This is a genomic window from Streptomyces smyrnaeus, assembly GCF_017676345.1.
Classification (GTDB): Bacteria; Actinomycetota; Actinomycetes; order Streptomycetales; family Streptomycetaceae; genus Streptomyces; species Streptomyces smyrnaeus.
The window spans coordinates 225,861-283,531 of sequence record NZ_JAFFZM010000004.1 but is presented as its reverse complement, the minus strand read 5'-3'; the positions used below and the strand labels follow the sequence as shown (position 1 = coordinate 283,531).

48 protein-coding genes (2 of these 48 cut by a window edge) are annotated in these 57,671 nt (G+C 71.0%); 29 read left to right on the top strand and 19 right to left on the bottom strand.

Features of this window, described 5'->3' with window-relative positions; translation table 11 throughout:
- Positions 1-593, bottom strand: the start of a protein-coding gene (locus tag JW613_RS09315) for an FG-GAP repeat domain-containing protein (protein ID WP_245225247.1). 670 nt of this gene lie to the left of the window's left edge; 593 of the gene's 1,263 nt are visible here — the first part of the coding sequence; its start codon is at positions 591-593; its stop codon lies off the left edge, out of view.
- Between JW613_RS09315 and JW613_RS36315 the strand changes: the two genes are divergently transcribed.
- From JW613_RS36315 to JW613_RS09305, 3 genes are all read left to right on the top strand, one after another.
- Positions 592-726: a hypothetical protein gene (locus JW613_RS36315; protein ID WP_280635120.1), complete on the top strand. Its 135-nt coding sequence runs from the start codon at positions 592-594 to the stop codon at positions 724-726. The genes JW613_RS09315 and JW613_RS36315 overlap by 2 nt on opposite strands.
- A gap of 457 nt (positions 727-1,183) precedes the next feature.
- On the top strand, positions 1,184-2,497 hold the full coding sequence (locus tag JW613_RS09310) for a hydroxymethylglutaryl-coenzyme A reductase family protein (RefSeq protein ID WP_209210224.1): 1,314 nt from the start codon (positions 1,184-1,186) through the stop codon (positions 2,495-2,497).
- Between the two features lie 66 nt (positions 2,498-2,563).
- Positions 2,564-3,094, top strand: coding sequence for a GNAT family N-acetyltransferase (locus JW613_RS09305; protein WP_209210223.1), 531 nt, complete (start codon positions 2,564-2,566; stop codon positions 3,092-3,094).
- Between the two features lie 167 nt (positions 3,095-3,261).
- Here JW613_RS09305 and JW613_RS09300 read toward each other — a convergent pair whose 3' ends face one another.
- A complete protein-coding gene (locus tag JW613_RS09300; RefSeq protein WP_209210222.1) occupies positions 3,262-3,732 on the bottom strand; it encodes a DUF5959 family protein in 471 nt (156 codons plus the stop codon).
- Positions 3,733-4,004: 272 nt separating this feature from the next.
- Entirely contained in the window at positions 4,005-4,994 is a 990-nt protein-coding gene (locus JW613_RS09295) for a threonine ammonia-lyase (RefSeq protein WP_209210221.1), read from the bottom strand.
- Positions 4,995-5,550: 556 nt separating this feature from the next.
- Here JW613_RS09295 and JW613_RS36310 point away from each other — a divergent pair.
- Positions 5,551-8,019, top strand: coding sequence for a hypothetical protein (locus JW613_RS36310; RefSeq protein ID WP_209210220.1), 2,469 nt, complete (start codon positions 5,551-5,553; stop codon positions 8,017-8,019).
- A gap of 85 nt (positions 8,020-8,104) precedes the next feature.
- On the opposite strand, the gene JW613_RS09285 is transcribed toward JW613_RS36310, so the two are convergent.
- Together JW613_RS09285 and JW613_RS09280 are read right to left on the bottom strand one after the other, a co-directional pair.
- On the bottom strand, positions 8,105-9,013 hold the full coding sequence (locus JW613_RS09285) for a PDR/VanB family oxidoreductase (protein ID WP_209210329.1): 909 nt from the start codon (positions 9,011-9,013) through the stop codon (positions 8,105-8,107).
- Positions 9,014-9,054: 41 nt separating this feature from the next.
- Complete coding sequence (locus tag JW613_RS09280) at positions 9,055-9,684, bottom strand: MSMEG_1061 family FMN-dependent PPOX-type flavoprotein (RefSeq protein WP_209210219.1); 630 nt, start codon at positions 9,682-9,684, stop codon at positions 9,055-9,057.
- Positions 9,685-9,881: 197 nt separating this feature from the next.
- On the opposite strand from JW613_RS09280, the gene JW613_RS09275 reads away from it, so the two are divergent.
- The 5 genes from JW613_RS09275 (at position 9,882) to JW613_RS09255 (ending at position 25,023) form a co-directional block, all read left to right on the top strand.
- The gene (locus tag JW613_RS09275; RefSeq protein ID WP_209210328.1) at positions 9,882-10,517 is read left to right on the top strand and encodes a TetR/AcrR family transcriptional regulator; all 636 of its coding nucleotides are present in this window, start codon (positions 9,882-9,884) and stop codon (positions 10,515-10,517) included.
- Positions 10,518-10,638: 121 nt separating this feature from the next.
- The gene (locus JW613_RS09270; RefSeq protein ID WP_209210218.1) at positions 10,639-12,189 is read left to right on the top strand and encodes an FG-GAP repeat protein; all 1,551 of its coding nucleotides are present in this window, start codon (positions 10,639-10,641) and stop codon (positions 12,187-12,189) included.
- A 178-nt stretch (positions 12,190-12,367) separates the two neighbouring features.
- Positions 12,368-13,663: an MFS transporter gene (locus JW613_RS09265; RefSeq protein ID WP_245225246.1), complete on the top strand. Its 1,296-nt coding sequence runs from the start codon at positions 12,368-12,370 to the stop codon at positions 13,661-13,663.
- A complete protein-coding gene (locus JW613_RS09260; protein ID WP_209210216.1) occupies positions 13,623-24,683 on the top strand; it encodes a non-ribosomal peptide synthetase/type I polyketide synthase in 11,061 nt (3,686 codons plus the stop codon). Before JW613_RS09265 ends, JW613_RS09260 begins: the two co-directional genes overlap by 41 nt.
- A 160-nt stretch (positions 24,684-24,843) precedes the next feature.
- Positions 24,844-25,023: a hypothetical protein gene (locus tag JW613_RS09255; protein WP_209210215.1), complete on the top strand. Its 180-nt coding sequence runs from the start codon at positions 24,844-24,846 to the stop codon at positions 25,021-25,023.
- Between the two features lie 67 nt (positions 25,024-25,090).
- Here the strand turns inward: JW613_RS09255 and JW613_RS09250 are convergent, their stop codons facing one another.
- The 3 genes from JW613_RS09250 to JW613_RS09240 all read right to left on the bottom strand — a co-directional run bounded on the left by JW613_RS09250 (position 25,091) and on the right by JW613_RS09240 (position 28,150).
- Positions 25,091-26,038: an aldo/keto reductase gene (locus tag JW613_RS09250; protein WP_245225245.1), complete on the bottom strand. Its 948-nt coding sequence runs from the start codon at positions 26,036-26,038 to the stop codon at positions 25,091-25,093.
- 210 nt (positions 26,039-26,248) lie between these two features.
- Positions 26,249-27,427 carry a cation diffusion facilitator family transporter gene (locus JW613_RS09245; RefSeq protein ID WP_245225244.1) on the bottom strand — a complete coding sequence of 393 codons (1,179 nt, stop codon included), beginning with the start codon at positions 27,425-27,427 and terminating at the stop codon, positions 26,249-26,251.
- 96 nt (positions 27,428-27,523) lie between these two features.
- On the bottom strand, positions 27,524-28,150 hold the full coding sequence (locus tag JW613_RS09240; protein WP_209210214.1) for a TetR/AcrR family transcriptional regulator: 627 nt from the start codon (positions 28,148-28,150) through the stop codon (positions 27,524-27,526).
- Positions 28,151-28,192: 42 nt separating this feature from the next.
- Between JW613_RS09240 and JW613_RS09235 the strand changes: the two genes are divergently transcribed.
- Entirely contained in the window at positions 28,193-28,912 is a 720-nt protein-coding gene (locus JW613_RS09235; protein ID WP_245225243.1) for a 2-oxoglutarate/malate transporter, read from the top strand.
- A 126-nt stretch (positions 28,913-29,038) separates the two neighbouring features.
- On the opposite strand, the gene JW613_RS09230 is transcribed toward JW613_RS09235, so the two are convergent.
- Positions 29,039-29,497, bottom strand: a complete 459-nt coding sequence (locus JW613_RS09230; protein WP_209210213.1) for a MarR family winged helix-turn-helix transcriptional regulator — start codon at positions 29,495-29,497, stop codon at positions 29,039-29,041.
- A gap of 135 nt (positions 29,498-29,632) precedes the next feature.
- Between JW613_RS09230 and JW613_RS09225 the strand changes: the two genes are divergently transcribed.
- Both JW613_RS09225 and JW613_RS09220 read left to right on the top strand, forming a co-directional pair.
- Positions 29,633-30,379, top strand: coding sequence for a dienelactone hydrolase family protein (locus tag JW613_RS09225; protein WP_209210212.1), 747 nt, complete (start codon positions 29,633-29,635; stop codon positions 30,377-30,379).
- A 209-nt stretch (positions 30,380-30,588) separates the two neighbouring features.
- A complete protein-coding gene (locus JW613_RS09220) occupies positions 30,589-31,095 on the top strand; it encodes a DinB family protein (RefSeq protein WP_209210211.1) in 507 nt (168 codons plus the stop codon).
- A gap of 324 nt (positions 31,096-31,419) precedes the next feature.
- On the opposite strand, the gene JW613_RS09215 is transcribed toward JW613_RS09220, so the two are convergent.
- Complete coding sequence (locus tag JW613_RS09215) at positions 31,420-31,944, bottom strand: winged helix-turn-helix transcriptional regulator (protein WP_209210210.1); 525 nt, start codon at positions 31,942-31,944, stop codon at positions 31,420-31,422.
- A gap of 128 nt (positions 31,945-32,072) precedes the next feature.
- On the opposite strand from JW613_RS09215, the gene JW613_RS09210 reads away from it, so the two are divergent.
- Positions 32,073-33,365, top strand: a complete 1,293-nt coding sequence (locus JW613_RS09210; protein ID WP_209210209.1) for an MFS transporter — start codon at positions 32,073-32,075, stop codon at positions 33,363-33,365.
- Between the two features lie 77 nt (positions 33,366-33,442).
- Here the strand turns inward: JW613_RS09210 and JW613_RS09205 are convergent, their stop codons facing one another.
- Positions 33,443-33,745: a helix-turn-helix transcriptional regulator gene (locus JW613_RS09205; RefSeq protein WP_209210208.1), complete on the bottom strand. Its 303-nt coding sequence runs from the start codon at positions 33,743-33,745 to the stop codon at positions 33,443-33,445.
- 66 nt (positions 33,746-33,811) lie between these two features.
- Here JW613_RS09205 and map point away from each other — a divergent pair, with 66 nt between their 5' ends.
- Complete coding sequence (gene map, locus JW613_RS09200; protein WP_209210207.1) at positions 33,812-34,594, top strand: type I methionyl aminopeptidase; 783 nt, start codon at positions 33,812-33,814, stop codon at positions 34,592-34,594.
- 170 nt (positions 34,595-34,764) lie between these two features.
- On the opposite strand, the gene JW613_RS09195 is transcribed toward map, so the two are convergent.
- Positions 34,765-35,220 carry an SRPBCC family protein gene (locus JW613_RS09195; RefSeq protein WP_209210206.1) on the bottom strand — a complete coding sequence of 152 codons (456 nt, stop codon included), beginning with the start codon at positions 35,218-35,220 and terminating at the stop codon, positions 34,765-34,767.
- Between the two features lie 57 nt (positions 35,221-35,277).
- Positions 35,278-36,159 (bottom strand): AraC family transcriptional regulator, encoded by an 882-nt coding sequence (locus JW613_RS09190; RefSeq protein WP_209210205.1) that lies wholly within the window; start codon positions 36,157-36,159, stop codon positions 35,278-35,280.
- Between the two features lie 474 nt (positions 36,160-36,633).
- On the opposite strand from JW613_RS09190, the gene JW613_RS09185 reads away from it, so the two are divergent.
- Genes JW613_RS09185 through JW613_RS09175 form a run of 3 tightly spaced genes read left to right on the top strand, consistent with a single transcriptional unit; the run spans position 36,634 to position 40,159 of the window.
- Positions 36,634-37,980: a uracil-xanthine permease family protein gene (locus JW613_RS09185; RefSeq protein WP_245225292.1), complete on the top strand. Its 1,347-nt coding sequence runs from the start codon at positions 36,634-36,636 to the stop codon at positions 37,978-37,980.
- Positions 37,981-38,018: 38 nt separating this feature from the next.
- Complete coding sequence (locus JW613_RS09180) at positions 38,019-39,452, top strand: amidohydrolase family protein (RefSeq protein ID WP_209210324.1); 1,434 nt, start codon at positions 38,019-38,021, stop codon at positions 39,450-39,452.
- Entirely contained in the window at positions 39,449-40,159 is a 711-nt protein-coding gene (locus tag JW613_RS09175; RefSeq protein ID WP_209210204.1) for a sulfite exporter TauE/SafE family protein, read from the top strand. The genes JW613_RS09180 and JW613_RS09175 overlap by 4 nt, the downstream gene beginning before the upstream one ends.
- A 4-nt stretch (positions 40,160-40,163) precedes the next feature.
- On the opposite strand, the gene JW613_RS09170 is transcribed toward JW613_RS09175, so the two are convergent.
- From JW613_RS09170 to JW613_RS09160, 3 genes are all read right to left on the bottom strand, one after another.
- Positions 40,164-41,219: a LacI family DNA-binding transcriptional regulator gene (locus tag JW613_RS09170; protein WP_209210203.1), complete on the bottom strand. Its 1,056-nt coding sequence runs from the start codon at positions 41,217-41,219 to the stop codon at positions 40,164-40,166.
- 158 nt (positions 41,220-41,377) lie between these two features.
- Complete coding sequence (locus tag JW613_RS09165; RefSeq protein ID WP_209210202.1) at positions 41,378-42,388, bottom strand: ketopantoate reductase family protein; 1,011 nt, start codon at positions 42,386-42,388, stop codon at positions 41,378-41,380.
- Positions 42,389-42,420: 32 nt separating this feature from the next.
- The gene (locus tag JW613_RS09160) at positions 42,421-43,638 is read right to left on the bottom strand and encodes an ATP-grasp domain-containing protein (RefSeq protein ID WP_209210201.1); all 1,218 of its coding nucleotides are present in this window, start codon (positions 43,636-43,638) and stop codon (positions 42,421-42,423) included.
- Positions 43,639-43,892: 254 nt separating this feature from the next.
- Between JW613_RS09160 and JW613_RS36305 the strand changes: the two genes are divergently transcribed.
- The 12 genes from JW613_RS36305 to kilB all read left to right on the top strand — a co-directional run bounded on the left by JW613_RS36305 (position 43,893) and on the right by kilB (position 55,701).
- Complete coding sequence (locus JW613_RS36305) at positions 43,893-44,549, top strand: sensor histidine kinase (protein ID WP_209210200.1); 657 nt, start codon at positions 43,893-43,895, stop codon at positions 44,547-44,549.
- Positions 44,546-45,211 carry a response regulator gene (locus JW613_RS09150; RefSeq protein WP_209210199.1) on the top strand — a complete coding sequence of 222 codons (666 nt, stop codon included), beginning with the start codon at positions 44,546-44,548 and terminating at the stop codon, positions 45,209-45,211. Before JW613_RS36305 ends, JW613_RS09150 begins: the two co-directional genes overlap by 4 nt.
- A gap of 548 nt (positions 45,212-45,759) precedes the next feature.
- A complete protein-coding gene (locus tag JW613_RS09145) occupies positions 45,760-46,929 on the top strand; it encodes a pyridoxal phosphate-dependent aminotransferase (protein ID WP_209210198.1) in 1,170 nt (389 codons plus the stop codon).
- Positions 46,919-47,887: a 3-methyl-2-oxobutanoate hydroxymethyltransferase gene (locus JW613_RS09140; RefSeq protein ID WP_209210197.1), complete on the top strand. Its 969-nt coding sequence runs from the start codon at positions 46,919-46,921 to the stop codon at positions 47,885-47,887. Before JW613_RS09145 ends, JW613_RS09140 begins: the two co-directional genes overlap by 11 nt.
- A complete protein-coding gene (gene ectB, locus JW613_RS09135; RefSeq protein ID WP_209210196.1) occupies positions 47,884-49,170 on the top strand; it encodes a diaminobutyrate--2-oxoglutarate transaminase in 1,287 nt (428 codons plus the stop codon). The genes JW613_RS09140 and ectB overlap by 4 nt, the downstream gene beginning before the upstream one ends.
- Positions 49,167-50,138 carry a diiron oxygenase gene (locus JW613_RS09130; RefSeq protein ID WP_307865843.1) on the top strand — a complete coding sequence of 324 codons (972 nt, stop codon included), beginning with the start codon at positions 49,167-49,169 and terminating at the stop codon, positions 50,136-50,138. Before ectB ends, JW613_RS09130 begins: the two co-directional genes overlap by 4 nt.
- 1 nt (position 50,139) lies before the next feature.
- On the top strand, positions 50,140-51,390 hold the full coding sequence (locus JW613_RS09125) for an MFS transporter (RefSeq protein ID WP_209210195.1): 1,251 nt from the start codon (positions 50,140-50,142) through the stop codon (positions 51,388-51,390).
- The gene (locus JW613_RS09120) at positions 51,383-52,111 is read left to right on the top strand and encodes a sulfite exporter TauE/SafE family protein (RefSeq protein WP_209210194.1); all 729 of its coding nucleotides are present in this window, start codon (positions 51,383-51,385) and stop codon (positions 52,109-52,111) included. Before JW613_RS09125 ends, JW613_RS09120 begins: the two co-directional genes overlap by 8 nt.
- 56 nt (positions 52,112-52,167) lie before the next feature.
- Entirely contained in the window at positions 52,168-53,040 is an 873-nt protein-coding gene (locus JW613_RS09115) for an NAD(P)-dependent oxidoreductase (protein ID WP_209210193.1), read from the top strand.
- Entirely contained in the window at positions 53,037-54,422 is a 1,386-nt protein-coding gene (locus JW613_RS09110) for an ATP-grasp domain-containing protein (RefSeq protein WP_209210192.1), read from the top strand. Before JW613_RS09115 ends, JW613_RS09110 begins: the two co-directional genes overlap by 4 nt.
- 7 nt (positions 54,423-54,429) lie before the next feature.
- Positions 54,430-55,014 (top strand): pyridoxamine 5'-phosphate oxidase family protein, encoded by a 585-nt coding sequence (locus JW613_RS09105; protein WP_209210191.1) that lies wholly within the window; start codon positions 54,430-54,432, stop codon positions 55,012-55,014.
- 234 nt (positions 55,015-55,248) lie between these two features.
- Positions 55,249-55,701 (top strand): plasmid transfer protein KilB, encoded by a 453-nt coding sequence (kilB, locus tag JW613_RS09100; RefSeq protein WP_209210190.1) that lies wholly within the window; start codon positions 55,249-55,251, stop codon positions 55,699-55,701.
- Positions 55,702-55,883: 182 nt separating this feature from the next.
- Here the strand turns inward: kilB and JW613_RS09095 are convergent, their stop codons facing one another.
- The 3 genes from JW613_RS09095 to JW613_RS09085 form a co-directional block, all read right to left on the bottom strand.
- Positions 55,884-56,447 carry an NADPH-dependent FMN reductase gene (locus tag JW613_RS09095; RefSeq protein WP_209210189.1) on the bottom strand — a complete coding sequence of 188 codons (564 nt, stop codon included), beginning with the start codon at positions 56,445-56,447 and terminating at the stop codon, positions 55,884-55,886.
- A 328-nt stretch (positions 56,448-56,775) separates the two neighbouring features.
- Positions 56,776-57,411: a DUF6461 domain-containing protein gene (locus JW613_RS09090; RefSeq protein ID WP_209210188.1), complete on the bottom strand. Its 636-nt coding sequence runs from the start codon at positions 57,409-57,411 to the stop codon at positions 56,776-56,778.
- A 154-nt stretch (positions 57,412-57,565) separates the two neighbouring features.
- Positions 57,566-57,671, bottom strand: the 3' end of a protein-coding gene (locus JW613_RS09085) for a hypothetical protein (RefSeq protein ID WP_209210187.1). 290 nt of this gene lie beyond the right edge of the window; only the last 106 of its 396 coding nucleotides appear in the window; its start codon lies beyond the right edge, outside the window — the gene reads right to left on this strand; it ends in the stop codon at positions 57,566-57,568.

The window sequence follows — 57,671 nt, the reverse complement described above, 5'->3', positions numbered from 1 at the left end:
GCATGGATCAACAGGGGTGTCGCGCGCGGCTTTCCGGAAGGGTCGATCTCGTCTGCGACGAGTCGGCTGTACTCCTCTGCCAGGCGGGTATCGGTACGCGCCGGCGCACCGGACCGGGTGAACGGACCGTACAGCAGCACCACGGACGAACGGTCGAGCCCGAGCGCCGCGAGATCGTGGTGCCCGTCACCGTCGAAGTCGCCGCGCACAACGGATTCCACGCCCAGCTTCGAGACGCTCTGCGGAAGCCGGACCGGGGTCGCCCCGGACCGCTTCGTCGGCCCGTGGGGTCCGCCCCAGGTCACATACGCGACGCTGCGCGCCGCAGTGATCTTCCCAGCTGTCACGCGCTCGCCCGCGACGGTTGTGACGAAGTCCGGGAAGCCGTCGCCGTCCAGATCGGCGGTGACAAACTTGTCCGCCTCGACGGCGTCGCGGACGGCGTTCTCCGCCGGACGGGGCAGGCCCAGGTCCCGGGCTCCGTAGACCGTGCGCGTCGAGGGGGAGAGGCCCTTGGCGGAGCCGTAGACCACACCGACCCGCTCGTCGCGGCTCCGGGCGCCCCGGTCGCCGCCGGTGGAGACCGGAACCATGAGGTCGCGATATCCGTCACCGTTGATGTCGTCCGGATCCTTCGATCCCTTCCCGGGGGACGGCGACCGGCTCTCGGCGGGCGCGCTGGGCTCCTCGGCAGCCGGCGTCCCGCCGTTGGAGGCGGACGGCTGATGGCCCGTTCCGCCCCTGCCGCATCCGGTGAGCGGGGTGAGCAGAACACAGATGCCCACAGCAACGGCTGATACAGCGGTACGGGACCTCATGCGCCTCACCCTCGCACCGTGCGCGGTGCCGACTCCAGCCCGACGGGACGGCTGTTGCCCAGTTGTTGTCGGTCAAGCCGCACCCGGCCCGCTGACGCCGGACGCTGCGAGGCTCGGTGCCCGGAGGGTTGTCGAGGCTCCACACCAGGAGGGGGTGAGGGCGGTGCGAACGTGGGGACGGTGCGCGGAGAGTAATTCTGCACCGCGCATTTCACAAAGGTGCGGGTTCAACACATTCACGCATCCGTACCCTGGAGCGGCTCCCTTTCAGTCGGTGCCTATGAGACCGATGGAAGGAGCCCACTCCGCCGCTTGATTCGGCAAGGGCCCGCGTAAGACGACAGACACACCACCGTGGAGTCCCCATGCACCCCAAACCCGATACCGGCGACACGTCTTCCATTCCTGCGCGCGACAGCCACACAGAGGCCGCGCGACAAGTGCGGCTGGACTGGTTGCGCTCAAGGACAGAAATGCCGCTGGCGCCTCTGGAACACTTGCAGATGCGTGCGGAAGACCTCGCCAACAACGTGGAGAACCTCATCGGTGCGGTGGAAGTCCCCGTCGGGCTCGCCGGGCCACTGCTCTTCGCAGGCACGCATGCTTCCGGCAGGCTGTACGCGCCCTTGGCCACCACCGAGGGTGCGCTGGTCGCCTCGGCCTCACGCGGCGCCAGTGCCCTCTCACGGTCCGGTGGCGTGCGTACGCATGCGGTGGCACAGCTCATGACCCGGGCGCCGGTCTTCCAACTCGGCTCCCTCGGCGAGGCCGCCTCGTTCGCGGAGTGGATCACCGACCGTCTTGAAGAGCTGCGCACCCAAGCGGTCCGAGTCTCCCGCCACGCCGTACTCGTCGGCGTCCGCCCGGTGATGACCGGCCGCACCGTGCACCTGGTCTTCTCGTACGAGACCGGCGATGCCGCGGGCCAGAACATGACCTCGGCTTGCACTTGGCACGTATGTCAGTGGACTCTCGCCCGCTTCCCCGCGGAAACCGGGACGGAAATCGACCGCTTCCGGATCGAGGGGAATCTGAGTGGGGACAAGAAGGTCACCTACCACAGCTTTCTCAACGGCCGCGGCACCCGCGTGGTCGCGGAGGCCGACGTCTGTGCCGACGCCTTGCGCAACGTACTCAAGACCACACCGGAAGACCTGCTGGAGACGCACCGAATCCAGCGCGGCGGAGGCGTGCACGGCGGCATGGTCGGCAACAACGCCTGCGTCGCCAATACCGTCGCCGGAATGTTCACCGCACTTGGACAGGACATCGCCTCGGTGCACGAATCCAGCCTCGGCCACCTCGAGCTGGAGCCCGCGGGCGACGGCGTGCGGGCCACGATGGTGCTGCCCGCCCTCATCGTGGGCACGGTCGGCGGCGGTACCGGGCTTCCCGCCCAGCACGCCCTGCTGGACATGCTCGGCTGTGCCGGACAAGACGGGCAACCCCGCCTCGCCGAGATCGTCGCGGGATTCGCACTCGCCCTCGATCTGTCCACGCTGGCCGCCGTCAGCGCCGACGAGTTCGTTGCCGCACATGAACGCCTGGGACGCAACCGCCCCTCGCATGTCCCCGCTCCCCCACACCGAGACGGCGACGGCGACGGCGACGGCGACCGCGACCGCGACCGCGACCGCGACCGCGACCGCGACCGCGACCGCGAGAACAGCTCGGTGTGACGTCCTGACGTCACCGCCGCCCCCCACTCCCGCCCGGCAGTGCAGTGCAGTGCCTAGGCTTCTGCCGTGAACGACACCCCGCATGGCATACGGATAAGACCAGGCAGCCTGGCCGACGCACCGGCCATCCTGGACATGCTCGACTCCGCGGTGATCTGGATGAACCAGCGTGGCAATACGGAACAGTGGGGCACGACGCCGCATTCGCAGAGGCCCGACGGGATGGCGCGGGTCGAACGGTATGTGACCGAGAACGTCCCGTACGTCGCCGAGTTGGACGGCGCCCCTGTCGGAGCCATGGTGTTGGACTGCGGACCCAGTCCGCAGATGCCGATCGCGCCGGCCGAGGAACCCGAGCGCTACATCCGGTTGCTGGTCTCCGACCGACGGTACGCCGGCATGGGCATCGGAGCAGCACTGCTGGCCCATGCCGTCGAGGAGACCCGGCGGGTCGGCGTGGAACTGCTGCGGGTCGACTGCTGGGCGGGCGGCGGAGGCGAACTGGTCGCGTTCTACGAGCGCAACGGTTTCACCCCCGTCAGCCGTTTCCTGTCCGAGTCCTGGCCAGGACAGGTGCTGGCACGACGGGTCGGCTGACGGCGCGCAGGGGCAGGTCGCCGTTCGACAGGGTGTCGGCGACAAGGAGGGCGCGGCGCCCGGCCTGTGATCGCCGGCCTTTGATCGCCGGCCTTTGATCCGCGTACGTATCTGATGGCTGCCGAACCGAACTCGCGATGTCGGTCAGGTCGACTGTGGTGCCGAACTCAGTGTCGGTGCTCCGGACTCCACTCGTAGACCGCGGATGCAGTTTCCACGACCTCTTTGGGCCAGGCTTGCCGAACGTGCTGCAGTCGGTCGTGGTGTTCTGCGATCCAGTCCTCGGAGGTGCGGATCGTCAACGCCGTGGTGAGGCGGTCGGGATCCTCGACCCACACAGAGACCGATCGTTCGTCATTCACATGGATCCCCAGTTCGAGGCCCCGGCCCGCGCCGAGGCTCGCGTTGCCACCCGGGCCGAGTTCGGACAGCGACCGCTGCCAGGACGAGAGGTCCTGCTGGGAGAGACACATCTCCAATCGCGCGTCGACGAAGCTCGTGGATATCAGGACATCAGCGCGCAGCAAGTCGTGGCTGGTCAGTACTCCGGGCCGCAAGCGGCCGGTGACGCGCACCAAACAGCGATTGCCGTCCACGTCCTCCAGGTGGATCAGGTCCAACGCCTTCGACTCCGTCACAGCCGGCCTCGCTTCCTCGTACTGGTCTCATGGGCATCCTTCCTCATCGCTGCTCCCTCGCTCGTATGGGACTCAGCCCCCGACATCGTCGCCGTCCGGGCGGCCGACTCCCCCGGCAGCGATGGCTGTCGGACTTCGGCTGCGACGGCACCGTCGTCGAAACCGGCACGGAGTGCTACCGGCCCTCCCGCACGAAGACCAGGCAGCAAGGACCTCCGCGTCCCGTCATGGCGAGCGAGTACCGGGCCGGACCGAGCCGGAGATTGCCGGCATCAGCGCCCGTGGTGGTCGGGAGCCGCACCGACCCAGCGACGATAGGCGTCGACGTCGACGTTGCTGCCACACACGATGATGGCGATGTGTCGGCCGGCGAAGCGGGCGCGGTCTTCGAGGATCGCCGCGATGCCGAGCGCGGCCGACGGTTCGACGACGAGGCCGGCGTGGTCGAGGAGCATCCGCATACCGGCGATGATCGACGCCTCCTGGACCAGGATTGCGTCGTCAGCAACCAGGAGGAGATCGTCCAGAACGGCCGGGATGGGACGCCGGCCGGCGACGCCGTCAGCGATCGTATCGGTCGAGTCGGTCGTGACGACGCGCCGCTCGCGCCACGAGCGTGTCATCGCGGGTGCGCCCAGCGGCTGGACGCAGATCACCTCGACTCCGGGGGCAAGGGCCTTCATCACATGGCCCACGCCGCCGGCCAGTGCCCCGCCGCCGAGAGCGATCAGGACGGTGTCGAACGACGGTACGGGCGCGCTGTCGACCAGTTCCAGGCCGATGGTCGCGGCGCCCTCGCAGGTCTCGATGTCCAGGCTGTCTTCGAGCAGTCGGGTGCCGTCGCGCCGGGCGATGGCCGCCGCCCGGTCGCGAGCCATCTCGTGATCGCCGTCCACCAGTTCCAGCGTGGCGTCCAGTGCGCGGATGCGGTCGAGCTTGGCCGCAGTCGCGAAGCGGGACGCCACGACGGTGACGTCGAGCCCCCGGCCGCGACCCGACCAGGCGAGGGCTTGGCCGAGGTTGCCCGCGCTGGCGCACACCACAGCTCGCGGGCCATGATCAGCGAGCAGGCTCGTGACGATCTCGGTGCCGCGGGCCTTGAAGCTGCGGACAGGGTTCGCCGTTTCGAGCTTGATGCTCACCGCACAGCCGAGGCCGGGCTCCAGCGGCTCGCAGCGGAACAGCGGAGTGTCGAGAAAAATCGGATCGATCATCCGGCGAGCCGCCCGGATCCGAGCAGTGTCGAGACGTGTCTCGGGCATGACACAGCAGCATAGCGCCGCCTGCACAGTCGGTATCGAGATGATCACGGTCATACCGGGTGCGTTCGTCGCGGACGCCCGCAAGTAGCTGGAATACCGACCTGGCCACAGGTGACAGCTTCCTTGTCGGCACACGGCACACGGCAGACCTTGTTGTTCGGGTGGCAACAGGGGGCCGCTGAACAACTCGAACGGTGCTGTCCTCGATTGAGTCGGCAAGCAGGTTGCCGCACGCGGAGGCGCAGCAGTTGCGGGCGGACGGGGTCGGCCCCAGATGCGAGCCCGCCGGCGTCGCCGCACCCCAAGAGATGAAGACCTTGCCGTGCCATGTCCCGTGACGCACGGGCCGGCGCGCATCGTCCAGCCTGAGGAGGCGCCACGAATGCATCTGCGGAAAGTCCCGGATTCCCCTGGCGGACCCCCGCACGCGCCGGCACGTTCCCGTTCGTCGGAGGCTCACGCGGCACCGGCCTGTCTGGTGATGGTCAGTGACTACCGCCTGGCTCACTCCGTCGCCGCGGGAATGCGGTCGCGGTTGGTCGAGACGGGTAGCGACATGCCCGTGCTCCTGGCGCCCATGTACGGGCACGAGTTCGCCGCGCCGGGGGCGGCATGGCGGCTGCGGGCCTGGTGGGATGTGCAGGCCACCGGTGTGGAGCTGTCCGCAGCCACGTTGCTGATCGTCGGTGTCGAGGAAGAGGAGCTTGCCGGGCTCGGGCGCGTCGCGTACGTGGCGGTGCCGCCGGGGCAGACACGGGCGTGCCCGTCCCCGCGCGGCGGTCCGGTGATCGAGGTTCCGGCGGCCACGATAGGTGAGCTGATCGACGCCGTCGGGTCCAGCATGATCGGTGCCGGTGATCGCGACGAGCCGGCGAAAGGGGCACGGTCGGTCATCGCGTTCCCCCAGTCGGAGCGACACGCCAAGCCGCTGTGGAGCCACCAGCTGGTGCGCACTGCGGGAGCGCTGGGGGTCGGTGCGTGGCTGTTCTCGGCGTCCATCCAGCCGGGCCAGGCCCAGGCCGCGGACCATTCCTCGCTCCCTCAGCAGCAGCACACGAACCGGGCAGCCGCGCAGCAGGCCCACCCGCACGCCGGAGCGGAAACCGTGCCGACGTCGGCTGCGGGCCCCGGAGTGCCGGGCCCGCAGCAGGACCGGCCCGGAACGCCGGCCGCTGTTTCCGGCTCGTCCCCATCAGGTGAACCCCCGGCCACCGCGACCCCCTCGGCTCCGGCGGCTCCGGCCGCCCCTGTGGTCGGCCAGGACGCCCCCGCCGACCCGCCCGCTCCCCCTGAGGACGGTCCTCGGCCCGATGAGTCGATCGTCAACCACCGCGCGAACGAGCCCGCCCCCGGCCCCGCCTGGAAATGGGGTGATTTCGGAGGCCGCACGGCCGAGGGAGTGGTCGCGGGAAGCGGTACCGGCGCGGTGGCAGGCCCCAAGGGGGCGTCGGCCGGCGGGATCCTGGGCGGTCTGTGGAACGCCAGCGCGTACCTCAGCCAGTACCCCGACGTGGTGCGGGCTCTCAATCAGTCACAGCCCGGCTGGATCCCGCCCGAGCCCTCGAAAGATCCGCTCAACCCGGCGTTCCGACCCACCCGGGGCGAGGTGTCCGCCGGCGTCGCCAAACCACCGGGCAGCGACAAGAAGCCCCCCTACCTCGGCCAATCCGGCACACCCGCCGGCGACTTCACCAAGGACGTCGGTTACGGGGGCGCCGTCGGCACCGTCCTCGGGTTCGGGAACAAGAAGTACTCCGGGGTCACGGGCCGATTGGGTATCGCCGGGGGCCTGGGCGTGTACGCGAAGAACCACCCGGACCAGGTGCAAGCCCTGGCCGACACTCTGCGCGAGGCCGAGCCGGGGTATGCCACCGGGAAGGTGCTCGCAGAGAAGCGGGCACTGGAACCGACGCCCGCAGAGATCTCCGCCGGCGTTGCACCCCCTCCCGGCCCCTCAGCCGCAGCCCGGATACTGAAGACCCTGCGCGAGGCCGAACCCGGATACGCCACAGGACAAGCACTCGCAGAACAACGGGCACAGCAACCGACACCCGCAGAGATCTCCGCCGGCGTAGCACCCCCTCCCGGCCCCTCAGCCGCAGCCCAAATACTGAAGACCCTGCGCGAGGCCGAACCCGGATACGCCACAGGACAAGCACTCGCAGAACAACGGGGACTACAGCCGACACCGGAGGGAACGGGTGCCGCCGCGCCACCGGCTCCGCCGCCCGCTCCGGTGCCGGTGCCGGCACCGCCGCCGGCACCAGGCCCTGAAGCCAATCCGGCGCCCGGTCCGGTGGAACCGGCACCGGCACCCGCACCTGCCCCGCCACCAGCGGCGCCCCCGACTCCGGATGCCCCGGCCCCAGCGCCCGGTCCTGAGGCCCAGCTGCCCGCACCGGCACCGGCACCGGCACCGGCACCCGCACCCGCACCCGCACCCGCACCCGCACCCGCACCCGCACCCGCACCCGAGCCTGCGCCTGCGCCGGTGCCCGAACCCGCGCCGTCACCGGAACCCGCACCAGCGCCTGCGTCCGCGCCGGAACCGGCGCCCGAACCGGCACCTGCGCCCGTACCGGAACCCGCACCCCAACCCGAGCCGGCGCCCGAACCTGCTCCCGAACCGGAGCCCGCGCCTGAGCCGGCGCCCGAGCCCGCACCGGCACCCGAGCCCGAACCTGCGCCCGAACCCGCACCCGCACCTGAGCCCGCACCCGAACCCGCACCCGAACCCGAACCCGCACCCGAACCCGCGCCGGAACCCGAGCCCGCACCGGAGCCCGAACCAGAGCCCGCGCCCGAACCCGCACCGGAACCCGAACCCGCACCCGAGCCCGAACCGGCGCCGGAACCCGAACCCGCACCCGAGCCCGAACCCGAACCCGCACCCGAACCGGCGCCGGAACCCGAGCCCGCACCGGAGCCCGAACCAGAGCCCGCGCCTGAGCCGGCGCCCGAGCCCGAACCTGCGCCGGAGCCCGCACCCGCGCCGCCGCCGGCGCCTGCCCCGCCGGCGGGCTGACTCCGTCTCGCTCGCTGCCGCCCTGCGCGTCTTGGCGGCAGCGAGCCCTCTCGTGGACGAGTCACCGGTCGCTGCTGGTGACGGGTCACAGGTCCAGGACGAGGCGCGGGGACGAGGCGCGGGACACACAGGCGTACATACGGCCCGCGGAGGCGCCGATGTCGTCCCGGTGTTCGGGATCGCCGTCCAGGACGGTCAGTTCACAGCTTCCGCAGATCCCCTCGCGGCACCCGGCCACCACAGGGCGCCCCGCATGGGTCAGGGCGTCCAGCAGCGACTCATCGGCCGGTACCCGCACCGTCTGCCCCGACCGGGCGCACACCGCCTCGAACTCCGTGTTGGGGACGAACTGCCGGGGCACCGCGTGGAAGCGCTCCATGCGCAGCCGTTCGGCGGGGAACGCGGCCTTCGCCGCGTCGAGCATCGAGGCGGGGCCGCAGCAGTAGACCAGTGCGCGGGGAGGGAGCATCGAGCCGAGTGCGGCGAGGTCCGGCCTGCCCTCCTGGTCGGTGGCGACGACCCGAACCCGGTCGCCGTATCGGGAGGTCAGTTCGTCGGCGAAGGGCATGGATGCCTTCGACCTGCCCACGTACAGCAGCGAGGCCGGAGTGCCGGAGGCGACGGCCGCGCGCAGCATCGGCATGACGGAGGTGATGCCGATACCGCCGGCGACGAACAGGTATTCCGGGGCGGAGACGAGCGGGAAGTGGTTGCGCGGGAGCGACACGTCGAGTGTGCGCCCACGGCGCAGGAAGCGGTGGATGTACTCCGAGCCGCCCCGGGTGAGTGGGTCGTGGCGGATCGCGATGCGGTAGGCGTCCCGGTCGGCCGGGTCCCCGCACAACGAGTACTGCCGGGTCAGCCAGTTCGGCAGCGCGACGTCGATGTGCGCGCCCGGCTCCCAGGGAGCCAGCGGTCCGGTGGGACCGCGCAGAACGAGGGAGACGACGTCCTCGGCGGCCTGGTCGATGTGGTCGACGACCGTCTGCTGCATCTGTTGTGTCTGTTGCATCGGTGATTCACCCACAGGCATGGTCAGTAAAGCTTCCGGTAGCCCTCTTCGAGGGTCTGGACGAGCGCTGCCGGATCGATGTCGATCCCGAGCTGGGCGGTGACCACCTCGCTCACGGGCGGGATCTCGTCGGCGAGGGCTTGGCTCGCGGGATCCCACAGCCGGGAGCGGATGAGTGCGCGCCCGCAGTGGAAGAAGACCTCGGCCACCTCGACGACGAGCGCCAGCTCCGGCCGCTTCGCCTCGGTCTGCATCCGGGCGAGTACGTCGGGCTCATCAGTGGGATAGGCACGGCCGTTGACCCGCAGGGTCTCCCGCACCCCGGGGACCAGGAAGAGCAGCCCGATCCCGTCGTTCTCGGCGAGGTTGTGGAAGGAGTCGGCCATCTTGTTGCCGGGCCGGTCCGGAAGCGCGAGCGTGCGGTCGTCGAGGACCTTCGCGAACCCCGGGTAGTCGCCACGGGGTGAGCAGTCGGCGAGTCCCGTGGCATCCGCCGTGGCCATGGTCAGGAAGGGCGAGTGCGCAATGAAGCGGCGGGAGTGGTCGTCGATGCGGTCGAGAACCTTGGCCTTGATCATGGCCTCGGGCTCCCCCACTCGGGCGCGGACCTCAGCCGGCGACACCCGCCGGGGGCGCGTACTGGTGTGCGTCACGAGAACTCCTTACGGGCGGATGGCGGACGCCTACGGGCGGATAGCGGCGGGCGGTCGGGACGCGCGTCGCTCCCGGCCCGCTCCCGGATTCCTGCCGACGGCCGTCATGGGCCGCTTCGCAGCAGGTCATGGCACTATTGTGAGCAATTACTCAGGTCGTGCGCTACTCGCTTCCGAGGCGCCGGAGAGGAGGGGTCCTGGTGTCGGGGCACCGCAGACTTCAGCCACGTAAACGGCCGCGCCAGGTGCGGGCCGAGCTCACGCGGCAGCGCATCCTCACCGCGGCTGCTCACGTTTTCGCCGACCACGGCTACGCCGCCGGCACCACCAATCGGATCGCGGAACGGGCCCGGATCTCGATCGGCTCGCTCTACCAGTACTACCCGAACAAGGACGCGATCCTGGTCGAACTGCTGAACCGGCACCTGGAGTCGGGCGTGTCCGCCACCAGACGCCGTATGGCCGAAGGGCTGCCCGACTCCCTCGAAGAGTTCGTCCGCAGCGTCGTGCGCACCTCCATCGAGAATCACCTCGACGACCCGCAACTGCTCCGGGTCCTCGCCGAGCAGGCGCCCCGATCCCCGGAGCTGCTCGAAAAGGTCGCCCAGCACGAGCGCGAACGGGTCGCCTACATCCAGGAGTTGTTCGAGAGGCACCCCGAAGTCCGCGTTGAGGACGTCTACCTGGCCGCACGGCTCTTCGTCTCCACTGCCGAACTCCTGATCCACCAGCTCATCGCCGCGCCGGACCCGGTCGACGGCGCTCGCCTCGAGAACGAACTGGTCGTCATGCTCACCCGCTATCTGACGGCCGCACCGCCCGAAAGCAGCTGACACCTCCCTCTCCGTGCCCGGTGTCACCCCGGGCCCCGTAGGTGTGCTGGTAGACGATCGGGCGGGCCTGGCGGAAGGGATCCCCTACGCTCCCTTCTGACAGAAAGGGAGGGGCCGGGTGATGTTCGAGGGCGCGGAGCGGCACGGTGACAGGAGACGGCCACGGCGGCGGGCGCGGACGGCGGCTGCCGCCACTGCTGTCGTGTCGGCGTCCTGCGCACTGGTGCTGGTGCTCACCGGGTGCGGCGCGTCCGGCACGTCCTCGGACGGCCGGTCCGACTCCTCGGGCGAGCGCCCGCCGGCCGGCAAGGCCGACGACTCCGAAGACGGCCCTGACAGCGGGGACTTCAACGGTGACGGTTATGACGACTACGCCACCGTTGTCCACTCCGCGAGCAAGGACCAGAAGCGCACCAAGGACACCCTGCTGGTGGTCTACGGTTCCAAGAAGGGCCTCAACCGCTCCTGGACGACGCGGGCCGGTGGCCGCTTCCAGCTTCTTCTTCGCACCGATCTGAACGGCGACGGCTTCACCGACCTGGTGACCTCCCGGGCACACGGTGCCGGAACCGAGGCACAGGCCCGGGCCCGGGCTTCTGCGATGTTCGGTGGCCCGCGGGGTCTGACCGGGCCGCGTGCGCTCCAGGTTCCGAAGGGCTTCAGCCCGAAGGCGAGCGGCGACTTCGACGGCGACGGGAAGACCGACCTGTTCGACACGGGCAGCGGCGGGCCCGGCGATCCCGACAGCGATCCCGCTGCACGGGAGGGCAGCACCTCCGCGCGTATCGTCTACGGCCCCGTCGCATCCGCAGGTGAGCAGCGGTCCCGCAAGCACCGGCGCGAGCCCGTCCCACTCGACCTGAGCCAGCACGGGTACGCGGCCCCCGACGGCGCCACAGCAGGCGACTTCGACGCCGACGGCCGCACCGATCTCGTCCTCACCTACGGCTACGACGCCGAGCAGGACGACTCCGCTCCAGCCGATCTCACCCCGGTCGCCTACTACCGGGGCACCGAACGCGGTCTGGCCCGCGACCGCAGCCTCGACGAGTCCCTGCGCCAGGCGCTGGCGGGCGGCCAGGACGGGCCGCGCGCCCCGTCCGTCGGCGACGCGGACGGCGACGGCATCGACGATCTGCTGATGCCGCTCACCGTCCCGGTGTCGTACGCGCAGGAGAAGGCGGGCAAGGGCGGCGGTGTCGGTGTCCTGTACGGCGCCCGCTCCGGTCTCGGCACCGGCAAGCGAACCCTGCGGATCACCCAGGGACGGCACGCCGGCTTCGGCGCCTCCCCGTCGGTGGGGAACGTCAACGGCGACGACCACCCCGACATCGTCGCCAACACCCCCGACTTCCGCCGCCACGACGGCCTGGTCACCCTCCTCCCCGGTGGCCCCGACGGCCCTTCCGCACAGAACGCCCAGGAGATCGACGCCCGGACCAAGGGCCTTCCGGGCACCCCCAACCCGCACCGCTGGAACGCCTTCCACGTCCAGCCCCCGCTGCTCGACACCAACGGTGACGGCCACGACGACGCCCTCGTCTTCGTTCCCCTCTACAACCACCGCAAGGGCGCGTTCCTGGAGATTCCCGGCTCCGAGAAGGGCTTCGCCCCCACCCGTTCCCGCCAGCTCACCCCGTCGGATGTCGGTGTGCCTCTGCGCCTGCGATGACGCGTCCGGGTGCGCGCCCTTGCCACCATCGCCCCCTCCTGCCGCGGCGGCTCGGTTCTGACTGATTCCTTGCGCTTCGGCAGCAGAACGCCGTGCTCGCGGTAGCCTCCAGACATCGCCCAACTCCCTGTGCACTGCCATGTATCTGGCTCATGCCCCTATCTACGAGGAGTCTGGATTGAGTCACCTGCATTGGCGTGTGCGCGCTCTTGTGGGCGCGTATGCGGTTTCCGTCTACGGCAACTTTCTCAATCTGATCGCGTTGAGCCTGTTCACGTACGAGGTCACGGGGAGCGGGCTCGGTCTGGGCCTGCTCATGGCGCTGCGGTTGTTCGCGGGAGTGCTGGCCGGGCTGGGAGCCGGAGCGCTGGCGGCCAGGGTGGGGCGCCGGGCCATGATGATCGGTGCGGATCTCGGCCAGGCGGTGGCCATGGTGGTGCTGGCGCTGTCCGCGACGGGCTCGGCTCCGGTGTGGCTGCTGGCTGTCGTCGTGGTGGTGCTCGGTGCCGGAAACACCTTCTTCACCGTCGCGCTGCGCAGTGCGGTCCCGGTGATGGTGGGGCACGAGGCGCGGGTCCGGACCAACGGGCAGTTGACGACGTCTCGTTCCGTGGCCACCGTGGCGGGTTTCGCCTCGGCCGCCCCGATCATCGAACTGGCGGGACACAGCGCCGCGTTCGCCGTGAACGCGGCGACTTTCCTGGTGTCCGCGGTGGCATTGTCGCTGCTGCGGCCCCGTATGGAGGAGGACCGGAAGGGCCCGCAGACCGCGCCGGAGGCGGGAGCCGCTTCGCTGCGGCAGGTGCTGAGGGCGGTGCCCGCACTGCTGCTCGGCATGGTCCTGCTGCGGGGCGTCGACGCGCTCGCGTCCTCGTCGCACAACGTGGCGCTGCCCGTGGTGGCCGACGTGGAGTCGCCGGGAGACCCGGCCCTGTTCATGACGCAGTTCTGGGCTTCCTGGGCGGTGGGCACGTTCCTGGCCCACCAGCTTCTGAAGCGGCGGCACGCCTCGTGGTCGGAGGGCCGGTGGGGGGCGTACGCCTTCGCCGTGGGCACCTGCGTGATGTCGGTGTCCTTCGTGCTGGCCTTCACCGGTCCGGCGCCCCTGCTCCTCATGGCTGTCGCCGGGGTCGCCGGGCTGGCCGACGGGTTCACGGAGATCGTGTACACCTCCCGGCTGCAGGCCGCGCCGGACCGGGAACGCAGCCGTCTGTTCGGGCTGTCGGCCACGGCGGAGACCTCCGGATTCGCCCTGGGCATGGTGGCCGCGGCGGCAGCGCTGGAGATGTGGCCGGCGCTCGCGGTCGTGGGCCTCTTCCACGGGATGGCGCTCTGTGCGGCACTGGCGTTTCTTCTGCTGTCCCTCGCCGCCCGGCGCCGGATGATCGAGCAACCGTACGAAAAGCCGTCACACAGTGAAGGAGCGAACACCCATGGCCCGTGCACGCGGACCGGCCCTGTACCGAGGGCCTGAGCTGGAGCTGACCGACGACGATCCGCTGAACGCGGTCAGCGCCCTGCTGCGTGCGGCGGAGCGCTTCGCGGACGCGGGCGTCGTGACCGTCGACGACGAGGGCCGCACCACCGTGCAGAAGTACCCCGAACTGCTGGCCAGGGCACGACGGATACTCACGGGGCTGCGTGAGCGCGGGCTGCGTCCCGGCGCCGACATCGTTCTGTGCGGGTTACCGCTGGAGGAGTTCTTCCCCGCGTTCTGGGCCTGCCTGCTCGGCGGCGCCAGACCGGTCGCCCTCGCGGAGCGGGCCGAGGCGCACTCCCCGGCCATGGAACGTCTCGGTCACACCTGCGCGTTGCTGGGTGAGCCGCTGGTGGTGACGGACCGGGCCGGCGCGGCCGTGGTGGCCGGGGCAGTTCCGTCCGCACAGGTCGTGGTCGCCGAGGACTGTCTGCGCCGACCGCCCGCGGAGGATCTGCTGGAGCCGGACGGCGCCGATGTGGCGCTGCTCATGCTCTCCTCGGGCAGTACGGGCGTGCCCAAGGCGGCCCGGCTCACGCACCGGGGGCTGAGCGAGTTCGCGGCGAGCAGCCGCCGGATCCTGGATGTGCGGCCGGGCGATACGACCGTGAACTGGCTTCCGGTTGATCACAGCGGGGCGCTCCTGCTCTACCACCTCCTCGAGGTCTTCGTGGGCTGCACAAATGTCCACACGGCGAGTGGCCATGTGCTGGTCGCGCCGCTGCGCTGGCTGGACCTGCTGGAGGAGCACGGAGCGCACCACGCCTGGGCGCCCGCCTTCGCCTACCGGCTGATCGCCGACGCGGTGCGCGAACACCCGGACAGACATTGGGATCTGGGCCGGATACGGACCCTGGTGTGCGGCGGGGAGCAGATCCCGCTGTCGGTGATGGAACGATTCCTCGCCGCGACGGAACCGTTCGGTGTGCGGGACGAGCACATCGTGCCCGTCTGGGGGATGGCGGAGACGGTCACGGCCATCACCTACGGCAACCTCGGCGGTGCGGGGAGCGTGAACCACCTGCGCAAGGACAGCCTCGACGGGGACCTGGTCCGCGTCGGCGAGGACACCGCGGAACAGGACCGCGCCACCTTCGTCGCCGTCGGAGCCCCCGCACACGGGGCGGCGGTGCGCGTCGTGGACCACCACTCGGAGCCCCTGCCGGAGGAGCGGATCGGCAGACTGCAGATACGGTCGGCGGCCCGCGTCACCCCCGGATACGTCAACAACCCCGAGGCGGACCGGGCCGCCTTCCCCGACGGGCCCGACTGGCTCGACACCGGCGATCTGGCCTTCCTCGCCGACGGCCAGGTGACGATCACCGGCAGAAGCAAGGATCTGATCGTCCTCAACGGGCACAACGTCCACGGCCACGAGGTCGAGGACGCGGCCGTCGCCGTGCCCGGCGTACGGGCGGGGGAGATCGCCGCCTGCGGGGTGCCCGACCCGGAGGCCGGCAGTGAGTCGCTGGTCGTGTTCTTCGTCAGCCGAGGCGACGCGGCCGCGGACGAACGGGCCTCCCGGGGCATCAAGGCGGCCGTCTTCACCAGACTCCGGCTCACGGTCGCCCGCGCTGTGCCGGTACCCGAGGCCGAGTTCCCCCGTACCCCGGCGGGGAAGGTGCGCCGGGCACAGCTGCGTGAGCGGCTGCTGGCGGGTGCCTTCGACACCGGCCCGGGGTACGGCACCGGTCTTCCGGGGGGCGGCGCCGATCTGCTGCGCGTGGTACGCGAGGACGCCGCCGCCCTGCTCGGGCACGCGGTGGACACCGACACTCCCTTCTACGAGCTGGGTATGGACTCCCTGGCGCTCACCCGGCTCCGCGGCCGGTTGGAGTCGCGGCTGGCCCGGTCGATACCCCAGTCCGCCTTCTTCGAACACCCCACGGTCGCGGCGCTCGCGGCGTATCTGGCCACAGCCGCGCCGGAACCGCCGCAGCCCCCGCACCCGGAGCGGGAAGCGGCCCCGCTCCCCCGCCCCGGCCAGGCTGCCGCCCCGCACCCGGACCCCACAGCGCCGGAGCACCGCATCGCGATCATCGGCATGTCCGCGCGCTTTCCCGGGGCACCGTCCGTCGCCGCGTTCTGGGCGAACCTCCGCGAAGGCGTCGACAACGTCAGCGTCTTCTCCTCGGGCGGCACCGAGCCGGACCATGTCCCCGTCGGCGGTGTCCTCGACGACATCGAGGGCTTCGACGCGGACTTCTTCGGCATGAGCCCCAAGGAGGCCGGGCTCACCGACCCCGCGCACCGGCTCTTCCTCGAATGCTGCCACCAGGCCCTGGAGGAAGGAGGCTACGCGGCCTCGGCCCCCGGCACCCGCATCGGTGTGTTCGCTGGTTCCGGTATGAATCTGTACGACCACCAGGACGCGCCCGGCGCCACACCCCCGCCTCCGGACGGCGATCCGGCCACCGGCCTGCTGACGGCCATGGGGCGGGAACCGGACTTCCTCGCCACCCGAGTCGCCTACCGGCTCGACCTCACCGGCCCCGCCATCGGTGTGCAGACCGCCTGCTCCACCTCCCTGGTCGCCGTCCATCTCGCGGCGCAGGCCCTGATCAGTGGTGACGCCGACCTGGCGCTCGCCGGAGCGGCCGCCGTGCACACCCCTCAGGAATCCGGCTATCGCAGCCACCCGGGCTCCATCCTGTCGCCGACCGGGCGCTGTCGTGCCTTCGACGCGGACGCCGACGGCACGGTGGGCGGCAACGGGGTCGCCGCCGTACTGCTCAAGCGGCTCGACCGGGCGTTGGCCGACGGTGACACCGTGCACGCGGTCGTCCTCGGTTCGGCCGTCAACAACGACGGGGCGGGCAAGGCCGGGTTCAGTGCCCCCGGGGTGGCGGGCCAGATCGAGGTCGTACGGCAGGCACTGCGCAAAGCGGCGGTCGAGCCGGACACCGTGTCGTACGTGGAGGCGCACGGCACCGGCACCCAGCTCGGGGATCCGGTGGAGTTCGAGGCACTGTCGCGGGCGTTCGGGGAGGGCACGGACCACACCGGGTTCTGCACCCTGGGCTCGGTGAAGCCGTCCATCGGCCATCTCGACAGCTGTGCGGGCATGGCCGGGCTGATCAAGACCGTACTGATGCTGAAGCACCGCACTCTCGTACCGACGCTCCATCTGCGCCGGCCCAATCCGGGGCTCCGGCTGAACGGCGGCCCGTTCGTGCTCGGCACGGAACGGAAACCGTGGTCCGGGCGGCCCGGTGTGCCGCGCAGGGCGGGGGTCAGCGCGCTCGGTGTCGGCGGGACCAACGCGCACGTCGTACTGGAGGAGGCGCCGCCCCGTAGCGCCCCGCGAGCACCAGTGCTCCCCGTGGTCGTGCCCGTCTCCGCGCGGGATCCGCAGGCCCTGGCCGAACTTCTCGACAATCTGCGCGAGCACCTTCGGGCACACCCCGGGCTCGCCCCTTCCGATCTGGCCGCCACGTTGGCCCTCGGCAGGCCCCACCACAGGCATCGCACGGCGGCGGTGGGGCGCACGGGGGAAGAGTTGGCCCGGGCCCTGGAGCGTGCGGCCGACACCCTCACCCAGCCGGCACCTTCGCCGGGACCGCCGGCTTTCGCATACCCGGGGCAGGGCAGTGCCCGCCCCGGCATGGCGCGCGAGATCTACGCCGCGCACCCCGAGGCCCGCCGCGTCCTGGACCTGTGCGAGCAGGTGTACGCCGAGGAGTTCGGCGGCACCCTGCTGCCCGTCCTCCTCGACGACAGTGCAGCGGACAGCGATGTTCCCTGGCCGACGGAGACCGCCCAGCCCGCCCTCTTCGCCCACCAGATGGCTCTCACCGAGCTGTGGCGCGCCTTCGGGATCCGCCCCGCGCTACTGCTCGGACACAGCGCAGGAGAGTACGCGGCGCTCTGTGCCGCCGGTGCGCTGTCCGTCGAGGACGGGCTGCGGATCACCGCGTGGCGCGGCAGGCTGATGCAGCGCGGATGCCCGCCCGGGGCGATGCTGGCAGTACACGCCGATCCGGCGACCGTGCGGCGCCTCGCACAGACGGCAGGAGCAGAACTGGCAGCGGTCAACGGGCCACGCGCCCACGTGGTCTCCGGCCCGGCGGAATCCCTTCGGCAGCTGGAACAGCTGCTCGATCAGGAGGGCGTCCGGTGGCAGCCACTGCCCGTGGACCGGGCCTTCCACTCCGCCGCGCTCGACCCCGTCCTGCCCGAACTCCGCACATACGTCGAGAAGTTGGAGCTGCAGCCGCTGCGGGTCCCGCTGGCCGGCGCGCTCGACGGCGTACTGCGGCCGATCGGCTGGCGGGCCGACGCCGACTACCTGGTACGCCAAGCACGCGAACCGGTCCGCTTCGACCTCGCGGTGGCGACCGCGTCCCGGCAGGGGGCTGCGGACTTCCTGGAAATGGGCGCGGGCAGCGTACTCACCGGTCTGGGCAGGCACTGCCTGCCCGACAGCCGCTGGCTGCCCGGCCAGGGAACCGACCCGGACCCCGGTACGGGCGCGGGTACCGGCACGGCCACGGGTACGGGGCAGTGGCACGGTGTGCTGGCCTCGCTCGGCGAGCTCTACCGCAGGGGCGCCGACCTCGACTGGCGGGCGGTCGCCCGCGACGGCGGCCGCGTCCCGCTGCCCGGCCATCCCCTGCGCCGACGCCGCTTCCCGGTCCCCGGCGCGGCTACGAAGGGCGGTGAGGCCGTTCCGGCGGTGGCGGAATCGGTGGCGCCGCCGCCCGCCGGGAGCCCGGCGCTGGACGAGCCGGCACTGGACGAGGCCGTGGAGAGCATTCGCGAACTGACAGCGCTGAAGCTGGGAGCCACCCGGGCGGATGTCGCACCGGACACGTCCTTCTTCGCGCTGGGCGCCGACTCACTGGCCCTGCTGGGCATGACCACGGAGTTGCAGCGGCGGTACGGAGTGCGTGTCCCGGTCCGAGAGCTGTTCACCGAGTCCGACACTCCGCGCAAGCTCGCCGAGTTCGTCGTACGACTGCGCGGCGGCCCGGACCAGGAGGCCGGAACCGCGCATGGTGCGCCCGCGGAAGGGGCCCGCGAAGACGTGGACGCGCCGGGGCAGCCCCCGGAGGGCGCTCCCGAGACGGCCCCGCGTCCGGCACCCGCGTCGGTGCCCGCACCAGTGCCGCGTCCGGCACCCGCCTCCGCACGGGCGTCGGAGCAGACACCGGAGGAGACACCCAAGGAGACACCGGCGCGCGGCGACGACACCGGGCTCCAAGATGTGCTGGCGCAGCAGCTGCGGCTCGCCGGACAGCTGGTCGACCAGGTCACCGGCCTGATGTCCCGCCAACTGGAGCTCGTCTCGGGTACGTCATCCCCGACCGCCGCGCCCCTCTCCCCACCGAAGGCGCCCGCCACCGCTCCCCTGCCCCAGGCCCCCGTAACCGCGCCCGTACCGCAGGCACCGCCCGCAGCCGCTGCCCCACGGCCGTCGTCCGATGCCCTCCCGTCGGCCTCGGCCGGATGCGACTTCAGCTTGTACTTCTTCGGTGACTACCCCGAGACCGGTACGGCAGACACCTACGCGCTGATCATGGAGGCCGCCGAGTTCGCGGACAGCCACGGGCTGCACGCCCTGTGGTTCCCTGAGCGGCACTTCAACTCCTTCGGTGCGCCGTTCCCCAACCCCTCGGTGCTCGCTGCCGCACTGGCGGCGCGTACCAGCAGGGTCCGCCTGCACGCCGGTTCCGTGGTCCTGCCGCTGCACCATCCGGTGCGCGTTGCCGAGGAATGGTCGGTCGTCGACAACCTCTCGGGCGGCCGAACGGGCCTGTGCTTCGCCAGTGGCTGGCATGCCGGGGACTTCGCGCTCGCCCCGGAGAACTTCGGACGGCACCGCGAGGTGATGTACGAACAGCTGCAGACCGTACGCAACCTCTGGTCGGGAAGGCCGCTGACCATGACCGGCGGCGACGGCGAACCCGTCGAGATCGAGCTGCACCCCCGCCCCGTTCAGGACCAACCGCCGCTGTACGTCGCGGTGGTGGGGAACCCGGACAGCTATCGCCGGGCGGCGGCGGAGGGCCTCGGCATCGTCACCAATCTGATGGCGCAGTCGGTCGAGCAGCTCAGCGAGAACATCGCGCTCTACCGACGTACCCGGGCCGAGCACGGCCACGACCCCGACGCGGGCCGGGTGGTGGTACTGGTGCACACCTACCTCGGTGCGGACACCGAGACCGCCCGCGCAGAGGCCTACCGGCCGTTCATGTCGTACCTGCGCTCCTCGCTCTCCCTCTTCAACCAGGTCACCAACAGCCTCGGCTTCGAAGTCGACCTGGACAACACCCCCGAGGAGGACGTGGACTTCCTGCTCGGCCGGGCCTACCAGCGCTACTGCGACTCGCGTGCGCTGATCGGCGACGAGGAGTCGGCGGCCGGGACGGTACGGCGGCTGACACGAGCCGGTGCAAACGAGATCGCCTGCTTCGTGGACTTCGGCGTACCGGCGGACAAGGTGCTCGCCGCCCTTCCCGCGATCGACCGCCTCCGCACCCGCACATGCCGGACGGCCCCCACGGCTTTGCCGACGCCCGCCAGAAGGGACCTGTCGCCCGCGCAGCGACGGATCTGGTTCATGGAGCAGCTGCACCCCGGCACCAGCATGTACCACGAGCCCAAGGCGATCCGGCTGGAGGGCCCGCTGGACACAGCGAGGCTGAGGTGGGCCCTGCGCCGTACCGTGGCCCGCCAGCCGGCGCTGCGTACCGTCTTCGGCACCGCCGACGGGGTCCCCTACCAGGAGACGCGGACGGACGCCGCGATCGACTGCCCGGTGGAGGACCACACCGGCGCGACCGAGGAGCAGGCCCTGCGCTCCGTTCTGGAGACCGAGGGCCGCCGGATCTTCGACCTGAGTACCGGACCCCTGTTCTCGTGCCGGCTGCTGCGCCTGTCCGACGAGCGGCACCTGCTGTTCCTGCTGGCCCACCACATCGTCTTCGACTCCTCCTCCACGGAGGTGTTCGCCCGCGAGATCGCCGCCCACTACCGCTGTGGACCGGACGGCGATCCCGCGCTGCGCCCTCTCGTCGCCCGGCCGACCGCCCCCGCCGACCCCTCCCGGGTCGCCGAGGCGCTCGCCTTCTGGCGGCGGGAGCTGGCGGACGCACCGGAGCTGACGCTGCCTTCGGACCGGCCCCGACCGCCGGTGCGCTCCGGTGAGGGCGAGAGCCTCACCCATGAGCTGGACGCCCGGCTGACGTCGCGGCTGCGGGAGTTCGCCGCCGAGCGGCGCGCCACCCTTTTCATGGTGCTGACGAGCGCGATCGGCGCCGTGCTCGGCAGGTTCAGCGGGCAGCGGGACATCGTGGTGGGCACGGCTGTCGCCGCCAGGCCGGAGGAGGCCGGGGACGAGATCGGTATGTTCCTCGACACCGTGGCCCTGCGCCTCGACCTGTCCGGCGACCCGGACTTCACCGCGTTGCTGCACCGGGTGCGCGAGCGCAGCACGGCGGCGTACGAGCACCGGGACGTCCCCTTCGACGAACTCGTCAGCGCACTCAATCCGCGTCGTGATCCCGGCCGCAACCCGCTCTTCCAGGTGATGGTGGAGTACGAGAACGAGAGCCGGGTGGACTTCGACCCGCCGCGGCTGACCGCCACTCTCCTCGACACGCCTTCCGCACGCGCGCCCTTCGACCTCGGCATCTATCTGACGCACCACCGCGAGGGCGTGCGGTTCATGGTCGAGTACGACACGGAGCTGTTCGGGCAGAGCGACGTGCGACGGCTCGTGGACTACGTGGAGCAGGTACTGCGGCGGGCCCTCGCCGACCCCGGCGCCCCGCTCTCGGCGCTCACCGCGCTCACGGACGCCGACCGCACGACGCTGGCGCGGCTCGGCCGGCAGCAGGAGCCCTTGCCCGCCGTGGAGGAGACCCTGCACGGCCTGTTCGAAGCGCAAGCACGCCGGACGCCCGACGCCGTCGCGCTGGTGACCGATCAGGGGCAGCAGCTCACCTACGGGGAGCTCGACCAGCGTGCCGACCGCCTCGCCCGCTGGCTGCGCCCGCACGGGGCAGGCCGTGGCGAACGCGTCGCGGTCGTACTGCCGCGCGGCCCCGAGCTGATCACCGCGCTGCTGGGCGTGCTCAAGAGCGGAGCGGCCTATCTGCCGCTCGACGCCTCCCTGCCACCCGCCCGCCTCGCACAGCTCCTGGACGACGGCCGCCCCGTGCTGGTCCTGACGACCGAGGCACTGCTCACCCGGCATCCCGCCCTCCAGCGGTGGCCGGTGAGGACCGTGGAGCAGGCAGCTAGCCAGGAGGAGGCACTGGATCGGAGCCCGGACGAGGACCTCCTCGCCGTTCACCCCGCGGATGCCGCGTACTGCATCTACACCTCGGGCTCCACCGGCCGTCCCAAGGGCGTCGTCGTGCCCCATCGAGGTCCCGTCAACCTGGTCCTCCGCCACCTTGAGCAGCATCCAGCACTGCGGACCCTGCAGTGGACCTCGCCCGCCTTCGACGTCAGCGTCCAGGAGATCTTCACGACGCTGGCGTCCGGAGCAGCGCTCGTGCTCATCGACGACGAGGTGCGACAGGACCCGGCGGCACTGACGGACGCCGTGCAACGCCAGGGAGTCGAGCGGATGTTTATGCCCTGCACCCCGCTGACGTACCTGATGGAGACCGGCCCCCGCATGCCCGCCCTGCGCGAACTGTTCTCCGCGGGCGAGGCGCTGCGGCTCACCCCGGCGTTCCACAGGTTCCTCGCCGCCCATCCGGAGTGCGCCCTCTTCAACCAGTACGGACCGACCGAGACCTCCGTCATCGTCACCTCGCACCGGGTCGACCCCGCCCACGGGGCCTGCCCGCCCATCGGCACACCGATCCCCGGCGTGCGGATCCGGCTGCTCGACGCGGACGGCAGGGAGGTCCCGGTGGGTGCTGTCGGTGAGCTGTATGTGGGGGGTACGGCGGTGTCGTACGGCTACCACGGCCGCCCCGAGGAGACAGCCGCTGCCTTCGAGCCAGTCGGCTCCGGCGAGGAGATGTGCTACCGCACCGGAGACCTGGCCCGCTGGCGGGGAGACGGGACGCTGGAGCACCTCGGCCGCCTCGACGACCAGGTCAAGATCAGGGGCCATCGCGTCGAGCCCGCCGAGGTCCAGCAGGCTCTGACGCGGCAGCCCGGCGTACGTGAGGCCGCGGTGCTGGCCCGCCGCGACAGCCATGGCGAGAGCGAACTCGTCGCCTATGTCGCACTCGCGGGCCCGGACCGGCCGGCTCACCGACCGGACCGCCGGAATCGGCCGGATCAGCCGGATGGGCAGGATCGGCCGGATGGGCAGGATGCCGTCGAAGAGCTGCGGACCGCCCTGGCCGCTGAGCTCCCCGACCACCTGGTGCCCCGGCGCTGGGTGCGGGTGGAGAGGCTGCCGGTGAACGCCGCCGGAAAACTGGACCGCGACCGGCTGCCCGCCCCCCGCGACACCGCGGACACGGCGGACAAGCCCGACGACGAAGGCGAGGAACCGGGCAGTCCCCTGGAGAAGGCCCTCCACGAACTGTGGTGCGCCGAACTCGGCGCCCGCCGGGTGCCGCTGAACCGCTCGTTCTTCGAGCTCGGTGGCCACTCCCTGAGCGCCGTACGGTTGTTGAACCGAATGGCCACGGAACACGGTGTCGAGTTGTCCATGGCGGACTTCTTCCGCGCACCGACCATCCGCGCCGTCGCCCACCGCATCGACCCCGGACCGCGGCGGCCGGTGGAGACGGTGCCCATGCCCGCCACCCTGCGCAGGCTGTGGCGCCGCCACCACGAGCGTGCCGATCCCAGCGTCTACAACGTCGCCCATCGGGTCGATCTGCGAGGTGAGCTGGACCCGCACGCGCTGGCTCAGGCGCTCGAAGGACTCGTACGACGGCACGACGCGCTGCGCAGCAGGGCCGTACGGCACGGCGGTGAGCTCGCGATCGAGGTCCTCGCCGAGGTACCGGTGGAACTCCCCGTCAGCGACCTCACCCGGCTCGGCGACCAGGAGATCGACCAATGGTGCCAGGACCAGGCGAGACACCCGTTCGCGATGGACCGGGCGCCGCTGTTCCGCTTCCGGCTCGGCAGATCGGCCGACGACCGATGGGTCCTGGTCGTCGTCCTGCACCACGCGATCTGTGACGGCTGGTCGATGGGCGTCCTGTGGCGGGAACTGCAGACGCTCTACAACGACGGGGCCGCTCAGCGGCTCCCCCTGCCCGCTGCTCAGTTCACCGACTATGCGCGCTGGGAGAGGGAGCAGCTCGACGACGGTGCACGGCGAGGACGCCTGGAGGCGTTCTGGCAGGCCGAACTCGACGGCGTACCGCTGCGCCTGAACCTGCCCTACGACCACCCGCGACCGGAGATCCTCTCCGGTGCGGGAGCCCTGCATCAGCAGGTGATCGACGGCGCGGTACCTGCCCGTGTCGCCCGAACCGCCGCCCGTCTCGGCACCACGCCGTACGTGGTCCTCGCCGCCGCCTTCGCCACCTGGGCCGCCCGGCTGTGCGGGCACTCCACCGATGTGGTGCTCGCCGCCTCCAGCGCCAACCGGGCCGGCCGCCAGGAGCACGAGGAGGCGGTCGGCCTGCTGGGAGACGCCGTTCTGCTGCGTGCACGCCTTTCCGAAGCCACCGACTTCGCCGAGCTCGCCACCGGCCTCGGACCGACTCTCTTCAACGCCCTCGATCACCAGGTCCTGACGCTGAACGAGGTCGTCCGCCTGCTGGCTCCCGAGGAGGCGGACAGGCTCTACCCCACCGTTCTGTTCACCGTGGTCACCACCCCGCCACCGGCCCTCGACCTGAGAGGAGTCACCACCGCCGTCCGGAGCCTGCCCACCGTCGGAGTCGCCCGCAACGAGCTGTACGTCGTCCTCGAACCCCGGGACGGAAGTATCACCGTCACCTTCGAGTACTCCACAGATCTCTTCGACGCCGCGACGATCGCGCGCTGGGCTCAGGGATTCACGCGGCTGCTGGCCACTGTCACCGACCAACCGACGACCGCCCTCTCGACGCTGCTCACACCGTCGGAGGACAACGTCTGAGAGAACACTCGCCCGCCGTCCGGGCCGGGCCGTCCCCGCCCGGGGACGGCCCGGCGGGTGCATGCCCCGACGCCGGGTTCCCGGGTCGGCGCCAGGTGCTGTCGCCGCAACGGAGCTCGGTGCGGTGCAGTGCACTGCGCACAGCGGGTACACGTGGGACATGAGTGAACGAGACGAGCGACCACAGACACCCGACCTTCCGCCCCCTCCCGAGGCGGGGGAGCTCTCGGAGGACGCAGCGCCGACAGAGGAGGAGGAAGAAGAATCCGCACCCAGCGGCGGCAAGGAGGACGCCGGGGACTACGTACCCGACGAGGCCGCAGGCGAGCCGACGGACTGAGCCCACCGGCCGTGTCCGCAGTGCTCGCCTTCGGCCCCGTCCCACGAGAGGACAAGGTGGAGCAGGCCTACGGGAGAGGGGCGCCACGTGCGGCGACCCACAGCTCGTACCACTCCTGGTGCGTGAGGTCCGGCTCCCGCAGGACCGCGTCCCGGCAGGCGTGGATGCGGTCGGGCCGGGTCGTGCCGACCACCGGTGCGATGGCCGCCGGGTGCCGCTGGAGCCACCACAGCACGATCGTTTCCGCAGTGGTGCCCTTCGACCGGGCCAGTTCGGCGACGAGTTGACCGGCCTGGCCGGAATCGGGGCCGGTGAAGCGCCCGCGGGCGAGCGCTCCCCAGGCCTGCAGCTGAATGCCGTGGGCGGAGCAGAACTGGAGGGTTCCGTGCGGGAAGCCGTTATGGGCGAGGGCGGAGGTGTTCACCAGGACCTCGGACTCGATCCAGTCCCGGTGGTCGAGGCTCATCTCCAGCTGATTCACGACCAGCGGGAGATCGAGATGGGCCTGCAGGTGGGCGATCTGGGCGCCGCTCATGTTGGAGACGCCGAACTGCCGCACCAGCCCCTGGCCGTGAAGGTCGGTGAGAGCCGCTGCGATCTCCGCGGGAGGGGTGAGGGGGTCGGGACGGTGCAGGAGGAGGACGTCGATGACGTCGGTGCGCAGCCGGTGCAGGCTCTCCTCCACTCGGCGCGCGATGGTGGCCCCTCGCAGGTCGTAGCGGCCGACCTGGTGCTCGGCGGGGAGGCGGATGCCGCACTTGGTCTGGAGCACGATCTGCCCGCGTAGTTCGGGGTTCCGGTCCAGGACTTCACCGAAGACGGCCTCGGACTTGCCGTGCTGGTAGATGTCGGCGAGGTCGAAGACGGTGATACCGGCTTGTCGCGCGGCGTCCACGGCGGCTTCGGCCTGGGCGATGTCATCCGCTGTGTACGGTTCGGTGTCCCACCCGCCACCGAGGCCCATGCATCCGTAGACGAGTCGGGCGTCGTGCACATCCATCCGCGTCCCCGGCATCCAGCAGCCTCCTTCTTGCCCGCACCGGCTCTTCCACCGGCCTTGCTGCACCGGGTGTGCCCGGTTGCCCGGGTGACGCCGGTCAGTGTTCAACCTAGCGGGGACGCTCGGCCCGCAGGCGGGCGGTCCCTGCGCGGAGCGGACGCGTACCGACGCGCCATGCGCTGCGCACATCCCCGCACCGGCCGGTCGGGCTCCCTCGGCGGCCCGTCAGCCATCGGTGGCGCGGCCGTTCTCGGCCGCCTCGGCGGCGCGTTCGATCTCCTCGCGGACGTGCCGGGCCCGGCGGCGGTCACCGCGGGTGGCGTCGGTCACGTCCAGGAAGATGTGGTCGACGTCGGCGCACTGTGCGGCGAGGTTCTGCTTGACGCGGACCAGAGCGTCCTCGACGTGCTCGCTGTCCACGCCGGGCACGAGGTCGACCCGTGCGGCCAGCAGCACCGAGTCGGGGCTCATCCGCATCGTGAGCACCTCGATGACGGCGTCGATCTCCGGCTGCTCGTCCAGCAGCTCGATGATCTCCCGTTGGAGCTCCGGCTCGGCCGCCTCGCCGATGAGCTGGTCCTTCGCGCTGCGGCCCAGGGCGAAGGCGATATGGACGAGCAGTACGCCGATCAGCAGCGACGCCACCCCCTCGTACCAACCCTGGCCGGTCGCCATGTGCAGTGCCATACCGGCTATGGCCAGCAGTACGCCCAGGCATGCCGCGCCGTCCTCCGCCAGGACAGTCCGCAGCGCCGGGTCGCCGCTGTGCCGTACTTCGGCGGTCATCGACCGGGTCTCCTCCTTGGCCCGGCCCCGCGCCTGGAGCAGCGCCCGGGCGAGCGAGGTGCCCTCGGCGAGCAGCGCCACGAAGAGCACGACAAGGCCCATCAGGTACCCGGTGAACGTCTCCTCGCCGCTGGAACTGAACGCCTCGAATGCCTGGAAGAAGGAGAAGCAGCCACCGGTGACGAAGATGCCGACGGCGGCGAGCAGCGACCAGAAGAACCGCTCCTTACCGTAGCCGAACGGATGTGCGTTGTCGGCGGGCCTGCGGCTGCGCCGGAGGGACGCGAGCAGAAAGACCTCGTTGAGGCTGTCGGCCACCGAGTGCGCGGCTTCCGACAGCAGCGCCGGTGAGGCCGCGACGAAGCCGCCGACCAGTTTGGCGACCGCGATGAGCAGATTGGCGCCCAGCGCGACCCACACGGTCGTCCTGGTCTCGCCGTCCCGCTGGGCAGCTGCGGAGCCCGGCTCTGCGGGCCGGGTCTCGCCGAGATCCCGTTCTTCGGACCGGACGTGGACGAAAGGCGCACCGTCCCGCCCGCTCTCATGGACCGCCGTCCCGCAGACCGTCTCCGCGCTCTGCGTCACCTCGTCCATCTGCTCCTCGACCTCTCTCGTCATCGGGTACGGGGTCCCCGGGGACGGATCAGCGAGTACCCGGCGCCGGATCGGCGAAGCGGGTCGGTTGCCGGGCCGTCCGTGGCCGGCCCCGGAGCGTCAGCCCAGCAGCTCCCGGGCCAGTGCTCCGCTCCACCACTGCTCGACCTGGTCGGGCGACCAACCGCGCTCCGCGGTGAGTACGGCGTAGACGTCGATGTTGCACACAGCCGCGTAGATGTCCGCTGCCGAGGTCACGTCCAGGCCGCGCCGGAGGACATCGGCGGGCCAGGACGAGAACACCTGCACCCGCGTCTCGTCGGCGCGGGCGCGGCCTTCGCGGTAGAGCGCGGCCAACTCCGGCTCGGTGCGGCCCGCCTCGCGGATCAGGTTGATGATGTCGCCTGCCCGCTCGAAGAGCCGCCGGTCGTATGCGGCCATCGCCGCCAGCTGCGCGGCGGGGTCCGCACCGGGCCGCTCCAGCTCCGCGACCAGTTGCGCCACATCGGCCGACAGGTCGGCCGCGTCGGCCAGTGCCCGGGTCAGTTCCGCCTTGTTCCCGTACGCGGCGTAGACGGTGGGTGCGGAGACCCCCGCCTCGCGCGCCACCTCCCGCACGGTAGTCACCGCCCATCCCTGGGAGACGAACAGCCGACGGGCGGCGCGGGCGATGTCCGCGCGGGTCTCCTGCGCCTGCGCCGTACGGCGCAGCGAGTCGTAGCGGCGTCGTCCCGGCTCCGTGCTCATGCTCCTTGCACCCCTTCGCTTTACGACCCTTATAATGAATAGATGATACGTCAAAAAGCCTGGTGGACCGCCATGAGCTTCCCCCGTCTCGCCGGTGTCGCCGCCTTCGGGTTCGCCTTCCTGATCGTCATGGGCAATGTGGTCGTGGCCCCTGCCGGTCTCCCCCGCACCGGTGCCGACATCGCCGAAGTCACCTCGTTCTTCGGCACGGAAGGCGGCCTGGTGGGCGTGGGGTCCGCCCTCACTCCCGCCGCCTGGGCGCTGGCCACGCTGTTCGGCGCGGGCGCGGTCGCCGCACTGCGGCAATCGGAAAGCGCGCGCGGCGAGGCGTGGTCACTGGTCGGGTTCGCCGGCGTCGTCCTGCAGAACGCCGCCTTCGCCGGGGTCATCGCGATCCGCCTGGCCATCGCGTCGACGACCTCCCAGGACACCAGCGCGACACTGGGGCTGTGGGCACTGCACGACGCGCTGTTCACCCTCAACGGCACCTTCCTGGCGCTCGCTCTCGTCGGCCTGTCCATCGGCGGTCGACGGGCCGGACTCATCCGGCCGTGGCACCGCACATGGGGACTCCTGTCGGCGGCGCTGCTGTTCACCTCGGCGACCCTCGCCCCGCTGGTCATCGACCACACCGGACCGCTCGGGCTGCTCGGCCTCTTCGGCTGGCTGATGTGGGTGGTGTGGCTGGCCGCATACGGCACCCCCCTGATCCGCCACGCCCCCGTCCCCTCCCCCGCCCCACGCCACGCGACAGTCGGCTGACCGCCCGGAATCGGCTTCCACCGACCCGGGCAGCACTGTGCCGCGTACGCCGGGCCTGCTCGTCTCCTCGTCACCCGGCGAGTGGCCGGGGGCGCCTCACCCAGGGCCTCGTCCAGGGGGCGCGGCTCAGGAGGCCCGGGTGTGGTGGTCCAGCAAGCGAGTGAGCAACTGGAGGAACTGGTCGCGTTCGGCCGTACTCAGCGGAGCGAGCAGTTCGTCGTGGAGGTCGTCCAGGATCCTGTCGAGGTGGCGTAGTCGGCGGCGGCCCCGGACGGAGATCGTGATGACGTTGCGGCGCCGATCGTCGGGATCCGGTACCCGCTCGACGAGGTCACGCTCGGCCAATTCCTTGACGACGCCGACCATGTCGCTGCGGTAGATGCCGGAGCGCCTGCTCAATTCCGCCTGGCTACCCGGCCCGTACTCCTGCAGTGAGGCGAGCACAGCGTAGTGCCACTTGCGGCCGTCGGCCCTGGCCAGCCCCTCGTTGATCAGCCGGTCCGACCGCATGGTGAGCTGCGACAACAATCGGCTCGCCCGCCGCCGCAGCCTGTCGGGCGTCTTGCGCGCGCCGTCGTCGGACATGTCCGCAGTTTGATCTCCGTCCACGGTCACAACCCTATCCGTTGCGTTAGTCCCACTAACGATGTACGTTCACTCGCGCCTCGAAGGCGTTGGTGGGACCAACGCTGGCGGGGCGGACTCCACGGAAGGACGACCTTGCCCGACAAGACAGTGCAGATTCCCACCCCGGACGGCCGCGCCGACGCCTTCGCCGCCTTCCCCGACGGTGACGGGCGGCACCCGGGGGTGCTGATGTACGCGGACGCCTTCGGTATCCGTCCCGTGCTACGGGAGATGGCCCGCGAACTGGCCGACCACGGGTACTACGTACTCGTCCCCAACTTCTTCTACCGGCACGGTCCGACACCGGTGATCGAACTCCCCGAGCACATCGGAGAAGACGTCCGCCCCGCGACCATCGCCCAACTGATGCCCCTGATCGAGGCGCACACCGCCGAGCGCATCCTGAGCGACGCCGACGCCTGTCTCAGCTTCCTCACCGCCCAGCCCGAGGTGGCGGCCGGACCGGTCGCGGTGACCGGCTACTGCATAGGCGGACTCCTGGCGCTGCGCACCGCCTCCGCCCACCCCGACCAGGTGGCCGCCGTCGCCAGCTTCCACGGCCCAGTGGGCGCGGACGGGCCCGACGACCTGCGACGCCTTCTCTCCCCGCTCACGGCCCAGGTCCACCTCGGCCACGCGGAAACGGACATGACGCCCGAGTCCCTGGCCGAGCTCAACCAGGCTCTGGACGCCGCGGGTGTCCAGTACACCTCCGAGATCTATCCCGGCACCGTCCACGGCTTCACCATGTCCGACACCGACGCCTTCGACCCCGCCGCGCTGCAGCTTCATTGGGACCGCCTGCTCCCCCTCCTGGACCGCACCCTCACCCACAGCTGACGCTCCGATGCGCAAGCCGGGCGAGCCCAGGCGCGGTACGAGCACGCGCCGCCATCGCCTTACCTGGCGACAGCCCTGGTGACAGCCACCTCGATGTCGAGCCGGCGTCGAGCCGTGATGCCGGCTCGACGCCCTCGGAGATCTCGTGCCCGACGGGGAGGGCGCGCGCGGGGTGGCCAGTGGAAAGGTGTCCTTGCCATCCTTGTGCGGTGAACGATGACCAGCGCACACCTCCCTCGAAGGTGGCCGACGACCGCGCGTCGCTCACCTCGTTCCTCGACCACCAGCGGGCCACCCTGGCCATGAAGTGCCAAGGGCTGACCGGCGAACAGCTGAAACAGAGGGCGATCCCGACCTCACAGCTCACCCTCTTGGGCCTGGTACGCCACGCGGCGTCCGTCGAGCGAAGCTGGTTCCGCTTCGCCCTGAACGCCGAGGATGTCGGGCCGCTGTGGCCCGGCGAGGTCGACGGCACGGCCGCCGAGTTCCATGTCGAGGACGCCGACGCGGACGAGGCGTTCGAAGTCTGGCATGAGGAGTGCGTCCGTGCCCGTGCCGTCGCCTCTTCGTTCGCCTCCCTCGACGACACCGTCGACTGCGGCGGGGTGACCATCTCGCTGCGCTACGTCCTCACCCACATGATCGAGGAGTATGCGCGGCACAACGGCCACGCCGACCTGCTGCGCGAAGCGATCGACGGAGCCGTCGGCGAGTAGCCGCAGAGTCCTGCCCATGTTCACCAGCATTCACCAGCACGCTGGATGCTCTGCGGGCTTCTTGGGCACGGCTGCGTGCGCGCGGCCGGCCCGGCCCGATGCGTAGCACGCGGGCCTTCTCCGGCACGGGTTCGAACTGCGGCGATTCCCCGCGCTCCGCTGCCGTGTTCACGATCGACAGAGGCTCTTGGCCCCTGCCGACGGCCAGGTGCAGCTTGATGGCGAACCCACCGCGCGAGCGCCCCAGTCCCTGATCATTCATCGTTCAAGATCTACATTCGATACACGTCCTGGCCCCCCGGCCTCGTCAAGCGGTTCCGCCCGTCACCGCTTGCGCTGCCTCGACTGCCTCCCGGGCTTTCCGCTCTTCCCGGTCTTCCCAGCCTGCCCGGTCTTCTCCGTGTCCTCCACCTTCTCCACCGCGGTGTCCGGGGGCGCCACCGGTTGTCCGTCCGCCGCTTTGACCTCGAGGCGACGCAGCGGTCGGCCGGTACGGCGGTCGAGCAGACGGGAGTGGGGCTCACCGGGGGCGAAGCACTGGTCCTCGCCCCACTGGCGCAGGGCGACGATCACCGGAAACAGGGCTCGGCCTCTGTCCGTGAGGACGTACTCGCGGTGGGACGCGCCCTCGGACGCAGGCGCACCGCGCAGCACTCCGGCCTCCTCCAGCGTCCGCAGCCGGGCGGCCAGAATGTTCTTGGCGATGCCCAGGCTTCGCTGGAACTCGCTGAAGCGGCGGCTGCCGTCGAAGGCGTCCCGCACGATCAGCAGCGACCATCTGTCTCCGATGACGTTCACCGACCGGGCGACGGGACAGGGGTCGTCGTCGAAACGGATGCGGGCGACCATTCGGCTCCTTCCCCGGGACTCCACGGGGTCTCCGGCTCTCCGGCTCTCCCCATGCTGGTTGCAACATGCTACCTCGTACGGCTACGGTCACGCCGGTAGCAAGATGCAACCGATTGGGAGGCGTACCCATGGCGATCGAGTGCTCGGGCAGGGCCGACGAGGCGAGCGGGCCCGGTGACCGCGCGACGCCGGTGCCGACAGCGGCGCCGGACCTGTCGCCACCCGCCCGACTCGTGCCGCTCCTCGCACTGGCCTGCGGCAGCTCCGTCGCCACGGTCTACTTCGCCCAGCCCCTCCTGGTGACCCTCGGCGAGCGGTTCGCGCTCGGCCCCGCACTGCTCGGCACCATCGTCACCGTCACCCAACTCGGCTATGCGGCAGGCCTGTTGCTGCTCGTTCCGCTCGGTGACCTGCTCGACCGACGCCGGCTGATCACCGCACAGCTCGGGCTGCTGGCGCTCGCTCTGCTGGGCGCCGGGCTGGCGCCGGGCGCGGCGGCGCTGCTCGGTGCGCTCGCCGCAGTCGGACTGCTCGCCGTCGTCGCCCAGACGATGGTCGCGGCCGCGGCCGCGCTGACCACGCCCGCCCGGCGCGGCCGCGCCGTGGGCACCGTCACCGGCGGCATCGTCACCGGCATCCTGCTGGCCCGCGCCGCCGCCGGTGCCCTTGCCGACCTCGCCGGCTGGCGGGCGGTGTACCTGGTGTCCGCCGGCGTCACCGCCCTGCTCGCCGTGCTGCTGCGCCGCGCCCTGCCGTCGACCCTGCGGCCGGCCATGCCGCCGTCCGAGGGGGCCGGAAAGATGTCGTACGGACGGCTGGTGGCCTCGACCGTCACCCTGTTCGTCCGGCATCCGCTGCTGCGGATCCGCGGCGCGCTCGCCCTCCTGGTGTTCGCGGCCTTCAGCACGCTGTGGAGCACCGTGGCGCAGCCGTTGAGCGGTCCGCCGTGGTCGCTGTCGCATACGGCGATCGGCGCGTTCGGGCTCGCCGGAGCGGCCGGGGCCGCCGCCGCAGGAGTGGCCGGACGCTGGAACGACCGGGGGTTGGCCCAGCGCACGACCGGCGCCGGTCTCGCCCTGCTGACGCTGTCCTGGCTTCCGATCGGCCTGACGGGGCAGTCGTTGTGGGCGCTGGCGGGCGGTGCGGTCCTGCTGGACTTCGCCGTACAAGCCGTCCACGTCACCAACCAGACCATGATCCACGCCGTCCGACCCGACGCGGGCAGCAGGATCATCGGCGGCTACATGGTCTTCTACTCGGCGGGCAGCGGCCTCGGTGCCCTCGGCTCCTCGCTCGCCTATGCGGTGGCGGGCTGGCCGATGGTGACGGCCCTCGGCGCGGCGTTCAGCCTCGCCGCCCTGCTCCTGTGGGCAACGACCCGCCGCACGACCGTGGTCGGACCGACCGGGGACATCGGTTGACAGCCGCGCCGCCCACGCCTTCCCACTTGTCGACATCTGCTACGTCTGCGACGCACGCGCAGCCGGGGGATGCGGCTTTACGCGGTCAACTGCCCGGGGGTGTGGTGACCGACGTCGGCCGGTCCAGCGCCGCGTTCGGGCCGGCTGATCTCGGCCCACACCGCATCGAGGGAGAGGCCGAGGACATCGGCGATCGCCGCGATGGTCGGGAAGGCAGGGGTGGCCACGCGGCCCGACTCGATCTTCCGGAGGGTCTCCGGTGAGACACGTGCGTCGAGCGCGACATCGAGCATCGAGCGCTCTCCCCTGGCTCGACGCAGGAGGGCGCCGAGGCGCTGTCCACGTTCGACCTCTGCGGGAGTGAGCGGCAACCTGACCATGACTCCCATACTAATACCGGTATAGTATGGCCGGTATAGTTATTGGTTGCATCGGAAGGGCGCCGCATGATCGAGATCCTGAACCCCACCCTGTTGAGCCGGGCCACAGACACGGGCGCCCTGGTCGCCGACATCCTGCAGACGCTGAAGAACCGCAGCGCGGTCGGCACGAATCTGCTGGACATCGACCGGTGGGCGAAGAGCATGATCGTCGATGCGGGAGCGCAGTCCTGTTACGTCGACTACGAACCGTCCTTCGGGCGCGGCCCGTTCGGCCACTACATCTGCACGGCCGTCAACGACGCCGTGCTCCACGGACGGCCCTACGACTACAAGCTCGCCGACGGCGATCTGCTGACACTCGACCTCGCCGTGTCCCGACGCGGAGTCGCCGCGGACGCCGCCATCAGCTTCATCGTGGGCAAGGCAGCGCCCTCGGAGAGCGTCGCGCTGATCAGTACGACCGAGCGCGCGCTGGCAGCGGGGATCGCCGCTGCCGGGCCCGGGGCTCGCATAGGTGACATCTCCCACGCCATCGGCACGGTCCTCAGCGAGGCCGGGTACCCGATCAACACCCAGTTCGGAGGCCACGGCATCGGATCGACGATGCACCAGGACCCGCACGTTCCGAACACCGGACGCCCCGGCCGGGGATACAAACTGCGCCCTGGACTGCTGCTGGCACTGGAGCCGTGGATCATGGCGGACACCGCTGAACTCGTCACCGACGCCGACGGGTGGACGCTACGAAGTGCGACAGGCTGCCGGACAGCACACAGTGAGCACACGATCGCCATCACCGACGACGGAGCCGAGATCCTCACCCTGCCGAAACAGGCGCAGCCGTGAGGCCGAAGCTCCCGGGCCACGTTCCGCTGCGCCGAAGCGTCGCATCGCGGACCGAGCTTTCGAAGACGAATGCCCGAAGCGGAGCCGGCCAGATCGCCCTCACGGCTGCCGTCGCGCCTGGGTGAGCATTGCGGGAGAACGGGGCAGCAGACCGGGTGCCCGGCGGGCGCTCACCCGGCCGGGCCCCGGTCAGCCGTCTCGCCGGCGTAGGTTGCCAGGCCGTCGACCATCCGCTGCATGAAGCGGGTGAGGTACCACCGCCACAGCGGTCCCGAAAGGGGCAGCTTGGGCTCGAAGCCGGCCGACCAGGTGATGTCGGTACCGCCCTGCGGTGCCTCGGCGAGTTCCACGGTGCCCCGATAGGAGCGGAACGGGCCGCTCACGTTCTCGTAGCCGAAGCGCCGGTCGGGGACCAGCTCGACGATGCGTTCCCGGGAGACCGCCCGGCCGGTACGGAAGATCCGGGTGTCACCGACGCCCTGCCGCTCCCCGGGGTCACTGCCGTCCTCGATCTCGACGGCGTCGATCGGCGACCACGACGGCCAGGTGGCCGCGCGGACGAGCGCGGTGAAGACGGTCTCGGGGTTCGCCCGGGAATGTGCGGTGACGGCGTAGTTGTACGGCATTCCCTCACGCTAGGGCCGGGTGCGCCGGTGGGGGGATGCGCACGATTGCGCACCCGTCTACGCATTCTTGCGGTACACCGACGGTCGGACGCCCATGTGCGCCAGGAACGCCGACGACAGGCTGCCGGGGCTGGAGAATCCGCAGCGTTCGGCGATCTGCGCGACAGTGAGCTCCGTGTCGGCGAGCAGCCGCCCAGCCTGCTCGATCCGCAGTCCGGTGAGATACCGGTGCGGCGTCCGGCCGGTGGCGTCGCGGAAGACGCGGACGAAGTGATAGACGCTCAGATGCACTTCGGCGGCGATGTCGGCGAGCGTCAACGGGTCGGCGAGGCGGTCCCGCATGACGGCGATGGCTTCGCGGACGGCCTGGTGCTCGGGACCCGGGAGGCGGTGGTCCCGGCCTCGCGTCAGCAGATGTGTCACGAGGAACGCCGCAGCCGACTCCGCGTACAGGTCGTCGGCGTTCTCGGCGCTCGGCAACGCGCGCATCACCTGCTCGACGACCGCGTCTCCCCCGGACAGAGCGGCCCGCAGCGCCGCGAAGTCGGGGGCGGGCCCGCCCAGTTCGGCCGCGGTCCGCTCGACCGTGGCCCGTGGAACGTGTACCTGGACGCTCCGCATCGCGGAGGTCGCGCGGTAACCGCGCACGGTCGAGTGGCCGGGGACCATGAGCTCCAGACGGCCGGGGACCCAGCGTCGCCGCACCGCCCTCCCGCCGTCGCGCACCCGCATCACCGCGTCCCCGCCGGTGCAGAGGACCAGATGCAGATCGGACACCCCGGGCAGCGGAACGGACTCCGCCTCCCGGGCGTGGGTGAAGCTCTGTACGAGCATCGACCGCCATCCGGCGGCGTGCCAACTGCAATAGGTGCGCCGCACGAGTTCGCCGGTGTCGAAATCCGCGTACGGCGCCAGGTCGAAGTCAGGCGAGTCGAACACCCCGCCACTCTATGTCCGGCCCCGCCCCGGTCCTCGGGCCGCTGACGCGGAGACCGGGAGGGCCCACCACGATTCCGAGCTGTGCGGTCATCCGGCGCTCAGCCGTGCGACACCGGCCGGCGGGGCGCCGCCGTTGTGGTGGTGGCGTGCACTGCTGCGGTGCGGCCGGTCGCCGCCGGCCCCTTTCGGCGGAGTCTCCTCGCGTACGCAGTACGCCCCGGTCGCGGCCGCGCGCGATGTGTTGACTCGGCACGGCCCGCCTCCCATACTGGCGGCCAAATCGATTTGGCCAAATCGATTTGGCCACCGTCCGGGCCCGATTGTGCCGGCCAACACCGAGCGAACCGCACCCGAGAGGGAGCCCTCATCGTGTCGCTACGCAATGCTCTTCGTCGAGGCCCGGACCCACGCACCACACCCCGCCCCGACGGTCCGCAGGTGCACCCCGTCGACGACTACCGGCCGCTGCACCGGATGCTTCTGTTCGGTATCCAGCATGTGCTGGTCATGGCCGCCACTCCGATCTCCAGCGTCTTCCTGGTCAGCTCCACCCTCCATCTGACCCCGGCGCTGACCGCCAACCTCCTGTCCGCCGCGTTCGTGCTCTCCGGACTCGGCTCGCTGCTCCAGTCGCTGGGGCCGTGGGGCATCGGGGCGCGGCTGCCGTTCGTGATGCTGCCCGGTGGCGCCCCCCTGATCCTCTTCCTCTCCATCGCCGAGCAGCACGGAGTACGCACCGCAACCGGCGCAGTCGTCATCACGGCCGTCTTCTGCTTCGTGGTGCTGCCGGTCTTCTCGCGACTGCTGAGGTTCTTCCCCACGCTGGTCATCGGCACGATGATCGTCATCGTCGGGGTGAATCTGGTGAAGGTCGGCGCGCTGCTGATCACCGGGCGTCCGGGCAGCAGCGGGTTCGCCGAGCCGCGCGCCTTGCTGCTCGGCCTGGCCACGGTCGGCTGCACCGCGCTGGCCTACGGAATGCTGCGGGGCACGCTGCGTCAGCTGTCGGTGCTCCTCGGACTGTTGGCCGGTACCGCACTGGCCGCACTGCTGGGCCGGGTCGAGCTGGAGGCCACCGGCGGCGGTGCGTTGCTGCACGCACCCCAGCTGATGCCGTTCGGGACCCCGCAGTTCGCGCTGCTCGCGTCCTTGCCGCTGCTGGTCTACAGCCTCGCCTCGATGGCCGAGGCCACCGGACAGACGGTGATCAACAGCGCGGCCGTCGGCAAGGAGCCGGACGCCCGTCGCGACGCACCGAAGACCATCCGGGGCGACGCACTCGTCTCCTTGGCGGGCGGCTTCTTCGGGCTCCCGCTGATGGTCACCAGCGGGGAGAACATCGGCATCGTCCGGATCACCGGCGTCCGCAGCCGCTTCGTCACGGTCGCCGCAGGCCTCGTCCTGATCACCGTCGGCTTCCTCGCGCCGGTGGCCTGGCTCGTCAACGCCATTCCCGCTCCGGTGGTGGGCGGCACCGCGTTGGTCGTCTTCGGGGTGATCACGGTGCTCGGCATCCAGATGCTCGGACGCAGCGGCCTGGACGACCACACCAACACCTTCATCGTGGCCGTCGCGCTGGCACTCGGGCTGCTCCCCATCCTGGTGCCCGGCGTATACGGTCAACTGTCCCCGAATCTGCGGATTTTGCTGGAGAGCGGCGTCGCGGTCGGCGCCTTCAGCGCAGCCCTGCTGCACGCGCTCTTCCACCGAGCACCCTGGCGTCCCCGTCCCACCACGGCCATCGGGGGCGCGGCAGTGGGGACCGCGGCCGAGGCCGCGCCGGCCGGTCCCTCGGGCACCGACCAGGAAACCGCCCGTTGACTCCTCACACCTGTCACCCCTTCACCAACAAGGACGCCATGACCCCCCTGCGCACTTCCGAACCCGGTGCCCTCGCACGCAGCGACGGTTCGCCCCTGCTCCTGGTCCCCGACACCGTGCTGCTTCCCGACGGGCCCGCCGACGGCCACGCGGTCGTCGTGGACGGCACCGTGTTCACCGCCGTCGGACCGGCCGCCCGCCTGTCCCGCGACTTCCCGCACCTGGAGCCTGAGCGATTGCCGGGCACCGTGCTGATGCCCGGCTTCGTCGACGCCCACCACCACCTCACCCAGAGCTTCGGCGCCGCACTGGCCTTCGGCGAACCGTCGGAGATATTCCGCCGCGTGTGGGCACCGCTGGAGGGCGCGCTCGACGAGGAGTCGGCGTACGTGGCGGCGAAGCTCGCCTCGCTGGAGGCGCTGCGCGGCGGATTCACCACCGTGGCCGAAGCCGGAACGCGCGCCCCGGTCGACGTGGAAGCCGTGGCGAGCGCGGCACGCGACGCGGGACTGCGCTGCGTCCTGGGGCAGATCTGCAACGACTCCGACCGGGGCCGGGACCCCGGCGGAACCGGAAGCGCTCAGGAGATTTCGGCGCTGGCCGAAAAGCATCTCGCCCGCTACGAGACCGATCCCCTGGTGCACCCCTCACTGGCCGTCTCCCTCCCCGAAGCGGCCACCGAACGGACCCTGAAGGCCACCTCCCGGCTGGCCGCCGAAGCGGGCACGGTCCTGCAGATACACGTCAACGAGCACCTCGCCGCTGTCGAACGCTCCCTGCTGCAGCACGGCTTGCGCCCCCTGGAGCATTTGCACCGGCTGGGCGTGCTCGGGCCGCAGCTGCTCGCCGCGCACGCCACGCTGGTCACCCCCGGTGAACTCACCCTGCTGCGCGACACCGGCACCGCCGTCAGCTACAACCCGGTGGCCAGCGCCTGGAAGGGCAACGCCGTCGCACCCGCCCTCGCCATGGCCGAGCAGGGGATCCGGTTCGGCCTGGGGAGCGACGGCACCCGCGGTGACGCCTTCCGGCTGCTCGACGCCGCCGAGACAGCCCAGCGCCTCACCTACGGGCTGGCCGGCGGCGACTCCTCCTGCGGCGGTGGCTGGACGTGGCTGGACCACGGCACCCGGCTGGGCGCCGACGCGGTCGGGCTGGGCGGTATGACGGGGGGTCACGGCGTGCGTACGGGCGTGGTGGCGGCGGGTGCCGCAGCCGACTTCCTACTCGTCGACCTCACGGGCCCGGAGATGTGTCCCTCGCACGATCTGCCCTGGGAGCTGGTGCGGCGCGGCAACCGCGATCAGATCACGGCGGTCTTCACCGCCGGGTGCCTGCGTCTGTGGCACGGCTGGCCTCCGCACTGGGACGGCAGGAGCCTGGTGGCGCGTGCTGCGGAACTGGCGCGTGAGGTGGTGCGGCGGGCGCCGGTGGTGCGGGCCCACCGGACCTCCACGGCAGCCGCCCGATGAGCGGCGAACTCCTCGTCCTGCTGGCGGTGACGGTGGCCGCTGCCGCCTTCGTCCAGGGTGCCAGCGGCCTCGGCTACGCACTCATCGTCGCGCCGGTGGCCGGCCTGGTGGACCCCGGGCTGCTGCCGGTCTTCCTGCTGGCGTCGATGATTCCGCTCAATCTGTACGTCGCCTGGCGGGAGCGCTCCAGCCTCGATCTGCGCGGTGCGGGCTGGATCACCGGTGCGCGGCTGGCGGCCACCCCCGCGGGGCTGCTGCTCCTCGCGGTGATCCCGGAACGGGACCTGGGCCTGTTCGTCGGGGGCGCGACCGTGCTCGCGGCGCTGGTCAGCCTGGCGGCGCCCGAGTTCGCTCCGGGCCGGGGCGCCTTCGTGGGCGCCGGACTGGTCACCGGGATCACCGAGACCGCCACGGGGGTGGGCGGCCCGCCGCTCGCGCTGGTCTACCAGCACCGGCCGCCGTCCGAACTGCGCTCGACGGTGGCCGTCTGTTTCCTGGTCGGTGAGATAGCCTCCCTCGCGCTGCTGTTCGCGACCGGGCGCGGGCAAGCGGACCACCTCGGCACGGTGCTGTGGATTCTGCCCGCGCTCGCGGCCGGGGCGGCGTTGAGCCGGTTGGTGCACCAGCGGCTCGACGCGCGCCGACTGCGGCTGGCGGTGCTGGTCTTCGCGCTGGTGTCGGGGCTGGTGCTGATGCTCGGGATATGAGGGCTCAGCGCTCGTCGGCGACGGCGGGCCCCCGGCTGGAAGACGCGCGTGTCACCAGCCGGGGGCCCGGCGCTCGCCGTGGGGCGCCTGGTGGCTCCCCGTGCAGCCGCTGCAGCAGCAGCTCGACCGCGTCGGCCGCGGCCTGCTCCAGATGCAGGTCCACAGCGGTCAGCGGGGGCGTGCAGGTCCTGGCGCGCAGGCCGTCGTACCGGGTCACGACCATGACGTCGTCCGGGAGCCCGCGCCCGCTGTCGCGCACCGCTCGCACCGCGCCCACCGCGAAGGCGTCGACCAGCACACACAGGGCGTCCGTGTCCGGGTGTTCGCGCAGCAGCGCGGCGCACGCCTCATAGCCGGCCGACTCACCACCGGCCTCCTCGGCCACCGCGGTCACGGGCGGCCATCCGTACCGTTCCGCGGCCCGCTCGTAGGCCGCCCGGGCATCCACTGCCGGGGACCGGGTACCGGCCGCCGTGACCAGGGCGGGGCGCTGGGCCCCTTGCCGGAACAGATGCTCCAGCAGCAGTTCGGCGACCGCCTCGCCGTTGAGGTCGACGTACGGCACCCGGCCGGTGTCCGGCACCGGCCGGCCCAGCGCCACGCACGGCAGCCCTCGTCCGGTCAACTCGGCGACGAGCGGATCGTCCTCCCCCGGCTCCACGACGATCGCCCCGTCGACGTCGACGGTCCGCAACCCCGCGCCCGTCTCCCCCGGCGGGAGCAGCACCAACGCGAATCCGTGCGCCAGTGCGTGTTCCGCGGCGGCAGCAGCCACCTCCATGTAGAACCCGAGCCGGGAGGGCCCCCCGGCCACCGCGAGCGGCATCGAGGACAGCAGGGCGATCGCCTTGGCCTCGCCGCGGCGCAACCGCTGGGCCCGCAGATTGGGGCGGTAGCCCAGTTCCTCGGCCACCCGCTTGACCCGCTCGCGCGTGCGCGGGTCGACCTTGCCCAGTCCGTTGAGCGCGTGCGAGACCGTCGTACGGGAGACGGAGGCGGCCCGCGCGACATCGGCGATCGTCGGCTGACGCGGTGCGGAACCCGGGCGGGGGCTGGCCATCGGTGGGGGAACTCCTCACGGTCTGGGTACGGCCCCCCAAGTCTCCCTGATGCACCCCGGCAGCGGTACGCCCCTTGCCCTCGGGCGCCGACACGCCGGTTGTCCGCGGGAGGGGCCGTACCGGGCCCGAGGCGGAGCGGCGCTGCGGTGCGCGGCGGTCAGCGGGCGGCGGCCACCAGCTCCCGCAACCTGTCGGCGTCCAGCTCCCCGGGTTCCCTTCCTTCGAGTGCGGCGGTGTTCGCCAGCCGGGTCAGCGTCTCGTTCACCGGGGTCGGCACTCCGTACATCCGGCCGAGCAGCACGATCTCGCCGTTGATGTGGTCCGCTTCGATCGAACCCGCCTTCCGGGCAAGGCTCTGCCAGGAGGAGCCGAGGGCCTGCTGCCCGTCCGGCTGCGCGGGCCCTTCGACTTTGCCGTTGCGCAGTTCGGCCATCTCGGCCGGGCTCGCCCGGTCCAGCCCCGCCGCCTTGAGCACTGCTGTGCCCTCGGTCCGGGCCCATTCGGTGACCTGCGCCGCCGCGCCTTCCGCGGCACTTCCGCACAGGGCCTCGACCGTCTGCGCCAGGTTGGCGAGGAGCTTGGCGTACTTCCAGCGCATCACCTCGGGAGCGAGGGGTGCGAGCATGTGGGCGCTTTCCAGGTCGGCGGCGATACCGCGAGCGGTCGCGTCGATGCCTGCCGGGTAACGGCCCAGGACCAGGGCGCCGGTGTACGGTGCGCAGCGGGCGACGACCGTCCCCGCACTCAGGTGCGCGGCGGGCAGTACGACGCACATGCCGTACACGCGGCCGAAGCGGCGCAGCGCCAGTCGCTCGTTCTCGACGCCGTTCTGAGCGCAGACCAGCGGAATCGTCTCACCTGCCGTCGCGCCGTGCCGCTCACCGGTGACCGGTCGCGCCGCCCACTCGCGCAGTGCCGCCTCGGTGTGCTGGGCCTTCACGGCCAGTACGAGGACGTCGCCACGGCGCAGCGTCACGGCCTGCGGGCTGTCGACGACCGGAACGGGCAGGGCCAGCGTGCCGGTGGAGGTCGTCAGCCGTAGTCCGTCGGTGCGCAGGGCCTCGTAGTGGGCCCCGCGCGCCACGAGGACCACGTCGTGGCCGGCCTCGTGGAGCCGGCCGCCGATCGCTCCGCCGACCGCCCCGGCTCCGACAATGATGTACCGCATTCCGCTCCTCGTTGGGGGCGGCCGGTGGACGGTCAGTCGCGCCACCGGCTCTCCGCCGCGTACCACTGCACGAGTTCGTCGACCCGCTGCTCCACCTGGGCCGCGTCGCCGCCGGTGACGACATAACCGCTGAGGTACACCCCGGACTTGGCGCCGCCCTGGTAGGTGGCGCCCACGGTACCGCGATGGCGTTCCTCGGCCACGAACGGTGGCGGGTCCTGCGGCAGCGCCACGAGCTGCCCGGACCGGGGGTAGAAGACCACCCAGCCCGCGGCCCGGCCGGGTTCCACGCCGGTTGCTCCGCGTGGCGCCGGGTGTCGCGGCACCGCTTGGGCGAGGAACCACTCGCGGTCGAGGTCGATGCCTGACGCCGCCCGTATCGCGGCCGCGGTCAGGGCGCCGCCCGTACGGCTGGCGACTTCGCACAGGACCAGTTCGTCCTCGGGCGTGTGGAAGACCTCGAGGTGGTAGCTGGTGCACCGGGGGGTCGGCAGCGCGTCCAGTACACGGTGCGCGAAGTCGACCAGTCGTGGCACCAGCGGGTCGTCGCTGGTCAGTTGGGTGGAGCCCAGTGGTGTACCGGATCGGTAGGAAAGGCAGTCGTTCAGATAGCGGGAGACGAACGAGGTGACCGGCTCTCCCTCGGCGACCAGACCGTCGACCACGTACATCGTCCCGGTGACGAACCGTTCGACCTGGGCGTACTCGGGCAGTGGCCCGTTCAGCAGCCGGGCCAGATCCTCCGGCCCCCGCAGGACGTGCGTACCGGTGGATCCGGACCCGTAAGCGGGTTTGACGACGACCGGATAGCCGTGCTGCCGGAGGAAGGCCAGGAGGTCCACGAGGACCCGGATCGGCGCGAAGTCGGGCACGGCGAGGCCCGCCTCGGCGACCAGGGTCTTCATCAGGACCTTGTCCCGGAAGGCCAGGGCGCTGTCCCAGTTCTGCCCCGGGACGCCGAGCACTTCGCGCAGACGCGCCGCGCGCAGCAGATCGCTCTCCGCCCGCGCCACGAGGCTCTGGGCGGGCGTCGTGGTCAGCGTCTCCAGGACCGCCTGTTCGAGGGTGCCACCGGTGCGGTAGTCGGGGAAGCAGCGGGCTCCGGGCACATGTCGGTACTGCGGGAAACGGCTGCCGGAGACGAGGAGTTCCAGTCCGATGCCGGCGTCGGCGGCCCACTTGTCGTACGGGGTGTCGGCATAGTCGCTGTCCACGAGTACCACGGCTCCGCGCTCGGAGGAGGCCCGCACTGCATTCTCCCTCCGGCCACCACGCGGGGTGACACGGGACGGTTCGTGATCCGGACGCGGCCGAGGCTAGTTCATCCGTCGACGGGAAGCGGCATTCTGCGCACAGTGCTGCTTCGTCCTCAAATTCCCCTTCTACTCATTCTGCTTACAGTACGCTTACCCGCAGATGTGAAGGCATCTGTCGCTCGCTCGCACGGGAAAGTCGGAAGAACAAATTCCGCATCTGACGTGACCAACGGATGAGAGTGCACTCGATGGACGCCACCCCGGTCCTTCCCAAGCTCCTGAAAAGCCAGGGGCATGACTTCACAAACGGCCTGCACACCCTGTTAGGCCTGCTGGAACTCGATATGTACGACAGAGCGGGGCACTTCGTGACCGCGCTGGAGCACGAGCGGCCGGCTCCCTTCGCCCCGGTCGTGGAACGCATACACGAGCCGCTGGTCCGTGCGCTTCTGATCGGCAAAGGGCTCGTCGCCGCGCAATGGGGCGCGGCTTTGCAGATCTCCGCCGACGCCTGGCTGCGACGGCCGGTCGCCCACCCGCGCGACCTCGTCATCGTCATGGGCAACCTCATCGACAACGCCCTGGAAGCGGTGCGGGGTCAAACCTGCCGCAGTCCGCGGGTCGAAGCCGGCCTGCGGTCCGACGGCGACGCCGTCGCGCTGTGGGTGTCCGACAACGGCCCCGGGGTTCCCATCAGGCTGCGCAAAAGGATCTTCTCCGAAGGATGGTCTTCCAAGCAGTCACCCGACGGGCACGCCCGCGGCCTCGGACTCGCACAGGTGCAGCAGATAGCCGACAGCTACCGCGGCAGGGTCCGGGTGCGTGACCGGGCGGGCGGCGGCGCGGTGTTCTCCGTACGTCTGCCGCGACCGACCGGCACACCGGCACCGGGAGGCTTCCAGTGACCCGGGTGCTCGTCGTGGACGACGACTTCCATGTCGCCGAGATCAACTCGGCCTATGTGGCGAAGACCCCCGGATTCCGCGTCGTCGGCCAGGCGGGCAGCTGCGCGGAAGCGCTCGCGGCCGTGGACCGCGGCGGGGTCGACCTCGTACTACTCGATCACTATCTGCCGGACAGGACCGGAGTGGAGCTGGCCCGCGAGCTGCAGCGTCCCGAGTACGCGGTCGACGTGATCATGGTTACCGCCGCCCAGGACGTGGAGACCGTGCGCTCGGCCGTACGGTGCGGGGCGCTGCACTATGTGGTGAAGCCCTTCACCTACCAGACGCTGCGCGCCAAACTCGACGCGTACGCGAGGCTGCAGAAGACGCTCGCTCAGGACGTCCTGGAGGGGCAGGCGAGCGTGGACGGCGTCTTCCAGGCGCTGCGCTCCTCGACCGCGAACGCGCCGTCGGGGAAGGGCTACGCCATGCCGACGGTCCAACTCGTCCACCAGGTGATCGCCCGCTCGCGGCGGCCGCTGTCCGCGCACGACGTGGCGGAGCGCACCGGGATCAGCCGCTCGACCGCACAGCGGTACCTCAAGCACCTGGAGAGCTCCGGGCGGCTCAAACTCGTTCTCAAGTACGGCGAGAGCGGACGCCCGGTACACCTTTACGAGTGAGCGGCCCCGGGCCGCACCGGCTCGGCACGTGAGACGACCTCGACCAGCCGTCCCGGGTGGGGCGCGGCCCCACCCGGTAGGCGCCGCTCGGCAGAATTGGCTAAACGACGTTACCGAGAAAAAGCCGCAGTCCGGGCACAACGGTGCCCCGCCTCTTCGCACCGTCGTACTGTCCGAGTGACACCGCCGCAGATGCGACGAGGGGGCGAAGTATTCGGGGGGAAGACGCGGGGGACGACGTGCGGGCGACCGCACCTCGCAGTGGAGCACAGGTACGCGCCGGGACAGTCGTACCGGCGCGTCAGATCCGTGACGAGATCCTGTCACAAGGCGTCCTGCCCGGACTGCAACGAGGGCAAGGGGCCTCGGACCTGCCGGGAGGCGTGGTCGGTCCGCGTTGTGCGCCCACCTGAACCGGCGTGCGGCCGGTGCGCCGGTCGCGCAAGCACTTTCTGACCTCAGACGTCCGTCTGCACATGGACGTCTGGTGCTCGCTGCCCTCTTACCGACAGATCACCGGACCGTCAGCGAACGAGGAGCCGTCCGTCATGCCGTCATTGGCCAGTCCACTGTCCGACATCGCCCCGTCTCCCCTCGTCGCCGTCCAGCAGTTGCTGCGCGACCACGCACACGCGCTCCCCGTCGGCCTCCACCAGGGCAAGACGGTCTTCGAGCCGTGCGCCCGGCCCCGGGTGTGGGAGCGTGCCGACTTCGGTATCTCCGCGCACGAACACGCCCCGCCCGCAGGTGTCCCGGCGCTCCGCGAGGCCTTCGCCGCGGCGGCCTCCGCCCGGCGAGGCGCCACCGTGGACGTCGACCAGGTGCTCGTCACGGGCGGGGCGACGCACGCCATCGGGGTGGTGCTGCGCGCCGTACTCGCCCCTGGCGACGAGGTGGTGATCCTCTCTCCGCAGTGGCTCTTCGCCACCGGCCTGGTCCGGGCGGCAGGCGGGGTGCCCCGCGAGGTCCCCGTCTTCCTGGAGCTGTGCGCAGACCCCGGCTTCGACTTCCTCGGCGCCGTCGAGCAGGCGGTGACCGACCGGACGCGGGCCATCTACTTCAACAACCCGAACAACCCCACCGGCTTCCGCCTCGACGAGCAAGCGCTCGCCGGGCTCACGGAACTGGCCGAACGGCACGACCTGTGGCTGATCGCGGACAACGCCTACGAGAACTACGACTTCTCGCAGGACGGATTCCTCGACTCCGCCGCCGTCGGCCGTGCGGCCGAGCGCACCTTCTCCGTGCACACCTGCAGCAAGACCTATGCGATGCCGGGCGCCCGGGTCGGCCACCTCGTCTCGCCACCGGGCTGCGAGGAGGCTCTTACCAAGTGGTCGCTGCACACGCTGTACTCCGTATCGACACCGTCCCAGTTCGCCGCCTACGAGGCGCTGGCCACGCCGGAGAGCGAACTCGCCGACCGACGTGCGCGCGCGTACGACGCTTGGCGTCTGGCGGACGAATACCTCGACATTCCCCACACCGCCGTCTCCGGGACCCTCTACACCTTCCTCGACCTGAGCGCGCTCGGTGACGGTGAGCGGTTCGTGCGCAGCTGTGCCGAGAACGGTGTCGGCCTCGCGCCGGGCCGGGTGTTCGGTGAGCACTGCCGCGACTGGGCCCGGATCTGCTTCACGGCCGCGCCCCCGGAGGCCGTCCGGGACGCCGTCCAACGCATCAACAAGGTCTACAAGGAGGCCATTAGTGAGCGCTGACTCTGCCACCTTACTCACCGGCGGAACGCTTGCTCCCTATCTACGACGCTACTCTTCCCCGGCTCAACTCGGGCTGAAGATCAACGTCTACCGCGACTACGAGGTCGAGGGCCTGGCGCGGGCGCTGTGCACCCCCGATCTGGCCGACAGCCCTGTCGAGTGCGTCATGGTCGGCGATTCCTACTTCATGACGCATCTCGGCCGGCCCGGCACGGCCATGACCGGGCCGGCCGAGGAGGAGTGGGCCCTGGCCACCCTGGTCGGCCTCGTCGGTGAGGTCCGTGGCGCCATGGACAAGGAGTTCCCCGAAGACCGCCGTCCCTTTCTGCTCTCGGATCTGCCCGACGGCACCACCCGGAACGCCCACCGGGCCCTCGCCGCAGCCGACCGGTTCACCGCGGCCGGGGCCGATGCCGTGAAGATTGAGGTGTCCTGCGAGGACGACCTGCGGTGCGCAGAGGCTGTGGCGGCCACCGGAACCCCGACCCTGGTGCACCTCGGGTACACGCCGCAGCGCAGCACACTCGGCCGACACGGTGACGACCTCGAAACAGCCTTCGAGCTGTTCGCCTGGGCCCGCCGGGCCCGGGACGCGGGGGCCTGCGGCCTGATCGTCGAGATGGTCAGCGAACCGGTCAACCAGGCGCTCAGCCGACCGGACGGGAAGGGCCTGCCCATCTACTCCGTGTTCAGCGGACGGGCCCGGTGGGGCGGCCAGAGCCTCAACCTCTGGGACGCGGTGGTGCGTCCTGCGCGCGCGTCCCGGTACTTCCCGCCGACCGCGGTCATCGACGCCGCCGACGTGGCCACCGCCTACGGGCCCGAGCTCATCGCCGACAGGATGCGCGAGCTGATCCGGCTCACCCTCGCCGGCTGGTTCCCGCTCTCCCCCCGCACCACCCTCGGGCACCGCGACACCGCGCGGATCGCCGACACGGACCCCTGGAGCCGCTCATGACCGTGACCGAGTCGGCCGAGAACGTCTTCGACGAGCTCGAGTCCGCCGTCAGAACCTACTGCCGTCGCTTCCCCGCCGTCTTCACCAAGGCGAGCGGCCACCGCATGTGGGACCGGGACGGAAGGGAGTACATCGACTTCCTGTCCGGAGCGGGCGCCTTGAACTACGGCCACAACCACCCAGAGGTGCGCCGTGCCGTCGTGGACTATCTGCTGGCCGACGGGCCGGTGCACGGACTGGACATGCACACCGGTGCCAAGGCGGACTTCCTGACCCGCTTCCGCGACGTGGTGCTCGAACCCCGGTCCCTCTCCTACCGCGTGCAGTTCACCGGGCCCACCGGCACCAACGCCGTCGAGGCCGCCTTCAAGACGGCGCGCAGGGTCACCGGGCGTACCGAGATCATCGCCTTCACCGGCGGCTTCCACGGGCTGTCGCTCGGCGCGCTCTCGGCCTCCGCCACGGCGTTCAAGCGGGGCGCCGCCGGCGTGCCCCTGGGGCACGTCACCCGGATGCCCTACGACGGGTACTCCGGCGAAGCGGTCGACACCGTCGACCACCTCACCCGGATGCTCGACGACCCCGGCAGCGGTGTCGACCTGCCCGCGGCGATCGTCGTGGAGACGGTGCAAGGCGAGGGAGGGCTCGCCGCGGCCGACGCCGGGTGGTTGCGCCGGCTCGCCGACGCGGCCCGCGAGCGGGGCGTCCTGCTCATCGTCGACGACATCCAGGCAGGCTGCGGACGCACCGGCACCTTCTTCAGTTTCGAAGAGGCGGGCATCGTCCCGGACATGGTCTGCCTGTCCAAGTCGATCAGCGGATTCGGGCTGCCGATGGCGCTGGTCCTGGTCAAGCCCGAACTCGACCAGCTGGGGCCGGGCGAGCACAGCGGCACCTTCCGTGGCAACAACCTCGCCTTCGTCTCCGCCGCGGCCTGCTTGGAGTTCTGGGCGGACCCGGAGTTCACCGGGCGGATACGCAACACCGCGGCGCATTTCGGCGAACTGCTCGCCGGGATGGCACGTACGCACGACCAACTGGGCTGCGAAGTCCGCGGACGAGGTCTGATGCGGGGCCTGGCCTTCTCCGACCGGGGTCTCGCCGACCGTGTCTCCCGTGCCGCGTTCGGTCGCGGGCTGCTGGTGGAGACCTCCGGAGCCCGCGGGGAAGTCCTGAAGATCATGCCGCCGATCGTCGCGGATCCCGCGGTGCTCGAGCACGGTTTCGGGATTCTCGGGGCGGCCGTCGAAGAGGCAGCAGCAACGTCGAAGGAGGAACTGTGACGGTCCTGAGCGAGCACAGCGAGGACGGAACAGCCGGGCACGAGCACGCCATCGACGAGTCGGTACTGCGCCGCATCGCCGCCTCCTGGCCGAGGCGGGCCACCATCCGCACCGACCTCGACCAGATCGCGGAACCCGAGGAGTACGACCGGACGCTTCCCGACTACCCGGTGCACCTGCTGCCCTTCGCCGAGCACCCGCACTTCGTGGCGGCAGACCCCGAGAAGCGTCAGCAGGTGCTCACCATGGCCTGGCTCGTCTACAACGAGCGGGTCATCGCAGCCGAGGAGTACGTGGCCAACCCCACCTTCGCCATGATCATGCACGGTGTCTTCCCGGGTGCCGACGGGGTGCAGCTCAAGCGGGCGGTGCAGCAGACCCACGTGGACGAGGTCTGGCACACCTATATGCACATGGTGGCCATGCAGCGCACCCGCGAGGTACGCGAGGTCGTCAACGAGCCGAGCTACCCGCACACCGTCACCTACCGCAGGCTGCTCCAGGCCGAAGCGGAGACGTCCGAGAAGTGGGAGCGGGACCTGCTCAAACTGGTGTGGACGACGGTCTCCGAGATCAGCGTCAACGCCTATCTGGAGCTGCTGTCCCGGGACACGACGGTGCAGCCCTTGCACGCCCTCGTGCCACGTCTGCACGCCAGGGACGAGTCGGCGCACTCCTCGGTGATGGTGGAGGTCGCCAAATCCCTGTTCGTACACATGAACACCGAGCAGCGCAGGGCGTTCGTCGACGCCCTGCCCCGCGCCCTGAACGCCTTCGTCGCCCAGGACTTCGAGGTGTGGCCCGACGTCCTGAAGCACGCGGGCATCGAGCACGCCGACGAGATCGTCGCGGACTGCCGCGCCCAGGCCGGCAACGACCTGCTGGTGCGCGACTTCTCCGGCATCCGCCGCATCGTCAGGGAGATGGAGCTCGAGGACGACGTCGACTTCTCGTTCGGAGCCCAGTGAGGTGAGGTTGCCCCGTCTCGCCGCGGGCGGTGGCCGTCTGGTCACCGCCGCGCTGGTCCAGTCGCTGGGAATCGGCCTGTTCATGGCCAGTTCCATGGCGTTCTTCACCCGCCAGGTGGGGCTGAGCGCGGGCGAGGTCGGTGCGGGCCTCGCCGCAGCGGGCGCCGTGGCGATCGGGGTCACGCTCATCGCCGGTGAGCTGGCGGACCGTATCGGCCCACGCCGCGTACTGGCGACGCTCTACGCCGCACGCGCGGTCTGCTGTGTCGCCTACGGGTTCGTCTCCACCTTCTGGGAGTTCATGGCGGTCACCCTGTTCGCGCTGGCGGCGGACCGCTCCGGGCCGCCGGTGCTGCAGGCCCTCGTCGCCGCCACCGTTCCGGTACCGCTCGAACGCACCACCCTCCTCGCCGTGATCAACGTCGTACGCAACTGCGGGCTGGGCCTCGGCGCGGTCGCCGCCGGAGTCGCACTCGTCAGCGACACCTTGGTGGCCTACCAGCTCACTTTGGGGGTCATAGGGGCGGCTTTCGTCGGTGGGGCGGTCCTGGTCCTCCGCGTTCCGGCGGGCGGCCGGCCGGCCGGTTCGCCGAAGCACGCCGCCGACGACGGCGGGAAGCGCGCTCGTGCGGTGCGCTCGGTGCGCTCGGTGCTCCCGTATCCGCGTTATCTCGTCCTGACGATGCTCAACTTCCTGCTCAGCTTCTTCGACGTGCTGCTCATGGTGGCCATGCCGCTGTGGGTGCTGGAGCGCACGGACGCCCCGCGGTACATGGTCTCCGTCCTGTTCGCGGTCAACACGGGGCTGGTCGTCCTGATGCAGATCCCGGTCAGCCGGCTCGCGGACGGGCTGCGGCGCACCAGTCGGCTGTTCGCCGTCGCCGGGGGCGCCATGGCCGTGTGCGCGATCTGCTTCGCCACTGCGGGCGGCGCCGACGGCTGGTACGCCATCGGGTGGCTGACCGCCGCCGTGGTCGCTCTGACGCTGGGTGAGGTGCTGGCGAACTCGGCGGCCTGGGAACTGTCCATCGCCCTGGCGCCCGAGGAGTCGCGGGGCCGCTACCTCTCCGTGTTCAACATGGGGCTGTCCACCGAGCGCATCGTCGGGCCGCTCGTGGTGACCGGAGCGCTCCTCGCTTCCGGTACGGCGGGATGGGTGGTGGCCGCGGTCGTCTTCCTCTGCGCCGGGATGGCCGCGGAACGGGTGGCGCTCGGGGCCGGGACGAGGATCGGGGCGCTCGCCCGTGCCTGACACGACGGTACTGACGTGCGCGGCCGTGGCCGTGTTCCTCGGGGCGATCGTGCAAGGCACCATGGGCGTCGGCCTGGCCGTCGTAGCCGCCCCGGTGGTGCAGATCGCCGCCCCAGGGCTGATGCCGGGCGCGATGCTGCTCGTCGCGCTGGGGCTCGCGCTGCTCGCCGTGTCCCGGGAGGTCGGACACGCCGACTGGTACGGCGTCTCCTGGGCGCTGCTGGGGCGTATCGCGGGGACGGCCACGGCCGCATACGTGATCGTTCTCGTGTCCGGGCCCGTGTTGGACCTGCTGGCCGCCGGCATCACGCTGGCCGTCGTCTCGCTGCTGACCTTCGACCCGGCTCGGCTTCCCCGCAACCGCACGACGCTGGTCGCCTCCGGTGTGGTGGCGGGGATCACCGGCACCACGTCCTCGATCGGCGGTCCCTTCATGGCACTGATCTACCACCGCGAGCCGGGGCCGACCGTGCGCGGCACCCTGGGCGTCTTCTTCGCCGTCGGTGCGTTGCTGTCCCTGGGAACCCTCGCGGCGGCCCACCGTCTGCCGGCCGAACAACTGGTGGCCGGAGGGATGCTGCTCCCGTCGATGGCACTCGGCTTCCTGGCTTCCGGGCGGCTGCGCCACCACCTGGAGGGCGACCGGATGCGCCGTGCGGTGCTCACGCTGTCGGTGGGAGCGGCCCTCGTACTGCTCGTACGTGGACTGTCAGGAGGCTGACCGAGGCCGACACGAGGCGACGGACCGCAGAATCGAAGCAGATGAGGAGTGGAAGAATGCGTATCGGCTTCGCGGGACTGGGAGTCATGGGCGGGGGCATGTGCCGACGGCTCGCCGACAGTGGACTGACGGTGGCCGCGTTCGACATCGACGCGGAGATGACGCGCCGCGCGGCTGAGCACGAGGGTGTGGTCGCGGCGCCGGAAGCGGCGGGAGTGGCCGCCCCGGTCGTGATCACGATGCTGCCCGACGGCGCGGCGGTTCGGCAGGTCGCCGACGCGCTGCTGCCGCACCTCGCGCCGGGCTCGCTCATCATCGACACAAGCTCATCGGCCCCGGAATCCACCCTGGAACTGGCCGAGCTGGCAGCCCGATGGAAGGTCTCCGTGGTGGACGCCCCCGTCTCCGGGAGCCCGGCCGCCGCCCGCGGGGGCGAACTCACCTTGATGGCCGCGGGCGGGCGCGACGCCCTCGACCGTGCCGAGCCCGTGCTCCGAAGACTCGGCACCGTCCATCGCGTGGGCCCGACCGGCGCCGGCCACGCGCTCAAAGCCCTCAACAACCTGCTCTCCGCCATCAACATGGCGGCGGTCGCGGAAGTCATGCTGGCCGGCGGTGCTTTCGGGCTGGAACCCGCCACCATGCTCGAAGTGATCAACAGTTCCACCGGGCGCAACCACGCTTCGCAGACCAAGCTCCCGGACCATGTGCTGACCGGCACCTTCGACTCCGGGTTCGCCCTCCGGCTGATGCTCAAGGACATCCGGATCGGTACCGCACTCGAAGAGCAGGCGGGTGGCCCCACGTTGTTCGGCTCCGTGTGCAGACAACTGTGGCAGCAGGCGGAGTCGGCCCTTCCGGCCGACGCCGACAACGTCGAGGTGATCCGCTGGCTGGAGGCCGCGGCAGGCAGGGAGCTGCGAGCATGACCGAGAATCCGCGCATAGCCGTCATCGGAGGGACCAGGCCGGCGATACGCAAGGCCAGGGCCGCCGGATACGACGTCGTCTGGGTCCACCACCCTCGGGAGCTGGACCCCGCGGGACTGCGGGACGTCCAGGAAGCGCACCTCGTCGCCTACTGGGAGCCGCCCGCGGTCACCGAACTGCTGCGCACCGTCCATCGGCTGCGCCCCCTGGCGCGAGTCGTCTCGATGACCGAGGACGGCCTGGAGTCCGCTGCCGCGGCCACCAGCGCGCTGGGCCTGCCGGGCACGGGACACTCCGTGGTGGAGTTGCTGCACGACAAGCTGGCGTTCCGCACCCGGCTCCGGGAGCGCGGCGTGGACGGTGTGGCCGTAGGGACCGGACACGGCGAGCGCGACATCCGCGCCTTCGTCGAGGAGCACGGACCGGCGGTGATCAAGCCCCGTTTCGGGTCCGGCAGCATCGGGGTCCGCGTCGTGCACGGGCTGCGCGAGGTACCCGAGGTCGCGGCCTGGGCGGAGCGGTTCGGGCTCCACAGCTTTCTGATCGAGGAGTATCTGCAAGGTCCCGAGATCAGCGTCGAGTCGTTCTCGTTCGGCGGGCGCCACACCGTCCTGGCGCACACCGCGAAGGAGACGCTGGACTCGCTGGTGGAAATCGGCCATGTGCAACCGGCGGGGCTGGAGGCAGAGTCGGCCAGGCGCGTCGATGATCTGGTCGCCCGTATGCTCGACGCCGTCGGGCTCACCGACGGGCCGGCCCACACCGAGGTCAAGCTCACACCGCAGGGCCCACGGCTCATCGAGTCCCACAACCGGCGCGGTGGGGACCGGATCGTCGATCTGGTCGAAGAGGTCCACGGAATCGACATCGACGCCCTCGCCTTCCGGTGGTACGCGGGCACCACCGGCCCCGTGGCGCCCGGCGATCCGCGGGGCGGAGCAGCCGTCCGTTTCCTGACGGCGGAACCGGGGGTGGTCCAGCAGATCGAGGGAGTGGACGCGGTGCGCGCCGACCCCGATGTCCTGGACGTGCAGATCAGCGTCTCGCCGGGCGACACCGTCTCCCCCCTCGCATGGTCCTACGACCGCGCGGGCCTGGTGCTGGTGCGCGGCTCGGACGCGTCCGAGGCCCGGGACCGGGCCCGAAAGCTCGCCGAACGCATCACCATCCGCACCGCGCCGGGAGAGCGACGTGCCGACAGGCGCCACATCAGCGCGGTGGCGCCCCGACCCGACAGGCTCCTGGGTACGACGCCTCTCCCCCGGAGCGAACCGGGCACACCGCCTGCGCCCGACCGCCCGGCCGAGCCGCCGGTCCTTTCCGGAAGGAAGGGCCCGGCAGGACTCGGCACCGAAGGAGCCGAGCCCCGAGGAAAGGAGTAACACTCCCATGGGCAAGCTCTATCCCTCCCTGACCCCGACGTTGCGCGCGTTCATCGCGGAGGCCCCGATGTTCTTCGTGGCCACCGCTCCGCTGGCGGGCGACGGTCACGTCAATGTGTCGCCGAAGGGAGGCATGGACACCCTCGCGGTGCTGGACGACACCACGGTGGCCTATCTCGACCTCATCGGCTCGGGCGCCGAGACCATCGCCCACCTCCGCGAGAACGGCCGGATCACTCTCATGGTCTGCTCGTTCACCGCCCGCCCCAAGATCCTCCGCCTCTACGGCACCGGCGAGTGCGTCTTCCCGGACTCCCCCGACTGGAACCGGCTGATCGGCCACTTCGGAGAGCACCCCATTCCCCGGTCCGTGGTGGTCGTCTCCCTCAACAGGATCGCCGACTCCTGCGGGTTCACCGTGCCGGAGATGACCCTGGTCTCGGAACGCGACCTGCAGGACCAGTGGGGTGCGCGCAGGACCGGGGTCCAGCTCGAAAGCTACATGCGCGAGAAGAACGCCCACAGCATCGACGGCATCGACGCCCGCCCGCACCAGCCCGAGGAGGCCAGTACGGCCCTGTACGGCAGGTGACCTCGGCGCGGGTACAGCTTGCACGGCTCCCGCAGAGATTCCGGTTCGCCGGTGCCGCCGGCTCCGTGACGGCGGCACCGGCGTGGCCGTTTCTCGCGGTCGGCTCCCTGCTGGGGGCATGCTGTCAGCCACACCGTGCGCCTGATCCGCGTCGGCTCGTGCGCCGCGCCCCGTCCTCCCACCGAAGGTTGACGCTCCGGCGCCCCGTTACCGCTGTCCAAGGAGGACTTCGCGATGTGGCCCAGCATCATCGCCGTCGTCGGCACACTGCTCGGGGGTACGCTCACCGGGCTGCTGCAGATCAAGAGTGCGCGGATCGCCCAGAGCGCTGCGCGCGCTGATCAGAGGGCGGAAGCACTGCGGAGGGCGCTGGGTGAATTGGTGGCCGCCCTCGGTGACCATCGGCGGGCCCTGTGGCATCGCGAAACCCTGCGGCTGGACGGCGCGGACGCGGAAGCGATCGAGGCGGCCCGCGCCGCTTCCCGCGCCACGCGCTCGGCCGTGACCGGCCCACTGGTCTCGGTCTCCGTCCTGGAGCAGGCACTTGCTGAGCCGGCTCGTCAGGCTGCCCTGGCCGCGTTCAGCCTGCGCGGCGCCGCCGACCACGCCGTACTGGCCTCCCGCCGTGCGGCCGCCATCGCGGCGACCGACGATCTGGTCGCCGCTGCCGGCCGGGCCATGGCCTGACCGGCTGAACGGCCGCCTGACGCGGGGCCGGCATCTCAGCGCCCTCCGCGCACGAGACGGTGCCAGGGAGTCTCGCATCCCTGGCATCCGCTCCTCCAGGCAGGGCCTACCGGTCCGACAGCTGCTTCACCCGGCTCGGTCGAACCGGGCGCGGCCGCAGCCTGCCCGTCCCGCCGTGCGCGTCAGGCCTCGCGAAGCGGTGCGAGCGCGTTGCTCAAGGCGATCACTTCGGTGAGCAGCTGCTCGAGGGCGGCCTCGTGGCGATCGGTGGGCACAAAGGTCGTGAACTTCTCGAAGTCGGTCTGGAGCGACAGGTGGAGCTGGCTGTACACGGCGGCCAGCTGCACCGCCCCGGCGATGTGCCGCAGGTGGTCGACGGCGCGGGCACCGCCGACGTTGCTGCCGTACCCGATGAAGCCGGCGGCCTTGTTGTTCCACTCCTTGTAGACGAAGTCGATGGCGTTCTTGAGCGCGGCGGGGATCGACCGGTTGTATTCGGGCGTGACGAAGACGAATCCGTCGAGCCCTGCGATCTTGGCGCTCCAGGCACGGGTGTGGTCGTGCTCGTAGGTGCCCATCCGCGGGGAGCGCGGCTCGTCGAACAGGGGGAGGTCGTAGTCGGCGATGTCGACGACTTCGAAATCCGCGTCGGTCCGTGCGTCGGCCGTCTTGTGGACCCACTCCGCGATCTGTGGTCCGACGCGGCCGGGACGGGTGGTGCCGAGAATGATGCCTATCGTGGTCATGAGCGTCTCCCAAGTTCGACGAGGGTCAAGCACGCGGAGAAAAAGACGGTCTGAGCTGGTGCCGTGCACCGGGGGCGTGCTCGCGAAGGCAGGCGGCGACGAGTACGGTTACTCGTCATCGCCCCGCCCGCACCGGACCGCCCCCAGCCGACGGCGATCATTTAAGCACCAGGTGTTGCGAGGCGGGGCCGGGACGTGGACGACGATCGCTGCCGTCCGCGGGTTCGCCGGCGTCGAGCATGGCGAGGTGGTCGCCGAAACCGAGTGGCGGAGTGCGGCCGGCGGCGTCTCCAACTCGAAACTGACAGGTGCTCCTGCGAAGGCGGCGTCAGGTGAAAGCGGCTGCAGGAAGCTCTGCCTCCGTCTCCTCCCAGCGGAGGTGGATGCCTAGTTCACCCTCCAGGAACCGCAGGAACGCGACATCGCCCAACTCGTCACCGTCGTACACGAAACCGGGCGCCGCCTCGGCCGGGTCGCCGTTCGTCAGGTGCGGCATGCCAGGTTCGAAGGACGTCATCGCATCGCCGTGGCAGGCATGGCCGACGAGACAGAAGCCCTTCGCGTTGCGGTGCACTTGGAACGCCCGTCCCTGCTCGGACAGTTCCGCGAGGTACGCGCCCGTGTGGTCGTGGAATTCCTCCAGCGCATACGCCCAGCCTGCCACCGAGCCCGCGCGGACGATGGTCTTCGGCGGGGCGGGGAGAAAGCCGGCGTCGGTCAGTTGGGCGACGGCTGATTCATCTTCCCAGTCCAGGAAGTCGAGGTCGCTGATGTGGTGCTCCTCGTCCCTCAGTAGCAGCTCGTACGCTGCGGAGCGGGTGAGCGGGACGATGTGGCTCTCCTCGGCGCCGACGCGGCGCAGCAGCTCGTGCGGTGAAAGGCCTTCGCTGAGGGTGAAGGTGAAGCCCGTGTCATAGGCATCGGCTATCCAGCGCAGCCCGTTCTCCGTAGGCACCTGGTTCATCGAACGCCCCTCCCGGCACTGTGGCCCACCACGCTGACGGCCTTCGCCAGCAGAAGCTGACGCACAACACTGACACCGGCTCGCGGTAGGGCGACGGCCAGGAGACCGCAGCGAGCGAGCGACTGCGGCCGAACCTGCGCGGGGCGTCCGCCGGTCAAGGGTAGGGGGTGGCGTGGGTGTGGCGGAGGGCCATGATCGTGGCTACTGCCTCGAACCAGCGGGCGAGTTGTTCCTCGTTCTCCAGGTCCGCTTCCCCGAGC

What these genes read in the sequence shown, in the direction of transcription:
- JW613_RS36315 (WP_280635120.1), top strand. Translation starts at nt 592, where the DNA reads ATGAGGTCGCGATATCCGTCACCGTTGATGTCGTCCGGATCCTTCGAT.
- JW613_RS09310 (WP_209210224.1), top strand. Translation starts at nt 1,184, where the DNA reads ATGCACCCCAAACCCGATACCGGCGACACGTCTTCCATTCCTGCGCGC.
- JW613_RS09295 (WP_209210221.1), bottom strand. Translation starts at nt 4,994, where the DNA reads ATGCCCGAGACACGTCTCGACACTGCTCGGATCCGGGCGGCTCGCCGG.
- JW613_RS36310 (WP_209210220.1), top strand. Translation starts at nt 5,551, where the DNA reads ATGCCCGTGCTCCTGGCGCCCATGTACGGGCACGAGTTCGCCGCGCCG.
- JW613_RS09285 (WP_209210329.1), bottom strand. Translation starts at nt 9,013, where the DNA reads ATGCAGCAGACGGTCGTCGACCACATCGACCAGGCCGCCGAGGACGTC.
- JW613_RS09270 (WP_209210218.1), top strand. Translation starts at nt 10,639, where the DNA reads ATGTTCGAGGGCGCGGAGCGGCACGGTGACAGGAGACGGCCACGGCGG.
- JW613_RS09260 (WP_209210216.1), top strand. Translation starts at nt 13,623, where the DNA reads ATGGCCCGTGCACGCGGACCGGCCCTGTACCGAGGGCCTGAGCTGGAG.
- JW613_RS09255 (WP_209210215.1), top strand. Translation starts at nt 24,844, where the DNA reads ATGAGTGAACGAGACGAGCGACCACAGACACCCGACCTTCCGCCCCCT.
- JW613_RS09250 (WP_245225245.1), bottom strand. Translation starts at nt 26,038, where the DNA reads ATGCCGGGGACGCGGATGGATGTGCACGACGCCCGACTCGTCTACGGA.
- JW613_RS09245 (WP_245225244.1), bottom strand. Translation starts at nt 27,427, where the DNA reads ATGACGAGAGAGGTCGAGGAGCAGATGGACGAGGTGACGCAGAGCGCG.
- JW613_RS09240 (WP_209210214.1), bottom strand. Translation starts at nt 28,150, where the DNA reads ATGAGCACGGAGCCGGGACGACGCCGCTACGACTCGCTGCGCCGTACG.
- JW613_RS09235 (WP_245225243.1), top strand. Translation starts at nt 28,193, where the DNA reads ATGATACGTCAAAAAGCCTGGTGGACCGCCATGAGCTTCCCCCGTCTC.
- JW613_RS09230 (WP_209210213.1), bottom strand. Translation starts at nt 29,497, where the DNA reads ATGTCCGACGACGGCGCGCGCAAGACGCCCGACAGGCTGCGGCGGCGG.
- JW613_RS09215 (WP_209210210.1), bottom strand. Translation starts at nt 31,944, where the DNA reads ATGGTCGCCCGCATCCGTTTCGACGACGACCCCTGTCCCGTCGCCCGG.
- JW613_RS09210 (WP_209210209.1), top strand. Translation starts at nt 32,073, where the DNA reads ATGGCGATCGAGTGCTCGGGCAGGGCCGACGAGGCGAGCGGGCCCGGT.
- JW613_RS09205 (WP_209210208.1), bottom strand. Translation starts at nt 33,745, where the DNA reads ATGGTCAGGTTGCCGCTCACTCCCGCAGAGGTCGAACGTGGACAGCGC.
- map (WP_209210207.1), top strand. Translation starts at nt 33,812, where the DNA reads ATGATCGAGATCCTGAACCCCACCCTGTTGAGCCGGGCCACAGACACG.
- JW613_RS09195 (WP_209210206.1), bottom strand. Translation starts at nt 35,220, where the DNA reads ATGCCGTACAACTACGCCGTCACCGCACATTCCCGGGCGAACCCCGAG.
- JW613_RS09185 (WP_245225292.1), top strand. Translation starts at nt 36,634, where the DNA reads ATGCTTCTGTTCGGTATCCAGCATGTGCTGGTCATGGCCGCCACTCCG.
- JW613_RS09180 (WP_209210324.1), top strand. Translation starts at nt 38,019, where the DNA reads ATGACCCCCCTGCGCACTTCCGAACCCGGTGCCCTCGCACGCAGCGAC.
- JW613_RS09175 (WP_209210204.1), top strand. Translation starts at nt 39,449, where the DNA reads ATGAGCGGCGAACTCCTCGTCCTGCTGGCGGTGACGGTGGCCGCTGCC.
- JW613_RS09170 (WP_209210203.1), bottom strand. Translation starts at nt 41,219, where the DNA reads ATGGCCAGCCCCCGCCCGGGTTCCGCACCGCGTCAGCCGACGATCGCC.
- JW613_RS09165 (WP_209210202.1), bottom strand. Translation starts at nt 42,388, where the DNA reads ATGCGGTACATCATTGTCGGAGCCGGGGCGGTCGGCGGAGCGATCGGC.
- JW613_RS36305 (WP_209210200.1), top strand. Translation starts at nt 43,893, where the DNA reads ATGGACGCCACCCCGGTCCTTCCCAAGCTCCTGAAAAGCCAGGGGCAT.
- JW613_RS09145 (WP_209210198.1), top strand. Translation starts at nt 45,760, where the DNA reads ATGCCGTCATTGGCCAGTCCACTGTCCGACATCGCCCCGTCTCCCCTC.
- ectB (WP_209210196.1), top strand. Translation starts at nt 47,884, where the DNA reads ATGACCGTGACCGAGTCGGCCGAGAACGTCTTCGACGAGCTCGAGTCC.
- JW613_RS09115 (WP_209210193.1), top strand. Translation starts at nt 52,168, where the DNA reads ATGCGTATCGGCTTCGCGGGACTGGGAGTCATGGGCGGGGGCATGTGC.
- JW613_RS09110 (WP_209210192.1), top strand. Translation starts at nt 53,037, where the DNA reads ATGACCGAGAATCCGCGCATAGCCGTCATCGGAGGGACCAGGCCGGCG.
- JW613_RS09105 (WP_209210191.1), top strand. Translation starts at nt 54,430, where the DNA reads ATGGGCAAGCTCTATCCCTCCCTGACCCCGACGTTGCGCGCGTTCATC.
- kilB (WP_209210190.1), top strand. Translation starts at nt 55,249, where the DNA reads ATGTGGCCCAGCATCATCGCCGTCGTCGGCACACTGCTCGGGGGTACG.
- JW613_RS09095 (WP_209210189.1), bottom strand. Translation starts at nt 56,447, where the DNA reads ATGACCACGATAGGCATCATTCTCGGCACCACCCGTCCCGGCCGCGTC.
- JW613_RS09090 (WP_209210188.1), bottom strand. Translation starts at nt 57,411, where the DNA reads ATGAACCAGGTGCCTACGGAGAACGGGCTGCGCTGGATAGCCGATGCC.